Annotated in this window: 46 protein-coding genes and 8 pseudogenes (1 of these 54 running past the window's edge); 25 read left to right on the forward strand and 29 right to left on the reverse strand. The window is 55.3% G+C overall.

Going from position 1 to position 57671, the window contains the following annotated elements; genetic code table 11:
• Positions 1 to 55: 55 nt before the first annotated feature.
• The 3 genes from MUG96_RS21485 to MUG96_RS21495 are packed head-to-tail and all read left to right on the forward strand — an operon-like array spanning position 56 to position 3531.
• Positions 56 to 976: an AAA family ATPase gene (locus MUG96_RS21485; protein ID WP_246989693.1), complete on the forward strand. Its 921-nt coding sequence runs from the start codon at positions 56 to 58 to the stop codon at positions 974 to 976.
• A gap of 2 nt (positions 977 to 978) precedes the next feature.
• Positions 979 to 2319 (forward strand): VWA domain-containing protein, encoded by a 1341-nt coding sequence (locus MUG96_RS21490; protein WP_246989694.1) that lies wholly within the window; start codon positions 979 to 981, stop codon positions 2317 to 2319.
• Positions 2320 to 2361: 42 nt separating this feature from the next.
• On the forward strand, positions 2362 to 3531 hold the full coding sequence (locus MUG96_RS21495; protein ID WP_246989697.1) for an XdhC family protein: 1170 nt from the start codon (positions 2362 to 2364) through the stop codon (positions 3529 to 3531).
• A 207-nt stretch (positions 3532 to 3738) separates the two neighbouring features.
• Here MUG96_RS21495 and MUG96_RS21500 read toward each other — a convergent pair.
• Positions 3739 to 4656 (reverse strand): annotated as a pseudogene (locus MUG96_RS21500) (transposase).
• An 88-nt stretch (positions 4657 to 4744) separates the two neighbouring features.
• Here MUG96_RS21500 and MUG96_RS21505 point away from each other — a divergent pair.
• The gene (locus MUG96_RS21505; RefSeq protein ID WP_246989699.1) at positions 4745 to 5512 is read left to right on the forward strand and encodes an SDR family oxidoreductase; all 768 of its coding nucleotides are present in this window, start codon (positions 4745 to 4747) and stop codon (positions 5510 to 5512) included.
• Positions 5513 to 5953: 441 nt separating this feature from the next.
• Here the strand turns inward: MUG96_RS21505 and MUG96_RS21510 are convergent, their stop codons facing one another.
• The 7 genes and pseudogenes from MUG96_RS21510 to MUG96_RS21545 all read right to left on the reverse strand — a co-directional run bounded on the left by MUG96_RS21510 (position 5954) and on the right by MUG96_RS21545 (position 14038).
• Positions 5954 to 6328 carry a transposase gene (locus tag MUG96_RS21510; RefSeq protein ID WP_373222141.1) on the reverse strand — a complete coding sequence of 125 codons (375 nt, stop codon included), beginning with the start codon at positions 6326 to 6328 and terminating at the stop codon, positions 5954 to 5956.
• Between the two features lie 549 nt (positions 6329 to 6877).
• Positions 6878 to 7678, reverse strand: a complete 801-nt coding sequence (locus MUG96_RS21515) for a sulfite exporter TauE/SafE family protein (RefSeq protein ID WP_246989703.1) — start codon at positions 7676 to 7678, stop codon at positions 6878 to 6880.
• Between the two features lie 118 nt (positions 7679 to 7796).
• The gene (locus MUG96_RS21520) at positions 7797 to 9101 is read right to left on the reverse strand and encodes a TRAP transporter large permease (protein WP_246989705.1); all 1305 of its coding nucleotides are present in this window, start codon (positions 9099 to 9101) and stop codon (positions 7797 to 7799) included.
• The gene (locus MUG96_RS21525; RefSeq protein WP_246989708.1) at positions 9098 to 9652 is read right to left on the reverse strand and encodes a TRAP transporter small permease; all 555 of its coding nucleotides are present in this window, start codon (positions 9650 to 9652) and stop codon (positions 9098 to 9100) included. Before MUG96_RS21525 ends, MUG96_RS21520 begins: the two co-directional genes overlap by 4 nt.
• A 6-nt stretch (positions 9653 to 9658) precedes the next feature.
• Entirely contained in the window at positions 9659 to 10873 is a 1215-nt protein-coding gene (locus MUG96_RS21530) for a TRAP transporter substrate-binding protein (protein ID WP_246989711.1), read from the reverse strand.
• A 310-nt stretch (positions 10874 to 11183) separates the two neighbouring features.
• Positions 11184 to 12625: pseudogene (locus tag MUG96_RS21535) on the reverse strand (IS701 family transposase).
• Between the two features lie 139 nt (positions 12626 to 12764).
• A pseudogene (locus MUG96_RS21545) lies at positions 12765 to 14038 on the reverse strand (IS4 family transposase).
• Positions 14039 to 14278: 240 nt separating this feature from the next.
• Between MUG96_RS21545 and MUG96_RS21550 the strand changes: the two are divergent.
• Positions 14279 to 14862 (forward strand): annotated as a pseudogene (locus MUG96_RS21550) (ISH3 family transposase); the annotation flags it as partial.
• A 349-nt stretch (positions 14863 to 15211) separates the two neighbouring features.
• Here the strand turns inward: MUG96_RS21550 and MUG96_RS21555 are convergent.
• Genes MUG96_RS21555 through MUG96_RS21565 form a run of 3 tightly spaced genes read right to left on the reverse strand, consistent with a single transcriptional unit; the run spans position 15212 to position 17004 of the window.
• Positions 15212 to 15538 carry a hypothetical protein gene (locus tag MUG96_RS21555; RefSeq protein WP_246989714.1) on the reverse strand — a complete coding sequence of 109 codons (327 nt, stop codon included), beginning with the start codon at positions 15536 to 15538 and terminating at the stop codon, positions 15212 to 15214.
• 12 nt (positions 15539 to 15550) lie between these two features.
• Positions 15551 to 15916, reverse strand: a complete 366-nt coding sequence (locus MUG96_RS21560) for a Rieske (2Fe-2S) protein (protein WP_246989716.1) — start codon at positions 15914 to 15916, stop codon at positions 15551 to 15553.
• Positions 15917 to 15921: 5 nt separating this feature from the next.
• Positions 15922 to 17004: an amidohydrolase family protein gene (locus tag MUG96_RS21565; RefSeq protein ID WP_246989717.1), complete on the reverse strand. Its 1083-nt coding sequence runs from the start codon at positions 17002 to 17004 to the stop codon at positions 15922 to 15924.
• 235 nt (positions 17005 to 17239) lie between these two features.
• On the opposite strand from MUG96_RS21565, the pseudogene MUG96_RS21570 reads away from it, so the two are divergent.
• Both MUG96_RS21570 and MUG96_RS21575 read left to right on the forward strand, forming a co-directional pair.
• Positions 17240 to 17691: pseudogene (locus tag MUG96_RS21570) on the forward strand (transposase); the annotation flags it as partial.
• A gap of 92 nt (positions 17692 to 17783) precedes the next feature.
• Positions 17784 to 18718, forward strand: a pseudogene (locus MUG96_RS21575) (IS1595 family transposase).
• Between the two features lie 150 nt (positions 18719 to 18868).
• On the opposite strand, the gene MUG96_RS21580 reads toward MUG96_RS21575, so the two are convergent.
• Positions 18869 to 19636 carry a sulfite exporter TauE/SafE family protein gene (locus MUG96_RS21580; RefSeq protein WP_246989719.1) on the reverse strand — a complete coding sequence of 256 codons (768 nt, stop codon included), beginning with the start codon at positions 19634 to 19636 and terminating at the stop codon, positions 18869 to 18871.
• A 404-nt stretch (positions 19637 to 20040) separates the two neighbouring features.
• Between MUG96_RS21580 and MUG96_RS21585 the strand changes: the two are divergent.
• Positions 20041 to 20487 (forward strand): annotated as a pseudogene (locus tag MUG96_RS21585) (AMP-binding enzyme); the annotation flags it as partial.
• Between the two features lie 1121 nt (positions 20488 to 21608).
• On the opposite strand, the gene MUG96_RS21595 reads toward MUG96_RS21585, so the two are convergent.
• Positions 21609 to 22412 carry a hypothetical protein gene (locus MUG96_RS21595; RefSeq protein WP_246989721.1) on the reverse strand — a complete coding sequence of 268 codons (804 nt, stop codon included), beginning with the start codon at positions 22410 to 22412 and terminating at the stop codon, positions 21609 to 21611.
• A gap of 982 nt (positions 22413 to 23394) precedes the next feature.
• Between MUG96_RS21595 and MUG96_RS21600 the strand changes: the two genes are divergently transcribed.
• The 7 genes from MUG96_RS21600 to MUG96_RS21620 all read left to right on the forward strand — a co-directional run bounded on the left by MUG96_RS21600 (position 23395) and on the right by MUG96_RS21620 (position 27723).
• Positions 23395 to 24405: an NADP-dependent oxidoreductase gene (locus tag MUG96_RS21600; RefSeq protein ID WP_256465467.1), complete on the forward strand. Its 1011-nt coding sequence runs from the start codon at positions 23395 to 23397 to the stop codon at positions 24403 to 24405.
• 167 nt (positions 24406 to 24572) lie between these two features.
• The gene (locus MUG96_RS21605) at positions 24573 to 25019 is read left to right on the forward strand and encodes a hypothetical protein (RefSeq protein WP_246989722.1); all 447 of its coding nucleotides are present in this window, start codon (positions 24573 to 24575) and stop codon (positions 25017 to 25019) included.
• A gap of 151 nt (positions 25020 to 25170) precedes the next feature.
• The gene (locus MUG96_RS24445) at positions 25171 to 25311 is read left to right on the forward strand and encodes a hypothetical protein (RefSeq protein WP_443984583.1); all 141 of its coding nucleotides are present in this window, start codon (positions 25171 to 25173) and stop codon (positions 25309 to 25311) included.
• The gene (locus MUG96_RS24450) at positions 25259 to 25531 is read left to right on the forward strand and encodes a hypothetical protein (RefSeq protein ID WP_443984584.1); all 273 of its coding nucleotides are present in this window, start codon (positions 25259 to 25261) and stop codon (positions 25529 to 25531) included. The genes MUG96_RS24445 and MUG96_RS24450 overlap by 53 nt, the downstream gene beginning before the upstream one ends.
• Before the next feature lie 93 nt (positions 25532 to 25624).
• Entirely contained in the window at positions 25625 to 25837 is a 213-nt protein-coding gene (locus MUG96_RS21610) for a helix-turn-helix domain-containing protein (protein ID WP_246989724.1), read from the forward strand.
• A gap of 198 nt (positions 25838 to 26035) precedes the next feature.
• Positions 26036 to 26770: an MBL fold metallo-hydrolase gene (locus tag MUG96_RS21615; RefSeq protein WP_246989726.1), complete on the forward strand. Its 735-nt coding sequence runs from the start codon at positions 26036 to 26038 to the stop codon at positions 26768 to 26770.
• A gap of 752 nt (positions 26771 to 27522) precedes the next feature.
• A complete protein-coding gene (locus MUG96_RS21620; RefSeq protein ID WP_246989728.1) occupies positions 27523 to 27723 on the forward strand; it encodes a ribbon-helix-helix domain-containing protein in 201 nt (66 codons plus the stop codon).
• 380 nt (positions 27724 to 28103) lie between these two features.
• On the opposite strand, the gene MUG96_RS21625 is transcribed toward MUG96_RS21620, so the two are convergent.
• The 3 genes from MUG96_RS21625 to MUG96_RS21635 form a co-directional block, all read right to left on the reverse strand.
• Positions 28104 to 29222 carry a transposase gene (locus MUG96_RS21625; RefSeq protein WP_246989730.1) on the reverse strand — a complete coding sequence of 373 codons (1119 nt, stop codon included), beginning with the start codon at positions 29220 to 29222 and terminating at the stop codon, positions 28104 to 28106.
• Positions 29223 to 29355: 133 nt separating this feature from the next.
• Positions 29356 to 29823 (reverse strand): cupin domain-containing protein, encoded by a 468-nt coding sequence (locus tag MUG96_RS21630; protein ID WP_246989732.1) that lies wholly within the window; start codon positions 29821 to 29823, stop codon positions 29356 to 29358.
• Positions 29824 to 30023: 200 nt separating this feature from the next.
• A complete protein-coding gene (locus tag MUG96_RS21635; RefSeq protein ID WP_246989734.1) occupies positions 30024 to 31085 on the reverse strand; it encodes a transposase in 1062 nt (353 codons plus the stop codon).
• A 751-nt stretch (positions 31086 to 31836) separates the two neighbouring features.
• On the opposite strand from MUG96_RS21635, the gene MUG96_RS21645 reads away from it, so the two are divergent.
• Positions 31837 to 33786: an aldehyde ferredoxin oxidoreductase family protein gene (locus MUG96_RS21645; RefSeq protein ID WP_246989735.1), complete on the forward strand. Its 1950-nt coding sequence runs from the start codon at positions 31837 to 31839 to the stop codon at positions 33784 to 33786.
• A gap of 194 nt (positions 33787 to 33980) precedes the next feature.
• Here the strand turns inward: MUG96_RS21645 and MUG96_RS21650 are convergent, their stop codons facing one another.
• Together MUG96_RS21650 and MUG96_RS21655 are read right to left on the reverse strand one after the other, a co-directional pair.
• A complete protein-coding gene (locus MUG96_RS21650; RefSeq protein ID WP_246989736.1) occupies positions 33981 to 35942 on the reverse strand; it encodes an AMP-binding protein in 1962 nt (653 codons plus the stop codon).
• A 259-nt stretch (positions 35943 to 36201) separates the two neighbouring features.
• A complete protein-coding gene (locus MUG96_RS21655; protein ID WP_246989738.1) occupies positions 36202 to 36438 on the reverse strand; it encodes a hypothetical protein in 237 nt (78 codons plus the stop codon).
• A 508-nt stretch (positions 36439 to 36946) separates the two neighbouring features.
• On the opposite strand from MUG96_RS21655, the pseudogene MUG96_RS21660 reads away from it, so the two are divergent.
• Positions 36947 to 37096, forward strand: a pseudogene (locus MUG96_RS21660) (ISH3 family transposase); the annotation flags it as partial.
• A 217-nt stretch (positions 37097 to 37313) separates the two neighbouring features.
• Here the strand turns inward: MUG96_RS21660 and MUG96_RS21665 are convergent.
• The 5 genes from MUG96_RS21665 to MUG96_RS21685 form a co-directional block, all read right to left on the reverse strand.
• Complete coding sequence (locus MUG96_RS21665; RefSeq protein WP_373222139.1) at positions 37314 to 37754, reverse strand: IS630 family transposase; 441 nt, start codon at positions 37752 to 37754, stop codon at positions 37314 to 37316.
• 75 nt (positions 37755 to 37829) lie between these two features.
• Complete coding sequence (locus tag MUG96_RS21670; protein ID WP_246989742.1) at positions 37830 to 38333, reverse strand: IS630 family transposase; 504 nt, start codon at positions 38331 to 38333, stop codon at positions 37830 to 37832.
• Between the two features lie 196 nt (positions 38334 to 38529).
• Positions 38530 to 39528: a transposase gene (locus MUG96_RS21675; RefSeq protein ID WP_246989744.1), complete on the reverse strand. Its 999-nt coding sequence runs from the start codon at positions 39526 to 39528 to the stop codon at positions 38530 to 38532.
• Between the two features lie 12 nt (positions 39529 to 39540).
• Positions 39541 to 40095: a 3-hydroxyacyl-CoA dehydrogenase family protein gene (locus MUG96_RS21680; protein WP_246989745.1), complete on the reverse strand. Its 555-nt coding sequence runs from the start codon at positions 40093 to 40095 to the stop codon at positions 39541 to 39543.
• Between the two features lie 162 nt (positions 40096 to 40257).
• Positions 40258 to 41019 carry an IclR family transcriptional regulator gene (locus MUG96_RS21685; protein WP_246989747.1) on the reverse strand — a complete coding sequence of 254 codons (762 nt, stop codon included), beginning with the start codon at positions 41017 to 41019 and terminating at the stop codon, positions 40258 to 40260.
• A 672-nt stretch (positions 41020 to 41691) separates the two neighbouring features.
• Here MUG96_RS21685 and MUG96_RS21690 point away from each other — a divergent pair.
• Positions 41692 to 42450: an IclR family transcriptional regulator gene (locus tag MUG96_RS21690; protein WP_246989749.1), complete on the forward strand. Its 759-nt coding sequence runs from the start codon at positions 41692 to 41694 to the stop codon at positions 42448 to 42450.
• A 352-nt stretch (positions 42451 to 42802) separates the two neighbouring features.
• Here MUG96_RS21690 and MUG96_RS21695 read toward each other — a convergent pair whose 3' ends face one another.
• Positions 42803 to 43891, reverse strand: a complete 1089-nt coding sequence (locus tag MUG96_RS21695) for a substrate-binding domain-containing protein (protein WP_246989751.1) — start codon at positions 43889 to 43891, stop codon at positions 42803 to 42805.
• Between the two features lie 251 nt (positions 43892 to 44142).
• On the opposite strand from MUG96_RS21695, the gene MUG96_RS21700 reads away from it, so the two are divergent.
• Positions 44143 to 44919, forward strand: a complete 777-nt coding sequence (locus MUG96_RS21700) for an SDR family NAD(P)-dependent oxidoreductase (RefSeq protein WP_246989752.1) — start codon at positions 44143 to 44145, stop codon at positions 44917 to 44919.
• 7 nt (positions 44920 to 44926) lie between these two features.
• Here the strand turns inward: MUG96_RS21700 and MUG96_RS21705 are convergent, their stop codons facing one another.
• Positions 44927 to 45754 carry an enoyl-CoA hydratase/isomerase family protein gene (locus MUG96_RS21705; protein ID WP_246989754.1) on the reverse strand — a complete coding sequence of 276 codons (828 nt, stop codon included), beginning with the start codon at positions 45752 to 45754 and terminating at the stop codon, positions 44927 to 44929.
• A 159-nt stretch (positions 45755 to 45913) separates the two neighbouring features.
• Here MUG96_RS21705 and MUG96_RS21710 point away from each other — a divergent pair, with 159 nt between their 5' ends.
• The gene (locus tag MUG96_RS21710) at positions 45914 to 46693 is read left to right on the forward strand and encodes an enoyl-CoA hydratase-related protein (RefSeq protein WP_246989755.1); all 780 of its coding nucleotides are present in this window, start codon (positions 45914 to 45916) and stop codon (positions 46691 to 46693) included.
• A 19-nt stretch (positions 46694 to 46712) separates the two neighbouring features.
• Here the strand turns inward: MUG96_RS21710 and MUG96_RS21715 are convergent, their stop codons facing one another.
• Both MUG96_RS21715 and MUG96_RS21720 read right to left on the reverse strand, forming a co-directional pair.
• On the reverse strand, positions 46713 to 47129 hold the full coding sequence (locus MUG96_RS21715; protein WP_246989757.1) for a MaoC family dehydratase: 417 nt from the start codon (positions 47127 to 47129) through the stop codon (positions 46713 to 46715).
• Complete coding sequence (locus tag MUG96_RS21720) at positions 47126 to 47602, reverse strand: FAS1-like dehydratase domain-containing protein (RefSeq protein ID WP_246989758.1); 477 nt, start codon at positions 47600 to 47602, stop codon at positions 47126 to 47128. Before MUG96_RS21720 ends, MUG96_RS21715 begins: the two co-directional genes overlap by 4 nt.
• Positions 47603 to 47868: 266 nt before the next feature.
• On the opposite strand from MUG96_RS21720, the gene MUG96_RS21725 reads away from it, so the two are divergent.
• From MUG96_RS21725 to MUG96_RS21735, 3 genes are all read left to right on the forward strand, one after another.
• Positions 47869 to 48654: an SDR family NAD(P)-dependent oxidoreductase gene (locus MUG96_RS21725; protein ID WP_246989760.1), complete on the forward strand. Its 786-nt coding sequence runs from the start codon at positions 47869 to 47871 to the stop codon at positions 48652 to 48654.
• 240 nt (positions 48655 to 48894) lie between these two features.
• The gene (locus MUG96_RS21730; protein ID WP_246989761.1) at positions 48895 to 50991 is read left to right on the forward strand and encodes a hydantoinase/oxoprolinase family protein; all 2097 of its coding nucleotides are present in this window, start codon (positions 48895 to 48897) and stop codon (positions 50989 to 50991) included.
• A gap of 4 nt (positions 50992 to 50995) precedes the next feature.
• Entirely contained in the window at positions 50996 to 53164 is a 2169-nt protein-coding gene (locus MUG96_RS21735) for a hydantoinase B/oxoprolinase family protein (RefSeq protein ID WP_246989762.1), read from the forward strand.
• Positions 53165 to 53285: 121 nt separating this feature from the next.
• Here the strand turns inward: MUG96_RS21735 and MUG96_RS21740 are convergent, their stop codons facing one another.
• Entirely contained in the window at positions 53286 to 53765 is a 480-nt protein-coding gene (locus MUG96_RS21740; protein ID WP_246989763.1) for a pyridoxamine 5'-phosphate oxidase family protein, read from the reverse strand.
• Positions 53766 to 53977: 212 nt separating this feature from the next.
• A complete protein-coding gene (locus MUG96_RS21745; RefSeq protein ID WP_246989764.1) occupies positions 53978 to 55672 on the reverse strand; it encodes an AMP-binding protein in 1695 nt (564 codons plus the stop codon).
• 110 nt (positions 55673 to 55782) lie between these two features.
• Between MUG96_RS21745 and MUG96_RS21750 the strand changes: the two genes are divergently transcribed.
• Together MUG96_RS21750 and MUG96_RS21755 are read left to right on the forward strand one after the other, a co-directional pair.
• Positions 55783 to 56586 carry an N-acyl homoserine lactonase family protein gene (locus MUG96_RS21750; protein WP_246989765.1) on the forward strand — a complete coding sequence of 268 codons (804 nt, stop codon included), beginning with the start codon at positions 55783 to 55785 and terminating at the stop codon, positions 56584 to 56586.
• A 320-nt stretch (positions 56587 to 56906) separates the two neighbouring features.
• Positions 56907 to 57671 carry the 5' portion of an ABC transporter permease gene (locus MUG96_RS21755; RefSeq protein WP_246989766.1) on the forward strand. Its footprint extends 60 nt past the window's final position, so 765 of the gene's 825 nt are visible here — the first part of the coding sequence; it begins with the start codon at positions 56907 to 56909; its stop codon lies off the right edge, out of view.

Consider the following 57671-nt stretch of genomic DNA (forward strand, 5'->3'; position numbering starts at 1 on the left):
GGGTCCGCGGTCGGCCACCGAGAGCGATATCCGTCGGCAGGGGGAAGCGAGTGACATGACCGACGGCGGCTTCGGCGACGTGACCGAGGACGAACTCCGGGACGCCTTCCGGGCGACGGACTACGTGGCGGACGACGACATCGTCACGACGGTCCTCCTGGCGCTCCGACTCGGCCGCCCGCTACTGGTCGAGGGCGACCCCGGCGCGGGCAAGACCGAACTCGCGAAGGTGCTCGCGGAGGGGTTCGGGACCGACCTCGTCAGGCTCCAGTGCTACGAGGGGCTCGCGGCCGAGAATGCCCTCTACGAGTGGAACTACACGAAGCAGTTGCTCGCGGTCCAGGCCGAGGACGGCGGCGTCGACGACGCCGACGCGTCGGTGTTCACCGAGGAGTACCTGTTGGAACGGCCCCTGCTGGAGGCGCTGTCGAGCGAGGGCGACCGGCCGCCGGTGTTGCTCATCGACGAGGTCGACCGGGCCGACGAGGAGTTCGAGGCACTCCTCCTGGAGGTACTGTCGGACTTCCAGGTCTCCATCCCGGAACTCGGGACGGTCTCGGCCGATCAGCCGCCGGTGGTCGTCATCACCTCGAACCGGACGCGGGGGCTGAGCGACGCGCTGAAACGGCGGTGTCTCTACCTCCACGTCGAGCCGCCGAGCTTCGAGAAGGAGCGGGCCATCGTCGAGCGGAAGGTGCCGGAACTGGACGGCGCCGTCGCGGCGGAACTGTGTGCGGTCACACAGCGGTTGCGCGAGGAGCCGTTCCGGAAACAGCCCGGCGTCGCGGAGACGCTGGACTGGGCGCGGGCGGTCGCGCAACTGCGGGCCGACGACGGCGACGAACCGCTCTCGACGACGGAGATCGAGCACACCATCGGCTGTCTCCTGAAGGAAGTCGAGGACGTCGAGCGGGTCGACGAGACGCTCCTGGAGACGCTCGCCGACGCCGCCCGGGAGACGCGGGTGAGCGAGTGACGATGGTCCCCGCCGAACCCGCCGACGACGACGTGCCCGACGTGGCGGGTGTCCGAGACGACGTGGTCGACGCGCTCCTGACGTTCGTCCGTTCGCTCCGCCGGGCCGGCGTGGACGTCCCCTCGAACGCCGCGCTCGTCGCCGCCCGCGCGCTGGTCGAGGTCGGGTTCGACGACGAGGAGCGCGCGCGAGCGGCCCTGCGGGCGGCGTTCGTGACCCGTGCCGAGGACGTCGCGGCGTTCGACCGGCTGTTCGCGGAGTTCTGGCGGCGACTCGACGCGCACCTCGACGGGGACGACAACAGCGGCGGCTTCGTGGACAACGGTCCCGAGGGCGCGCTCGCGCCGCTGGGCGACGACGCCGGTGCAGGCGAGGAGGCAGACGAAAGCGACGAGGCAGAGACGGGTGACGGCGCGGAGTCGGCGGGGGCGGCGGCGTCGGTCCTGGCGAAGTCCCTCCAACCGGGCCCCGGGTCCGACGAGGAGGACGCGACGACGGCGACGTACAGCCCTGCCGGCCGGCCGGAGACGGTCACCGTCGACGCGGCGCCGCTCGACGAGGACGAGTCGCTCGACGCCGCCGTCGAGCTGCTGGTGGGTGCGCTCGCGACGCTCCGGGATCGGCGCTGGCGGTACGCGCCGTCCGGTCGTCGGGCCGACGCGCGCCGGGCGCTCCGGCGGAGTGTCTCGACGGGCGGCGCGGTCGTGTCCGTCCCGGAGCGAGCGCGGCGCGCGAGCGACCTGCGCGCACTCGCCCTCGTAGACGTGTCGCGGTCCGTGCTCGACACGGTCGATCGTGGGTTTCTGCTGCGGTTCCTGCGGACGATGTCGGCCCATCTCCGGCGGGGCCGAGTGTTCTTCTTCGACAGCGAGGTGCGCGACGTGACCGACGCGTTCGACGCGCCGACGACTACCGCTGCAGTTCAGGCACTCGAGCGAGTTGAGACGGAGTGGGGCGGAGGAACTCGTATCGGCCACGCGGTCGGGACGGTGCGGCGCGATTATCCCGCTGCTGTCGATCGTCGAACAGTGGCTTTCATCGTGAGCGATGGTCTGGAGATGGGCGACGTGAGCGACTTAGAGGATGGAATGACGTGGCTCGCGCGCCAAGCACACTCCGTCCTGTGGCTGAACCCGCTCGTGACCAGTTCTACTTATGAACCGACTGCGGCAGGAATGGCGGCGGCGCTCCCCTTTGTCGATGGTCTGTTCCCGTTCGCTGACGCGGGCGACATCACTGAATTAGCGCGCCAACTGGAACAACATGGGACCAGCGGCCGGATCGGTTTCGAACACGATCCGCGTCGCATGCGTCTGACAATGAATGCACATGATCAAACATAACCATTATAATATACGGATCGTACAGAATGCGAGGTATAGCGGATGACGACGGATGATTGGAGCGTTCCCGAGACGAAAGTCCTGAAAACCATCAGCGAGATACTGGACGGTGATCAGCGAGCGGTACTGGCAACTGTGGTAGCCGTCGAGGGGAGCGCGTACCGTCGTCCCGGCGCGAAGATGATCGTCGCCGACGAGAGTGATGGTGTTGGCTCGATCACCGCCGGCTGCCTCGAAGATGAAGTACTCGCGCTCGCCGACCAAGTGTTGTCCGACGGCGTACCCCGCATCGAGCGGTTCGACCTCACCGGCGACGACGATGTCTGGGGCTTGGGCGTCGGCTGTAACGGCGTCATCGACATCCTGCTCGAACCGCTGGACGCGAGCTACCGACCCGTCGTCGACGCCTACGAGAACGGCAACGACATGGCCGTGCTAACCGTCCTCGACGGCGACGGCGACGTCACGCGCGGCAACCGCGCCTTCGCGTTCCCGAGCGGCGACGGCGACGACCTCGCCTTCGACACGACGGGCTGGCCGGACTCCCTGCTCTCGGCGCTGTCGGACCCCACCGAGCGCCTGCTCGCGTCCGACGCGTCCGACAGCGTCACTGTCGACCGCGAAGACGGCGCCGTCGAGGTGTTCGTCGACAGCGTCACCGCGCCGCCGGAACTGGTCGTCTTCGGCAGCGGCCACGACGTCGCTCCGGTGACCGAGATGGCGAAACGCGTCGACTTCCGTGTAACCGTCGTCACGTTCCGCGGCGCGACTGCCGGGGCGGACCGCTTCCCCGAGGCCGACCGGGTACTCTCGACGTCGCCAGCAACCGTCGGTGAGGCACTCTCGTTCGACGCCGACACCTACGCCGTCGTGATGACGCACAACTTCGTCGACGACCGCCTCGCGCTGGACGAACTGCTCTCGACGCCCGTCGAGTACGTCGGCCTGCTCGGCCCGCGCGAGCGCTTCGAGGAGATGCGCGACGACTTCGCCGAGGAGGGCCGGACCTTCTCCGACGACGAACTCGACCGCATCTACACGCCGGCCGGCCTCAACCTCGGAGGCGGCACACCATTCCACATCGCACAGAGCATCGTCGCCGAGGCAACCGCGGTCCACCACGATCGCGAGCCGCGACACCTCAAGGACCGGTCGGGACCGATTCATGACCGAGTAGAAGTATCTTCTGTAGATGATAATACGATGAGATGACGCGAGAGGCGGCGACGAAGCGTCAATCTAGGGGCGAAGATCGTACGAACGTGAGCAATCACCGTCTCCACCTCCACCCCGTCGAGTGTCTCGCGGTTGATGTACTCCAACAGTGTCTCGAGTTCGTTCGTTTGTGAGATTAGCCAGTCAATGCCCTCCTTATCGCATCCTCGTCGCCGATACCCTCGTACTGTAGGTCGCCCGCGCTCAAATCCGCGCGCGCGACATCATAAAAATCCTCCAAAGGAAGACTTGTGTTCGTGCGTGGGCGTGGCCTCGGGGCGCGAACGTGACCGAGGCCGCAATCCTTGACCGCGTCGTCAGTTCGTTCAACTCCCGTCCGGCGATTGTACGTCTTGTCTAAGGCGGATTGTTTGAGCTGAACGTCCTTGCTGTGTTCGGTGATTCGGTCTTCGGCCCTGCACTCGATGCCCTTTGGATCATCAGTGGCTCGCGGGTTGTACGGGGAGATTGTCACGACCCTGCGGCCAGAAGAAGGTCGGGCCAGCCAAGGATGGCGTATGCGCTATCTCCAAGCACCCAGATCACCGTCTCTTGGGATGCTTGTTTGGACTATGTAAACCCCGCCGCTATCGGAATTTTTGCGCCGGTCGAAAGATCGTACAGCCGAAGCCGAGTAGTACTCTTTGGCTGTTGATAGTAGTTCTATGACGCCGCGTCATTGTACTGAATCGCTTCGGTGTGTGTCGAATCAATGGAGGATATCGAGTCGAGGAGGTCGCCATCCACGGCCTGCTCGACGAGTCGATCGAAGACATCGTCGATAACGTGTACGAGGTCAGTGAGAAAGCGATCAATTGTGCCTCTGGAGGGTGATTTGTCGAGTCACCAATAGTACCAGGCGAGACTGTGCTGGAGTTCTCGTGTGACTGGACCGTGCCAGAGATATCCTCGTAGTAGCAGTGCAGAAAGTCGCGAAAGAGGTCTGGTGGCTGATGAACTCGTGTTCGTCCCTCGAAGTGGGGGCGAACACGTCGTACTCCAGAGGAACCCGAACTCAAGGTGCTCGAACAGCGGTGCTGTCTCGGTAGCCGCGACATTCAAGAAGTCGTCTACCGAAGCTACGTCTTGCAGGGTGTTGGTACTGCTGGACCCAGTTTCCAACTCCTGCGGCCTTCCACGAGAGATTCTCTATGACACGCTTGATAGATACTCACGGGCTTTATATACCTGAAACGTAATAGATACAATCATGATGCCATCTCTCAATGGGAAAACCGTGATTATAACGGGGGCTAGTACAGGAATCGGTCGAGCTACCGCGGTCAAGTTAGCTAATAGGGGCGCGAATATTTCACTTGCTGCACGAAGCGAGGACAAATTGGACACTTTGTCTAGTGAACTAACCGGCTCGGCAGGAGATGTTTTATCAGTCCCAACCGATGTCCGAGATGAGCAGCAGGTTCAACATTTATTTGAAACCACCGTTGATAAATTTGGAAAAATAGATGTATTGATAAGCAATGCTGGGATTTCTCTTACACATGGCAAAGAGCTAGATGAAATAAATACGGAAGAATATCAATCTGTCATCGATACCAATCTCAATGGGACCTTTTTTATGGTCCGTGAGGCATTAGCGTATCTTCGGGAGCAGAACGGTACAATCATATTCATCGGGAGCGGTTCTGCCACAGCGCCTCGACCCGAATTCCCAATCTATGCAGCAACAAAATGGTGGCTTCGTGGTTTTGCTCATAGTATAGAAGCTAGGGAGGGTAAACGCGGAATTAGTATCGTGTTGATTAACCCATCCGAAGTTAGAACAGAAATAGGCAAAGAGACTGGAGAGAGCTTAAAAGACCAATTCGATCCTGGAGAAGCGCTTGAACCTGAAGAAGTCGCTAATGCTGTTGAATTTGCTCTTAGTCAGGAAGAACATACGACTATTAGTGAGCTTAATATTTATCGCCAAGATAAATTATCCGACTTATATACTACAAATATTAGCGAAAACTAATTATTTGTCATTTTTGATGGGTTATAGGATCGTGCAAAAGCATTTGCAGCTGTAGCTTGTAGGGAATGTAATGGTCGGCTCGACAATATCACTCTGGAAAAATTCCAAGAGTTGCGGGAGTAAACAGGAGGAAAAACTCCTCGGAAACAAGTTCTCGCAGCGATTGGCCGTAAGCAAGGCGATCAAATTAACACATCAGCTGAGCACCGGGGGGTTGTCGAGAGAACTATTATCTACTTGCTCAATCGATTCGAGAAAGAACTGATCGAGCAGGTTCTCCTCCGACGAGCCACGTCCAGGCCGCCCCTCGAAACTCGACGATGATGAACGCGAACAGTTATTCGAGGACTTCCAGAATCCCCACCGAACTAGCTACGAATAGCAGGCGTGTTCACCAATGCTGTTGCTCGTGCTTCGTTGAATCCAGGGACAGTGTAGCGTTCACCGTTTGACGACTTGTTTGAGGTTGGAAACTGCGGCGGTCAACGCCAGTTCACGGAACTCGCGGTACCGGACGCTCGGCCTGACAACGGAGCCGTATCGGCACTTAATGGCCGAGAAGGCGGTTTCGGCCATCCAGCGCGGCCCGTATGCCTCGCTGTCCAATCGCGCGTTGTGGGCGTGGTCGTAACCAGCGAACAGCCGGTGTTTCATAAGTGGGCGGACCCCCTCCGCGCGGAGGGGGTCCCGCAGTGGCTGGTCGTCGTAGCCGTTGTCCCCAACGAGACTCACCAGGTCGCCCGTGTCACGTGGCGCCACTCGACGGCCCACCTGGGTATCGTGGGGCCAGTGTGCCGAGATGTGGATGCGCAGGATAGCACACGTCGCGTATCGACCAGTCCCGTCGTTTCAGTGTCCGTATGTCGCGATCCGGGCGTTGCCGGTAGTGGCTGGATACCGCTTCGCGGTCGAAAAACATGGCATCCACTGCGGCACGCTCGCCGGGATCGCACCGGACCGCCGCCCGGTCGAGCAGTTGGTTCGTGGCCGAATCCGAATCTCAACTCAAGGACCGTCGAGCAAGAGCGACCTCGGAAGTACTGCTAGCCCAGCCATCGGTCCGCCTGTCCGAAGAGCCGATGAGTAGAGCGGCCACAGAAGAACAGGTGCGACCGTAGACCAGGAAGTATCCCGACGCTGGCGATGTTGGGATCTCCCAACTAACCAGTAACCAGTGGGTCGAACTCTGGAATGAAGGAGAACTCGGCAAGATGATCAATTACATAGAGCAACAATCTACGGGCCGGAAATTCTAACGGTTGTTATCTGATAGTATAGTTGATAGCTGGTTTTTGTCGCTCACTGCTGTGATGTTGGACTGATTCGCAAATCAGCAGTTACTCATAGGTATGAGGTTGTGATGGGCTAAAGGAGTGAGATAATAATGATGTACTGAGATATAATTAAAAGTATAATTCCGATCGCACCCTTGATCTTCGCTTCATCTATATTTTGAGCAATCTTCCAACCGGTCACCATCATTACTACGAAAGGAATACCGCAAAGGAGGATGAGTGCGAAATCGACACTACCGTCAAGGATGTACCTCGTCGAGGTGACTGATGTAATGATTATTCCTTGTACAAGCCCTGTTCCTATCGCGTAAAGCGGCGAGACGCCAAGGACCATTAACACTGGAATGATGAGACCAGCACCACCAAATCCGGTAGCACCGCTGAGAATTCCTGTTCCGAATGCAATAGTTGCGAGGATCCCTTTTCCGAACGTGGTAAAAATGTCAATTTTAATTAAATCATCTAATTCTCTTTTCTCATGGAGTAGAAGATTTAGACCTAATATTATCATGAGAAGTGACAATACACCTCGAAACAGCGCTATAGAAAGAAATTGATTGACATATTTACCAATCTGGATACCGAAGACGATGGGTGGGATCATCACGAATACGAACCTCCATTTAACATCTGCAGAGTAGATATACGCAGATCCACCAGCAACCGTTCCGAATACAAAAATGGTACTTGATGTTCCTGCAACGACGTTTGGAGAAAGATCCACAACAAGGAGAAGAACCGCCATAATAAGTGGCCCTCCCGCTCCGCCAAGTCCAGTAATAAGTCCAGCTAGAGTGGCAGAAATGATGAGAGTGATTATATCAAAGACACCGTAGCTCCCGAGCCCAATCCCGGTGAGAAACAATTGCATACATGAAAGAGGGGGGCTAAAACAAATTGGATGTAATATGTTCATTTCTCTACTTCTACAATACCAAGCCGGCCAAGAATGATTTTGAACAATAAAAAACAATTGTCGCAGAAGTATTTCAAGCTAATACATTTAACCCAGGGAATACAAAGAACCCTATCCAAATTACTGACAAGATTGCCAGGTACGGTATTGCTTTCATCGCGACATAGAGATAATCAATATCTGTGATTCCGCTGATCACGTACAGGTTGATACCATACGGTGGGGTAATAAATCCGATCGCATCGCTCATCATGAAGGTGATACCCCACACGACTGGGGATAGGCCGATTTCTGTAGCCGCTGCTGCTAACAGCGGCGCCGTAAGTACGAGATTCGGGACAGAAGAGAGTGTCGATCCGGTTATAATGAGAATTACAATCATTGCGAACATAATCAACCATTTGTTACCCAGACTGAGCACAGCATTCGATATGCTCTCTTGAAGCCCTAAGTACGATAGATTTTGTTGAATGAGAACAGACATGATGACGACTGGAATCAGAGCACCCACCAGTCGTAGCGATGTGAATATCGCGTTCGAGATCTGATTGAGTTCATGTATTTTCCCATAGATAATGGAGAAGAAGAGGATATAGACGATTGCGACAGCTGCTGCCTCTGATGGGGTGAAGTACCCGAGGAAAATCCCACCCAGTAGAACAATGATCGATCCCAATCCAATCTTTGCTTTCCACGTTGATTTGAGGACGTCATATATACTGAATTCAAAATCAGGATTAATATCGAACCCTCGCTTCTTTGCGATGTAGGTGTTCACGCCGATTAGACCCGTGAGCATAGCAATTCCAGGGAGGATTCCCGCAAGGAATAGTTGGTTAATTGATATATTGAACGTGACACCATAGATGATAAGTAGGATACTAGGAGGGATTATCGATCCTATGACGCCACCAGCCGCGACCGTGGCAGCAGCATGCTTTTCATCGTAGTTGTTTTTGACCATCTCGGGATGCATCGCTTTTCCAACTGAGGCCGTTGTCGCAGCGTTTGACCCCGTAATAGCTGAGAAAATTCCAGATGTAACTAACGCTGCATTTCCACTACTCCCAGGGAGCCATCCAACTATTGACCTCGCAAATTGTACCAGTTCAGAGGAGATGCCTGCCTCATTAATCAGATCTCCAACAACAATGAACAATGGAATTGCGGCATAGGGGAAACTCTGTAGCTCTTCGAAAGCAGTGATTGAGATATTCGCCATAGGGAAAACAGGAACCTGCAACTGAAATCCGATCACCCAGAGTCCGAATACAAGTACGATTGGGGTACCGAGTGCAAACAATGCTGCACAGACTACGGAGAGCAGTGCCAGGTAGGTGGATAGGTTAATTGTGAGTGCGGTGATGAATTCTATCATATTGATGAATCAGGGGTGATATTCTCGTCGTTTTTATACTCCTTGGTTACATGAACGATCTGCTGGATCGCTCTCACCATCATTAAGATGGTACCTACTGGAACTGACGCATACATCAGATATCGGGGGAAGTTTGTGCCACTAATTACGACTCCGGTAGACACGCGACCCATCAGTACATTGATTGAGAAGTAAGCCACGGATCCAATGACTACGACCCACAAAATTGTATCTACCCAGTAAAGGAGGTAATTCATCTTGTTAGATACCTTCTGCCGACCAAGTGTGAACCGAAAATGGGACTGACTTCGGATAGCCATCGAAGCGCTGAGCCAACAGACCCACGAGAACAACCCGAGAATGGTAGTCAATCCCCAAAGAAGTTGCTCTCCAAATAAAAGGCGGTTTGTGATGTCGTATATGATGATCGCAGTGTATGCGATTAGGAGAATCAATGCTAGGTACCCCTCGAAGTTCTTTTCAAGCTTTGACCTCCATCTGTTGCGCTTCGAAGGACTTTCTCTTCCAAGATCAGATTGGGCCTCGGACATCTGTTATTACACCTCAATTTGGTCAATGTAGTCGTTCCACCAAGTATCAACGGAGAAGTTGTCTAGAGAAGAAGGAACTGCACTTTCGCGAGCCGAATCGTGAAGGTATTCATAGAATCCTTCACCATCTATGCCGAGTTGATTGGCATTTTCGATGATATCGGAATACAGATCAGAATTACCCTCTTTTTTTACCGTTGACTTCCACTCCTCCTGTTCTTGCTCATTAAGTTCATTAACTGTTATTTCTTCTTTTGCAAACGCAGATCCTTCGGTTGGTGGTTGCGTCGCCCCAATTCTTTGTTGATTAACTTCGCTTGTAAGACTTGCCAGTTCTTCATGAAGTTTCTTTGTCTCTTCGGCGATGATTTCCCTATCCTCTGTGGAAAGTCCTTGAAGCCATTCTACGTCTGCCCAAATTACCTCGTTTCCAATAGTCCATTCATTTAGTATTATTTCACCTATGGAGCCAGCCATGCCGAATGCGACGAAGGCCGCATTCCACGATTCTGCTCCATCTACAACACCGGAGCGAAGGCCCTGGACAGTGTCCCCCCAACTTAGGTTCACGGGATTTGCGCCCCATTGGTTGATCGCTTTGGACGCCACACTACTCTGCGTCCTCCGTATACTGAGGCCTTGTATATCACCTGGAGTGCGAAAGTTGTCATCCTGTGATCCTGCAGCATCGGTCCCGACTGCAACATTTCGAAGGTGGGGTACCATGTGATAAAGCGGGATTATCCCACGTTCTTCTGCCAATGGTACCCAGTAATTCTCCCAGGTTTCTTCTTTAACTAAGGTATGAGCAAGTGCCTCACTGCTCGGGAACGTATAGGGGATCAACCAAATATCGTTAGCGGCCCAAGTTGCCGTTGAATTCCCCATTGAAGTTGCGGCAGCTTGGACTACATTTTCCGAAAGTTTCGACGGACAAGTACCCTCGCCACAAATTTGGCTCTCGACTACGACCGATGGTTTAATTCTTCCATCAGTCCGGTTGACAAGTTGGTCTCGAAGCTTGAATACACCCGATGGCTGAGGGCCATCCATTTTATTTGTTTCAGGGAGGAATGCACCAGCGATAGTGAATTCGGTTCCACTGCTACTTCCCTGGTTGGTTACGCAACCCGCCAAAAGTGCCGAACCCAACGCTGCGCCTTTGGTACTATTCAGCAAAAACTGTCTCCTATTTAAGCCACCCATGGTATCGTGGGCCATGGTACGAGTACAGGTGTATGTTATAAAATTGTTGTGGTAGTTAATTAGTATTGAATGAGGGTGTCATAGAAGTATTTCCGAGGTTCAGCGGGACGGTTCGGGATCAACGACCAGATTCTCGGTGAGCATGCTGGCTGGAAGTGGAAACAGTTGGAGTCAGTGGCAATCGAAGCCAACTATCAGGTCAATTGAAACGTGACTCCGATGACTGGCGTAAGATTGCGCGCTCAAACTGGAGGTTACTCCGGATATGTGGCCGGTGAGAGAGCGCTGCCGCTCCAGCGGCAGGCGCTCTCGCCGGGCCTGGCGCTTACCACGGAGAGTAGCTCTGGAGCATGTACTCAGCTAACTCCTCCGCTCGATCTCGATCACATCCTTTGTCGTCGATCAGTCCCTGGATCGCTGACTCCCGCACGATCTGGTTGATTACCTCCTCGAACGACGAAAAGTCTGAGCGGTTCTTACCTGTCTCAAGCCGTCGCCGTACCACGAATGCATGGGCTAACATCACCACCGCGAGGTGGTGATGAGTCCCCTTCCACGTTCGGCCCTGATACTCGTCAGCGCCAAGATTCTGCTTGATGTCTCTGTGGAACTGTTCGACGCACCACCGGACTTGTGCCCACGACACTAACTCTTCTAGAGATGCCTCGTCAACCCCCCAACACATCCATGCTTTGAGTTCACCCTCTTCGCCATCCTCGTCTTCGTCGTCGGCTTGTTTCAGCAGTAACCACCCTGTTTCGTCGCTCACCCACCCTGTATCTCGTCGTTTCACCTCTCGAATCCGTGTTCGATAGAACTCACCAGAGAGGGATTCCTTGGTTCCCTCATTCCACGTAATCTCAGTCCAAGCGTCGTCGCCGAGTGCCTCAGCGACTTCCTCTGGCGTTTCTGAACTCACGTCGTCAGGATGAGCGGCATGCTTCCGGTTAGGATGATCGTCTGGGTGGATGAGATCAGTCTCTTCAGGAACGAATCGAAACTCCGTAGGCGAGACCTCGACAACATATGGTTCGGGAATCGCCCGGAGTTTCCGTCTGAAACTCCGGGCTTCCCCAAAGTGTCGATCAGCAACGACACAGCCGTGATCGACGCCAGCTGCAACCGCCTGTTCGATGAGATTCAGAGCTATGTCGGGCTTAGACTGGTGTTCAACGTCAGCTGGGACACCTGCGTCCTTCCGTCGCTGAGCGTAGCGTTCACGTTCTTGTGGACTGTCGTAGTCTGCGTCATCGTCACCAGTCCACTTCTCGGACAAGAATAAGCGCATCCCGAGTGGCCAAGTGAGTTGATCGGCATTCTGCCGCTCGCCAGGTCTGGCGAGCGTGCAGTTAGCCGTGACTTGGCAGTTATCGAGTTTTCCAGTTGCACCACACCACTGACGGGCGACGCCGACGCTTTCGTCGCCTGATTCGGGATACCCATGCCATCGACAATCAGTGCGGCCTCTTGGCCTTGGATCGCTTCGGGAACGCGTTCCCGAAGCTCGCTTTCGACGTTCTCGTGCGCCCACGGGCTCTCACGAACAAACCGTTCGAGCCGTTCTTGATCGATATGCATTTTCTCAGCGATGTCGGTGACGGTGTTGGAACTTCCGGGGCGCAGTAGGCCCCGGAAGTACCGGCCTACATTCAGCCACGTTCGTTCGTGTTTTGGCCACGATGATCCATCTGCCCGAGTTGTGAATGCTGTTTGGTAGTCGCTGAGAAACTGTAGCCCTTCCGCTTGCTTCGGTCTTGATTCGCTCATCTCGGCTCAGCCGACTCGTCCTGTGCCTGAAAATCAACTGCCGGAATTAAACCTCGGAAGTACTGCTATGACACGCTCAGTATTGAATTGTTGTTCCCATACTCAGTACCTCACAAAGCGCGCAAGTATTCGTCTTTAGCTAAGACTCACACCTCGGTTGTGTAGCGGTAGCGAGCGTCTCTTGTAAGATCAGTCGTTGTTGGTGGATCTTCTGAGCATCCTCGATCAGCCGCTCCAGTAACGGCGGTGGCGAGTAGCCGAGGTACTCACCGAGTTCCTGAAGGATGAGCTGGGCGTGCGACCGGAAGGTCGCCGCCCAGGTTCCGGCGGAAACACGATTTCATCGTCGGCCTGCTCGGTGACCAGATCCAACAACTCACGACTCACCAGCAGTGACAGCAACGCCGCGTACAGGGGAATCTTCACGACATCTGGGTTGCTCGTATCGAACTCGTCCAGTTCATACTGCGTCTTCAACTCACGGAACAGCGTTTCTACTTTCCATCGACACCGGTACAGCGTCGCTAGATCTGACGGCAGGAACTCCTCTCTCGGCAGATTCGTTATGTAGAAATGGTAGTCGTCGGCGTCCTTGTTGCGGACGCCGACGACGCGGAATCGCTTCGTGTCCAGCGACCGCGTTCCTGCATACTGGCCCCGCTTGAACTCCGATACGACCTCTACGTCGATGTACTTCTGCGAGAGGTCATCGACCACATCGTGGATCTGCTTGCCCTCCAAGGGAATGGCGCAGCCGCGCTATTCCCGCAATTCCTCCGTTATCAGCGGATTCGCGTTCTCTTTCAGCCGACTCACGAAGTAGCCGTCGTTCTCATCGATCAACGCGAAGCGGCGGTACTTGAAGTACGCTCGATCGAACAGAACTAGCCGTCCTTGCAACCAGGATCCCGTTTTGAACAGCGTGCTGTCGTGCGTTTTCTCGTCCGTTACATCGATCCGTTCAATTGTCTGGTCGGTGGCGTTGTGGAGCAGGTGGAGCTTCGCTCCAGCCTGCTCCTCGTGACGGGCTTGGAACTCATCAGAAAGGAACTCGTGCAACCGCAACACTGTTCCATCAGCGATCATCACGTCCCTGAATCGGTCGATATCAGCGTCAACAGCGTCGGGAACAGCGACCTCGTCGAGTCCGCGCTCGACGAGGTCACGGAGATACTCTGCCAGCGTCGGTGTCAACCGGTGATAGAAACCGCCAGGAGAGATCGGTTCGTCAGCTGTGGCGTTGTAGCAGCGTCTGAACCCAGCGAGTGTTCGGCTCTCGCCTGCGGCGAAGCCGAACACGAGCGCCCACACGAGGACAGGAATCTGAAGTTTGCCTTCTCGCTCGACCACACCGAGTTCCTCGGCGTGCTCTTCGAGGAACTCGGAGGGAAACAGTGTAGTGAGCCGACGCATGATTCTCGTTGAGGAGCGAGGGTTGTGCACAGACTTCTCCTCCTCATTCCTCTCGAAAAGTAGCCTCGATAAGCCGTCGCTGTCACGCGGTTCTCGTCTTAGCTAAAGACGGATGAGCGCGCAGGTCGAAGGACTCCGCTTCCTGAGTTGTAACCAAGCAAGCAAAGCAAGCGGACAGTGAGATCCACGAAGACCAACTGCTTAACTTTCTCGTCAACACGTTCAAAGATGAAATCACGATTCTACTACAGCAAGTACCTCACGTTACTCCAGGCGCACAACTACGCCTACGTGGTCCCGATCATCCAGTGGGGTGGGGCGATTCAGCAGGAACTCTCGGAAGGTTGGAGCCGCGTCATCGACCACGATCTGACAGGGAAACTCGACGGTCACAGCTGGACCGTCGATTTTCCCGTCTACATTGACTGTACGTACCTAAATGGACGGGACGACGAACATGGAGTGGCGCGTCACGGCTACGCCGCTGACGCGCCGTTCATCGAGACACCACGCGACGCTCGATACTACTACAGCACGTTTCGTTATCGAGTCGCCTATCACTTGTCCGAGCAAGCGATAGCGACGGCAACGACGCGAGACGCGACGGTGAGACTGCTGTACGTCGTGGTGAGCCTGCTGTTGCAGAACGCGTGGCGGTATCGCCACTATGAATCCGTGGCGACGCCCCGCCGGGGGGGCGTCGCCTCTGGTGGCGGCCTTATAAGGATTTCATGAATATAGTTCGGCGGTCTGCGTGGACGGCCCGACGCACCGCGGGGGCCGTCCACGCGAACCAGCCACCAGACGATTGGTTCCACCGGTAGTCGCCGACCGAATACGCCTCTTTGCGATGACAACGCTGTCGCTGTCGGCGGCGTTCAGCCGCCGATATGACAGCTCGTGTCTTCGATCAGCAACGCTCGACCGTTACCGACAACTCATCACAACAGACCAGGTGGCTCAGGTCAGCTAACTGGCGGTGCTTTTTGAGAAACTGATACTAGGTGTTTTCAGAAGAGGGGTCTATATCCAAAGTCAATATTTACTATACACACGGTTAATGGAAAGAATGTATGCGTAATGAATAATAAATAGTTTTAAAATTTATTACATATAAATCAACCGGGTATTATATAACGTGCTAAAATTTGGATCCTACTATTTAAACTAAAACTAGTGATCTTCCAATATCGACGACATTTTTTTCCTGAATGAGTCAGAGGTCATTGTGTATATGGTATTTCCGTTATTGTCTCTTCGTCTTCCAATCGACATCACTGGCTGGTGGTCGACGCGCACCTGCCAATCATCCAGATATCTCGTGTTCTTGCCGGCGAATCGAATCATGTATCCATATTCCTCTTGGAGTTCAGTAACGACTAGATGGGTGTATACGCCGTTTTTGAATCGTGGTGGCTCATACTCCGGTAACTCCATCTCCCCTTCTTTCAGTCGCTTGTTTTCTAGCCACCACGATGGCTTTCTATCGTTACCAGTCATTGCGACTTGCCATTAGAGGGAGACGATTATATCTCCTTCCTCTTCCCTAACGGGGAAAGAAGGTAATCCAACTCCGTCTCTGGAAAGGCATTCTCCAGATTTAATATCGTATTCCCAGCCGTGCCAAGGACAATTAAGTATCTCACCCTCTCGGCAGTAAGAGAGTGTCTCTTCTAACTCTTCTCGATTGAATTTTGACTCCGTCGTGCCAGTTAATTTTCCTTCGCACGGAGGACCAGATTGATGTGCGCACCAATTCACGTAGGCATAGAATTCGCCATCTAATCTGAAGACACCGATTTCACGGCCTTCGATTTCAGTGACGATACGATCGCCTTCATCTAACTCTTCTTCTTTGGCAACGGTATAATCTGACATATCTACTAGATGTTGAGGTCAAAGAGCTCTGCTGAATTTCCACTCAGAACCTGTTTGCGTTCTTCCGGCGAGTATGTACTCTGGAGATGCTTATCCAGAGCTTCCGGACTATCGAAATCCCAGTGGGGATAATCCGTTGCAAACAGGATGGATTCAGTCCCAATAATATCAATGAGCGACTCCATATGTGAATTGTTGTTTGGCTCCCCAATTGGTTGACTCGCAAAATACATTTTCTCTTTAATATACTCCTCGGGAGATTTTTCCAATAGCGGTGCCTCGCTTCGGCGAATCGAGTACTCTTTGTTTAGTCTCCACATCAGGTATGGGATCCACCCCAAACCAGCCTCTAGGAATCCGAATTCCAGATCCGGGAACTTCTCGACAACGCCTTCGACAATGAGACTTGTGACTGTGAGCATATGGCTCCACGGATGGGCCAATACGTGAACCTCCATGAATTGGTTCAGTGCTTGGTTTTGACGTGGGAATTCGTACATGAACCCGTTAGCACTTCCATGGAAAGCGACGTTTAGATTATTGTCCTCGGCCGCCTGCCACATTATATCATAGTGAGGATCACCGAGTGGCGGGTTCGTACCAGTGTTGTGAACGTAGAACCCCACGATATCCTCTTCATCTCCCATCCGGTCCAGTTCTTCCGCTGCAGCTTCGGGACGTTGGGTGGTAATCGTTGCAAGTCCCTTGAAATTGGAGCCATCAAGGAACTGGTCGAGAAGCAAATCGTTGTGAGCCTTCATTAGGGCGATTGACCACTCCGGTTCGGGATTGCGGCTCATCAACCCAAACGTATTGATTAGGGGGTGGTCAATATGGAACTCGTCACAGAGGCTCTCTTGAATCTTCTCCGGCGACTGAACACCGTCGAGATCCATCTCGATCTTCCCACCGACAGTCCGATCCCAGCCATCGCGTGATGATTGACCGAGATACGTGTGCTTCATTCGGCTCTTATGCGGTTCGTCGAGGTACGGAATTAGGTCCTCCTCGGGAATGGCGAGGTGAACGTCTGCATCTACAAGAGTCTCTTCTTTAAGGACCTCATGCTTACCCTGCTGCTGTGACATGGCATAACAATGTTGTGGTCTATCATATATAAAGTTAAGGGTTGGCACTATCAGAGTAAGCCCGGCAAGTGTTTACTCATCAACCGACCGCTATGGCGATGTTTACTCAGTATCTCATAAAACCCTCCGCTGACTTGGCCCGAAGTCGCAATTTCCACATGGGCGGTATCGACGGTTATCTGGCTGAAAGTAGGCTAAATGTCCGTGCCGGCATCCAACTATCTCGATGCAAAATCTTGATGAAGAGTTCGATATCGAACGTCACCCACACTACCTGCCGGCATTTCTGGACGCATCCGGTCTCTCGTATGCAATCCCTCAGCCGAAGCGGCCTGATCGACCGGAGAATATGTAAGAGATCCTCTTTGAATGTTCGACTACGCATTCGACGAAATGCCCACGACCAACCGCACAACAAACGAAATTGATAAAGACGATATCTGGGACTTTGACGATGATATTCGGACTGATGGCGGTATTGTCATCGGATTTATTGATCTGTCTCATTCACAACCCTGGGGTAATTTACAGCGGATGTATACGGTTGATGAGCCACATATCACCCGGCCGCTAGTGTGCCGATTTTCACCAGCGACCGGATTTTACACATTTAACGGCGAGAACGCCCTATCGTTTCCACCGAATCAAAAGAAAGAGCAAATCTGTGGCTGCTTCGAGAAAATCCGAGCGCTCATGGGTAGAGGATTGTTGGTCAGTTCGCAGCAGTAGCTAAAAGTCACAGCATGCAAGGGTGGCGCGGACGCGCCACCCGACGAGACATGATGCCTATCAAGACGTTCGTCTCGGAGCGTCGCGCCGCGAACCGCTCCGACAGGTTCGCTGGCGTGACGGCGTCTATTGCCCACGCTGCCGTACCGAATCCGTGATTCGGTACGGCAGCTATCGAGTGTTCCAGCGATACCGCTGTAAGAATTGCGACCGTACGTTCAACGACCAGACTGGCACCGTTTTCGAACACTCAGCAGTCGCACTCAGGAAGTAATTTCTCGCCGTCTACACTTACATCCGCTTCAACACCAGTCTTCGGCAGTTAGACGTGGAAATCGGCGTCTCCTACAAAACGGTGTACCGGCGCGTCCAGCGCTTCCTGCGAGCGCTGGACGCGCCTCGGCCACAACTCGAAGGGCCGGTCGAAATCGACGAACTGTACGTGAAAGCTGCACTCAAAGGCCGCGAGCGCGACCGACCGTCGCGCTCGCGTGGCCTCTCCACGCGCGGACGTGGCACGTACGAACAGGACAAGCTCCCCGTGTTCATTCTGACTGATCGCGGCACCGGCGACCGCTACGTGATCCCAGCGAAAGCCGCTGATGAATCGACGATTCGACTCCTCTTTGCTGACCGAAAAGAGGAGTCCCTCACGGTCTATACCGACGGCTTTCGAGCGTACGAACCGCTTGACGAGGACGACGCATTTGACCGCGAATACGTCGTCCACGGCGATGGCGAATACGCCGATGGAGACGTTCACATTAACACCTGCGAGAGCCATGGATCGCTGGTGCGATCCTGGCTCTCGCCGCATCGAGGCGTCTCCAAAGACAAGCTCACGCCATATCTCAGAGCGTTTCAACTTCGTCGTCATGTCTACCGAAAACCAGGGAAAGAGGCGCTCAAAATCAGCCTCGAAACCGCGCTCAAACTCACCAACCATCTACGCCACAAGAGCGTAGCAAGTAGATGTCCTGACTAACTGGCTTCTAAGGTTTGGCGGTTGGCTTCCTCCGGTACAAGACGACCATCTCGCACGTCCATCTCCAACTGTCTCAAGAATCTCACATAGTCTTATTTCTCCTGGATTAAATGACCCGCTACTTTGACAGTGTCTGCCCTGTGGTGACGCTTATAGTATGCTCACTGCGTCTCCGAAGAGCAGGACTCCAAGACCGATTAATATGATCCCAAGTGAGTACGTTAGTTTCCTTGAACTCACCCGCTGAGCAAGACGCCATCCGATCACCACACCCGTCAACATTGGGAGAAGGAGTAATGCCACCAAGCTGAAGGACACACTTCCTGATGTGAAATAATTCGTTGATGTCGAGACTGTGATAAAGAGGCCCTGAACCTGAGCAGCTGCAACTGCTGGCACAATGGGTACCCGTAAGAGCATAAGCGCTGGAACGGCTAGGACTGGGCCTCCTATTCCGAGAATCCCACCAAAAATCCCGATTATAAACCCTGGTACAGAGAAATAGAGAGTCTTCGGTGAGTGATCCGTCGTTGTCTCAGTCGAAATATTTCCTTCCCTTCGGAAGAGAATATAACACCCAGACCAGACAAGGAGGAGTGAAAGAAGCACTCCAAACATCGAACTCGAAACGAACTGGTTTAATCTGACACCAACCATCGTTCCAACGACACTTGTTATCCCTAGGGTTATGGCTAGTCGCATTCGGAGGTCGCCCGAGCGAGCATACACGATTGACGCGAGCATAAGCCCCGGAATAAATAGTGTACTTGATGTCCCTGCAATCTGGGTTGGGGTTAGATCCGTAAAACGATAAAGAGAGGCAATAAGTAAGACTCCGCCTGGACCAACTGACGCACCAATAACACCTGCAAGAAATGCAATTATTATAAGGCCGATAAATATGATCAATGATACCATATGTTGTGTATTTGGGTCTATTTCATAGACTGCAGTGGAGTCAGTTCCGCTACTTCCGATTCTTTCTGAGGATATACATAGTGGCTAGATCAGCCGACCTGAGGAGATCCTGGAACTGATCTTTCAATTCTATACTGAAAAGTGGTAGTTTGAAGACCTCTTAGAATTGCGAATTCTTGATGCCGCCGCTGGTTTTGCATGCTGCTACCGACGCCTTTGTCTGATTTAATGTTGTCGGTTACTGTCAGAAAAATTTCTGGCCTTGTCTAGCCTTGGATTGAGTCGCAAGTATCTTTCCAACTGGGGTATCAGATTCTACTTTGTTAGGTGATTGGGTAACACCTTCCCAAAAGCTGTAAGGAAGAACTGGTGGCAAATATTTAACATAGTGGTCGAGAATAGTCAACGAAGATGACTTCGAGGACAGACAGTTCAAGTCCGGCGACGTGGCCACTATCGACGAGGACGGCTACATCAAGACTATCGATCCTGCCAAGGACATGATCAAGTCCGGCAGCGAGTGGATTTCCAGCGTGGAATTATAGAACGCGATCATGGCCTATGACGGCGCGAAGAAAGCCGCCGTCATCGGCGTGCCTCACGAGCGCTGGGATGAACGGTCCGTCGCGTTCATCGTGCCGATGGAAGCGCCGACCCGACCGGCTGGAGCGTGAGATCACGGAGATAATCGAGGTAGCCTACCCAAGTGGTGGATGCCCGACGACTTCATCAAAATTGACGAAGTCTCCAAGACCGCCACCGGGAAGTTCTCGAAGAAGGACCTCCGCGACGAGTACTCCGACGGGGACCACGTCGGAGGGCAGGTGTCTGAGGATGCCGCCCCGGAATAACTTCAATCGCTTTTGTTTCCTATCTGGCTCAGCCATTCAGCAGCGAATGCATTATCGTGAGGTCGTTGTCGCTCCTCTAAAGCTCGTTTGCTATCAGTGAACGCATGAATGGAACCTTTGGAACAGTCTCGATTACCAGGAATACGTTAGATCATAGTGTTCACGTGAATACCTGCGAGAGCCACTGTCGCGCCGGCGTGGCAGTGGTTCTCGTCTCACCAAGGCATCTCCAAAAATAAAGTGATGCAGTATCACAGAACGTTCCAACTGTGGCGAGAGTCATACCGAAAACAGGTACGAGACAAACTCAAAAACGCTCTCCGAGCAACCTTCTAAAATCAACAATGTACTACTCAAGAGAGTTGTTGTTAGTGTGCTTACTACACTAACAGCCAGAAGTCTTCACGCGGCATCTTGGTAGAATGACCGTCTCAACTCTTCTAAACGCGGCTTCTCTGAGTGAGTATCCGTTACTTCTGGCCACCAGTATAGGAAGCAGCTTATGGCTGATCGGAGTACCCTCTAGAGCCTCCAGGTGGATATAGTAGATAACTCGAAAATAATAGACCTATACTTGTTATTCTTATCGCCTGTCGCCAATGGGGATATCATATTTCCAGAGATACAAGTGCGGTCCAAACCCCCAAGTTTAGCTAAACTACACTTGTTTACTAATAATGAACGAATCTACGATGGAGTCCTCTTCTGTATAATCCTACTATCTGCTCGAAAATACAAACGCTCTTGGAAAGTATGTGATTGGTTTTCAGAGTTCAGCGTCGAGAGTATGTTTGAGTGCTTCATCCCATAGCTTTCTGTAGAATCTCGCGGTAAGTGAAGGGCTCTGAAGTACAGCGCGAGCCGTGTTTCCGAGACACCTCGGAGAGGTGAGAGCCACTGTCGCGGCAGCAACGCGTGGCTCTCGTAGGTATTGAAATTCACCTTGTCGTCGATGTGTTCACCACCGCCGTGGACAACGGATTCGCAGTGGAATGTGTCGTTCTCGTCGAGCGATTCATACGCACGAAAGACGCCAATATCGCTAGTTGTCCACTCTGGCTCAAGAGACCAGTTACTAATGCATAGTAGTTGGAATGAAACGACTGAATCAGTTATTTGATTCAGCAGCCATCTGGATTAATGCGTGATGAGGCACCAAGACTCAGACGAGTTCTCATAGATCCGCACGTGTTCACTTGAGGAGACAGATGAAGTCCGTCTCCCGGGTCTCTCAGCGTGCAAAATCGCTCATAATCGAGGTAGCCACGGTCAAAGACGTGAATTGGCGAGTCGAGGCCTGCAAAGACCTGGACGTCGCTCTGGTGATGCTCGAACTGCGTCGGCTCGCGTATCACACCAGGCGTGATTGTGACGCCAAGCGGCTGCTTGGCGTCGCCATCAACACGCGCAGTAACGTTGAGATAGAGGCCTTTTTTACCCGGCTGAATCACTCGTCGAACCTCAGTGCCATCGCTCTCGCTAGCAATTTTGATCGAACGGGAGACGCCCAGATTCGTCACTTCGGTAGCCACAACCGTTCGTTCGAGCCAATCGAGTCGTTTGATTTGGACGCTACGCTGGTGGTAGAATTGGGGTGAATGAAGCAACTCGAAGAAAAGCCGAACGACTGCGCGGTAGTCGCGGTCGTTCGTCAGTCGGGAGAGCGTCGAGCCAGCCAGGTACGTCAGTTCGTCGTGCGTGTCGGTTTTCTCGACGAGTTCATCGAGCGAATCGGATGGGTGAACGCCCTCGAAGATGGCGACTTTGAGGTAGTTGTCGAAATTATCTTTCACGGTGTACGTCCCGATCTCGAAGTTCTTGGCAATGGACTTGCTGTCGACTGCGTCAAGCAGCGAGTAGAATGCGGCTCTAACGGTTGATGGGGAAGCGTTCTCAATCGGTTCGGCAACCTGTGTTCCCAACACCCAAACTAGGCCCCTCACCCGTATTTATCTATTCGAAACGGGACCGGATCGTGTGAAGTCTAGTGTGAAAACGATAGGGTACGCGGTGTTCGATCTGGAAGGCTGCACGCCGCAGCAGGTGGCCCGAATCCACGACAACCGCTCACGGAGCAAGAAGAACTGAAAAATACGGGAGGCACGTGCCCCGATACCACACCATTGACGATAATTCGGCTGTTCTACGTGGGTGTTAGATTCCTGAGATCCAGTTGGGGATTATATTGCAAAGGGCAATGCTCGCCCGGCCACGCCGTGGCCGGGCGAGCGAACACTCCGATTAAATTTTCTCTCAGTGACATACTTTGATGGAATCGGACAAATGTTAGACGACGAACTCGGCTAAAAGAAGAAGCATTGGACGAACAATGAAGGATTACCATCAGGATACGAGCATGGACTCAGCTGAGCCGCCTTGCTTTCGGTGAAGCGAGGGCGGCGAGGAGCAACTGTAGTCTTCTGAGAGCGGTTTGAGTGTCGGCTGCGGGGGAAATCAAATGGATATTTGCTGGTTGGGGGAGTGTCGTCGTTTATCCATCGCTTTGTTTTCTAATAGTGAATATAATATCAAAACAGTACAGCCTCCTGCTCAGCGGCAGATTCAACACCGAAAAATCAATGTTTAGTTTGATTTAATCAGATAATGCCATCTGCCAGATAGAGAAATGCGATAATATTGTGCAAGTGAAAACAAATTATTAACCTATGGATTGGTTGTACTGTCCGGCCGGTAATTGATTAAACCACAGGTCAAACTAGTCGCTATATTTGCTATAAGTGGATATTTGTCACAGAAATACAAACGTTGTTGAGATTAGAATACTGGATTCACCAAGCACGGTCAACTGTCGCCCCTCAAATCCACTGATGACTGCCGAGGTCGTCATCTGTTTTCTCTTGCTGATCGCATCGATATCTATTTTTATTCGGACTTCGATCGATGAATGTGACAGATCCAGTCAATCGCCAGTGGGCACTTGCAAAACGACCGGAAGGGATGCCCTGCGAGGACACTTTTGAACTACGTAAACAGCCGGTTCAAGAACCTGGTCCTGACGAAGTATTAGTAAAAACACATTATCTCTCGGTCGACCCGTATATGCGTGATCGAATGCGTGCTGGTGAATCGTATGCCAAACCCTGGGACGTCGGAGAAGTAATGGAAGCAAGGGTCGTCGGTGAGGTCCAGACCTCGAAACATCCGGAATTCGAGAAGGGCGACGTGGTCTCTGGTATGCTTCATTGGGCTGAATTTACTGTTGTGAAAGGAGCAAAACTCACTCAGATTGATCTCGAGGGTATTCCAGTCTCCACCGCAGTCGGCGTCGTCGGTATGCCCGGACGGACAGCGTACTTCGGCATGCTTGATGTCGTGGACCCAAACCCGGGAGAAACTGTTGTCGTCTCTGGTGCTGCTGGAGCGGTGGGATCGGTTGCCGGCCAGATTGCAAAACTGAACGGCTGTCGTGTGGTAGGCATTGCGGGGTCAGATGAAAAAATAACGTGCATTACTGATGAATTCGGATTTGACGTTGGTATCAATTATAAGTCAACTGAGGACATCGAAAGTGCGTTGGCAGAAGCCTGTCCTGACGGTGTCGACGCGTATTTCGACAACGTCGGTGGAAAGATATCCGATGCAGTCGTGAGACTCCTCAACGAATTTTCTAGTGTCGCCGTCTGTGGACAAATTGCCTTGTATAACGAGGAAGAGACACCAACCGGCCCGCGCCATTGGTGGACGCTCATTGAGAAACGGGCACGGGTCGAAGGATTCCTACAAGGAGACTACAGCCACCGGAACCAAGAAGCAATCGAACAACTGGTTGAGTGGGTTTCTACAGACGCCATTCAGTACCGAGAAACAGTCATAGACGGACTGGAAAACGCACCGAGCGCATTCCTCGGACTCTTCGAAGGACAAAACATCGGGAAACAGCTAGTCAAAGTGAACTAGCGAACCGCCGTTAACGGTCAAAAACGACTGTAGAGGCCACAGTTTCGGTGGAAGGCAGAAGTCGAATCTATTTTTAATGGACGTTCAACTGATCACTGTGTGTCTGCCTCTCGTCGTGGCCTCGTGGCACGAAGTGATGTGCTTCGGTTATATCGATCGGAGGTATCATGAGCCGAAGGTCTGTCACTTGTCAGCCGTCGCTTCCTGCGGCAATCCTATTTCAACCGTCGTGTCATTATCGACGACGAGTCGCCGCCGGATTGATCGGCCGTTCACTCCAGACACCACAGCTTCAGCCCCTTTACCTGTTTAATCGGCGTTTCTTCGCCCCGGATGACAGCCTGGACATCGTGAGCGTGAAGCCCATCGTGGTCGTCAGTGATACGAACCACGACCTCTCTGGTCTTCGGCACAGTTCTGTCTCCAGCAGCAGTAATAATGATATCAACTGTCACCGGACCGTCATTGTGCCGGAGTATCTGCTTGATCACGCCGACGACGGCCGTCGGCAGGGTCTGGATGGCCTCGACGACTGGATTGACATCGGCGGTGACGGTCAGCGTAACCGATGTCTCGTCCGTATCGGATTGAAGGCCTCAAGCTCGGCAGCGTGATCCTGGAATCGTCTAATAGACATTATATGCATCGAATAAGGATACACCGTAGAATGCGTGAATTTGCCTTCATGGTAGAGTATGAGAGAGGGGCCAAAGATATACTAGATCTTTCATCGGGAGTCCAGACCTACATGCGCGGTCAATAGAGATCCACGCGACCAGCGAGTCGGTGTGGAGAATCGACAAGGTGGTAGGTCCGGCTGACGTACTCAACGAGTTCGGTGTCTGTCTGGAACGTGTTATCAGCAACTCGAACGACAGGGGGAATCTGCGGTGCAACCATTACTAAGTGGCAATACGAAATTCTTTCGTCTAATGCAGAGTCGCGAAAAATATACTCTCTCCGAAGCGAAGGTGACGGGCCAAAATTGATTCCCCTCGTCGCCACAATACACACTGATGACGGCTTGATAATGAGTTCAGAGCAGTGTGGAAATCAGTTTGACTGGCGATTGCTCGTCAATGGGACCACGGGAAAGATTCACGAGAAAATTCGGGAGAATCTCTGAGATGGATTATCTCTTACCGTCAAGAGACTCGGAACGCCTCCGTGTCAGCTTGAAGATGGTCGAATTCATCAAAACCTGACGTCAAAACAGAAATTGGCACTCGAAGCGGCCGTCAAATGTGGATATTACGAGGAACCACGACAGCGTTCAGTCACCGAGATTGCGACCGAGGTCGACGTGCCGAGCACGACGTTTCAGTACCGACTCAATCGGGCCGAAGCGTGGTTGGCGAAACAGTTCGCAACCGATTCGGTGAGTGTCAAAATCGACGCGGACCTCAATCTCGAAGACATCGAGTTTAGATAGTAAATTAACGCCCGCACAGTTTGAGGGAGTTTTATTGAGACACTCTTGGGAGTGTCACTTGGTGACCTTAGCTGTGAGAACCTCTTGATCAGATTTTTTCGTTTGGATGATCTCCACCGTGCCGAAACAAGGCCGTCTGAGGCCATTCAAAATAATTCGAGGTAAATATAAATACCCTGCGTTAGATAGCATCTTTTAATGTCGACAGATTTGGGAGTTAGGGTTCAGCTCGTACGGAACGCCACCGTTCTTGTAACTGTGGACGAGACGACGTTCCTTGTGGATCCTCTATTTGCATCTCCAGGCGAGCAGCCGCCTGTGGAGGACACACCGAACGACCGTAAGAATCCACTCGTTCCAATGCCTTCCATCGACATGTCCTATGATGCAGTGGTTGTTACTCACCGCCACTTCGACCATTTTGACGAGGCAGCGAAAGAGATTCTCAATGCGGATATTCCACTTTTTTGTCAGCCTGATGAGAAAGATGATTTCCTCAGCGAAGGATTCACTGACGTGCGTCCAGTCGATAACGAGCTATCGTTCAACGATATCGCTATTCATCGGACACCCGGCCAACACGGGCACGGACAGTTGGCCGAAGAAATGGCCCCGGTATCAGGATTTATTTTTGATGCCGGTGAGACACTATATCTTGGCGGTGACACCATTTGGTATGAAGGGGTTGAACAGACGATCGCCCAGTTCGAGCCTGATGTGGCTGTGCTGAACGGTGGCGAGGCCAGGTTCAACCAAGGTGCCCCAATCACAATGGGAGTTGAGGACGTCAACGCAGTCCGCGATGCTACCGACGCACATATCGTCGTCGTTCATATGGAAGCTATCAATCACTGCCTGCTTTCGCGTGACGAACTGCGGTCAGAGACAGAGAATGTTTGCGTTCCTGAGGACGGAGAGCAAATCACTTTCTAAACAGGGATCATCCGGGTATTGGTTTGCGAACTTATCAATCAGATGCTAGCTGTTGTTGTACATTATTCTGTTGTCTCCCAGTACTGAGCGCGTCCACCCAGGTGAAGGAGTTGTAGCAGGACGACACGCGTGTAGACATGACAGAGGGGTGCCAGTCCTGCTGTACGGGTATCCGAGCAGTGGGACGGCACAGCTAGGACTGAGCACTAGATCCATGTGCCCCACTGCTCGAACAATGCCCCTTGCACTCAAGCACTACCATGGTTAACGACGGAAGGGATCCGGGATGGCCGAGTGCTGGAGCATCTTGTATAAGTGGAGGAAAGGTTTATAAAAGTTGTGCAGAAACCTGATGATCTGTCGGCTTCACACTGAGTCGACTACAGCCATGGGTCGGTCAATACCAGAACAGTTAATCACTGGACCCAAGAGGTATAAACCGGAACACGGGGACAAATCTCCATCCAAGAGATTGCGATCTGTGTTCCAAGGCTAGTTCCCTGTCCCACACCGCAAAGTCAGTATTGGGTAGATGGACAACCCCACCAACCTTCCCCCATCCCTCTCTGTGAGGGTACTCTACCTAAACCAGATATCCGTCCTATTACAACAGCGATGCCCACCCCGACTCCTATAGATTATTGCTTCTAATTGAGCGTGTCATAGAAGAGTTCACATGGCTCGCTGAATCAGCTCAGATGAATTGAAACCGCCGTACACTTGGTGTACGCTGTTCTCAGCTTGTTTTAGCTATGGCGAAGGAGAAGTTCGGAGTCGCTGTTGACGAGGAAATCGTGCGAGAGGTGGACGAATTGGTCGCTGAGTGTGACGATCTCGGAGCCAGCCGCTCCGAGATCGTCGAAGCCATCCTCACAGCGTTCGTTCAATCCGAGACGAACCACGTTGAACGGGTACGAGAAATCATTATTCGGAAACGAAAGGGTACTCTCTAACTGGTTTTAAATCCCGTGCACTAGGTGCACGTACTTCTAAGCTAATAACCTACTATAATAGTACTCAGACTGACTATAGTGTGTGAAGAGTTCTATGACACGCTCTCTAATTAATAACTGCATAGGGTACGCAAATCTTCAGTAGTACATTGAAAATATGTGGATATACCAGTACTAAACAGTAGTTGCTGATTCGACTGCGAGAACTGCTGATGAGGAGTTGCGTCTTTTGCTTTATTCAAGATCGACGTTCCATCTGAGGAGAGCAGTTGCTGACTACCGGCCAAGAACCTCTGACGAGGACTGTTCTGGCAGTCTCGCCAGTGGCCAGCGGCGTTCTGACTCGGGCGGACAACCCGAGTCAGCCGCCGAGTGACACGCTATCCGTCCAGAATTGGTCCGAGAAACTGCCGGAACAGGGCGGTCGGGAGGACTGGTGTTCTCCCGACCGCCCGATCCGATGTGAGCAGCAGGTTCGTTAACACCCATAGATTGTAGAGAGACACGGCAAGTAGAAAGTAGAACAATCTGACAGAGAACGTCGGTGACGACGTTTTCGGGAGAAACTCTGTGACCTTTCGATAGGAGGTTTCGATCCCCCACCGACGACGATAGGCTTCTGCCAGCGGGTGAGCGAGGTCATGCGTGACCTCGCGGTTGGTGACCAGGCAGAAGTGATCGTCCTCACGGGAGCGATGCGGGACAACGACGAGCCGGACAGTCGTCCGGCCCGTCGGTGGGTTCGATCGCGCCATCTCGTAGTCTGTGACGAATGTGTCGTCGTCGTGGTCGGTGATGAACCGCTGTATTTTCCGTGTCTGTGGCGCACGCATCACGAACTCGACGCCTAGCTCTCTAAGCGTCAATGCGAGATGGACGCGGTAGAAGCCACGATCGAGGTAGACACGATTAATCTCGACGTACTCCCGTGCTTGGGAGACGAGTTGGCGGAGCGCGTCCGCCAACTCGTCGGTCTCGTCACCGTCCAGCGCTACCCAGCCAAGCGTGAATCGGATGCTCGGGTCGACAATGCAGATGGTGGCGAACTTGTAGGCAGAGTCGGTTCCCTGGTCGGGATCAGTTCGGGAGACGTGCGGTGTCTCCGTATCGCCGTAATAGAGCCAGTCGTGAACATCAATCGCCACGTCGACTGGCTGTGTAAACAGCCGGTTGCGAGCTGCTTTCTCAAGCACAGCATCGCGGACGCGGTCGAACTGACCGTCGACCGCGTCCGCGTCAAGTCCACGAAGATGGTACAACAGTGCTCTCGCCAGTGGATTCCGTGACTCGGCACCGACGTCGACATCGTCACCACGAGCGAGTTGGTAGGCTTTCGCGCCAGCGTTGGCAAACTCGTTGTCGAAAGCAATCCGAGCGAGGACTCGCTGGAAGTCCTCGCTTGGATAGGTGCCGTTGTCCGCAACACCGAACTCAAGCTCCGGGAACAGCAGTGACGAGGCGGCACGACTCACCTGTTTCGCCTCGATTGTCTCGACCATACCGAGACAACGACAGCGACGACAATCGACGCTTGGCCAGTTCAGCAACTACTGTAAAACCTAAATACCTGATTTCATTGATAAAGGATGGTATGTATTAGACTTTTGTGCGATGATTTTACGAAAGAGAAAGTTACTCAAACCTCGCAGTTTCAGATCCACATTCCTGGCATCGGGTTATTTTCGTGTTCTCACCATCCACAACCTCAATACTGTTTGATGTCCACTCTTCGCATGTTTCACACTTACGGCGAATTTCAATATTTCCGGATTCTTTAGGGGAGCCTATGACTAAGGCCTCGACCCATTCTTCTCCTGTGTTGATTCCCTGCTGGTACTCCCCTGGGGCGAATCGAATCACCTCACCAGCGTTGATATTGACCTCACCCTCCTCAGTCTTGAAATTTACACTTCCTGCTTGAATAATGAACAATTCTTCCTGCTTTTCGTGTTTGTGATAGCCGTATGCAAAGCTATCGCCGGGGGCGAGTTCATAGTAATTAAGCGCAATGTTATTAGTATTTAGTGCATCAGTCAACGGACGCTGGAGAGTTGACGAGTCGAGACGTTCTTCGACCGCGTCAATACACACCTTGTCCATGAGCCATATAATACCGGGTAGCGTAAAAACTATACTCAGTACTTCGCAAAGCCGGTTAGTTGAGACGTCTGCTTGCTGAGAATGTATTCAAACACCAGAAGTAAGCAGATGATGAAATCCACGAGGACCAGCTGCTTAAGTTTCTCATCAACACGTTCCAAGACGAAATCACTCTAGACTTCGGTGAGGGTGTCACAGAATCATTGACACACCTCGACTGAGTTCTTTCCGGGGTTGGCATCTCGTTCGTAATTGGCGATGGCAACCGCCAGCCGCAAGCAGAGAGCTAGAAACACGTGTGCTTTCACGTGGACGCGGCCTCGGACGCGCGGCGTCCCGAGGCCGCAGTCTTTGCTTGCACCGATCGTTCGTTCGACCTGCGTCCGGCGATTGTACGTCTCTTCCAGCACCGATTGCTTCAGGTGAACGTCGTCAGTGTGGTTCTCGATACGGTCTTCGATCCTGTACTCGATGTCGAGTGGATCGTCGGTGTTTCTCGGATTGTACGGAGCCACCGGCACGACGGCCTTGTCAACGAGGTCGTCGTGCCACTCAAGGATGTCAAAGCCCCCGTCACCGAGCATCCAGATCGGCTTCTCGACGGCGAGCGCGTCACGGGTGACGCGCTTCGCCGTCTCCTCATCAACCTGCTTTTGCTGTGTGAAGGCCGCTGCAATCGGCAGTTTCGGCCCTGTCGAGACGATCAGACAGCCGTAGCCGTAGTAGTAGCTGTCCTCCTCTTCATCACTCTCCTTGTCTTCGTCCTCATCATCTTCGCTCTCTGTATCGTCTGATTCAGCCGTTGGGTCGTAGTTCCACGTAGCGTCGTTATCGTCGGGGTGGGCCCGCACATCTGTCGAATCGATTCGGAAGGTGTTGTCGAGCAGGTCGTGGTCGGCGACCTGCTCGACGAGCTTGGTGAATGCGTCTTCGGCGACCAAGGCGAAGTCCGTGAAAAACCGATGAATCGACTGGTAGGACGGCGCACTGTCGAAGCCACACTGTCGCCAGATTAGTTCATCGTGGAGTTCTCTGGTGACTGCTTTGACGCCGTAGATGTCTCGGCTGAAGCAGTAGAGCACTCTCTTGAACAGTTCTGGCGCTTCATGTTCCCGTGTTCGCCCCCACGGGTCGGGGGCGAACACGGGGAACTCCTCCAAGAACGAGAGGTCAAGATGCTCGAACAACGCCAACGGCACCGTATCCACGTCTTTGAATAGCTCTTCGAACGAAGGATGATTCTGCGGGGTTGTGGCGCTCATGTTTCACCATTTGCCACTCCCCGCTCACTGGTGTGTCAACCTTTCTGTGACGCCCTCTAGACTTCGGTAACAATGCTGAAATCAACACTGAGGACCTTGATATCTAAGCTCTGTGTGGCCAGTGAAGATTCTCCCCCACAGAAACAGTTCTGTATTATCTCCGTGATGAATTTGACCTGGCGTCGGTTGAACAAGCCGGGAACGCACTTCTCCAAAAGGGGATTCTAGAGATTCTTCCCGAGCAGGTGCAGGTCGTCGCAGAGCGGCGAAACGAAGCCAAAATGAGCGAGCTTCATCTGAAGCGGGCGTTCCGATCGTGAGTCCCGTTGAAAAACCATTAGCCGCTATCAGACGTAGCTGTGAACGGGTGGCCAAACTTCCGGCCAGTGATGCCACGTTTCACCTCGCCAGCGTCAAACTCCACATCATGTCCATGTCTGCATTTCGGGCAGTTTGGAGAAGTCAGTCCACTCATCATTCCTTAGTTAGGAACGGGCAGCCGAAAAGATGAGGTGGAGTTGAAGAGATTCCCCAGTCCGCACTCCATGTTGACTGTTAAGTCGCACATAGAGTACCTCAATGTTATCGAGACACGATCTCAATCGTCAGCGGGGGAGATACGCCGTGCATGACCCGGTCGCCCCCAGCGGAGTTACTCCGACCGTGGCCACGACAGTAACCTGTTCCGGTTACATGGTATCGGAAAAAGTTAATTTGATACAATGAAAAATCAACCACGTTACGTTCAATCATGACTGACCTTGGAGGATTTCAGGATCACGTTGCACGCGTGGATTTGAGCGCGGGCGACGTACAGTACGAGGGTATCGACGACGAGGACGCGAAGAAGTACATCGGGGCACGCGGACTCGGTGTCAAGTACGTCTTCGACCAGGGGCCGGACGTGGACCCGCTGGGACCGGACAACCTCCTGGCGTTCATGAACGGGCCGCTCACGGGGACCCAGACCACGATGAGTGGCCGCATCGCGATCTGTACGAAATCTCCCATCGCCGGGCAGGTCACCGACTCCCACCACGGAGGCTGGTCGGGGGCCCGGCTGAAGTGGGCCGGCTTCGACGGCCTGCTCTTCGAGGGGCAGGCCGAAGACCCGATGTACGCCTTCGTCGAGGACGGCGAGGTCGAACTCCGGGACGCCTCGCATCTCTGGGGCAAGGGCGTCCACGAGACGCGTGAGATTCTTGAGGAGGAACACGAGGGGGCCTACGGCAAGAACCTCTCCTTCATGGGCATCGGGCAGGCCGGCGAGAACGAGGTCACTTACTCCTGTATCGTCAACGAGGACGACCGCGCTTCGGGGCGTGGCGGCACCGGCTGTGTCATGGGCAACAAGGGCCTGAAAGCCGTCGTGGTGAAGTCGGGCACGAAGATGCCCCAGCCCGCGGACAAGGAGACGTTCATGCAGGGCCACAAGCAGGCGATGCAGGTCATCCAGGAATCCGACGTGACCGCGCCCAACGAGGGCGGGCTGTCGATGTACGGGACGAACGTCCTGCACAACGTCACCGAGGAGATGGACGGTCTACCCACGAAAAACGGCAAGTACACCTCGACGGAGGCGATGTCCGACGCCGAGGGTGATGGCGAGCGGATCATCGACGCCGAGAAGGTATCCGGCGAGAACGTTCGCGAGAACATCCTCGTCGACGAGCCGACCTGTCACTCCTGTCCGGTCGCCTGCAAGAAGGAAGTGGAAGTGCAGGCGATGCACAAGGGCGAGGAGATGAACGTCCGGATGGAGTCCTACGAGTACGAGTCCGCGTGGGCGATGGGGCCAAACTCCGGCCACGACGACCGCGACCGCATCGCGGTCATGCTGGACAAGTGTAACGACCTCGGGATTGACACCATCGACACGGGCAACACCATCGCAATGGCGATGGAGATGACCGAGCAGGGCAAATTCGACGGTCTCGGTGACGGCATCGAGTGGGGCGACTCCGAGGAGATGATCGACCTCATCGAGAAGATCGGCCATCGCGAGGGCGACCTCGCGGACCACCTCGCCGAGGGCCCGAATCACCTCGCCGAGGAGTTCGACGCCCACGACAACTCCCTCGCGGTCAAGGGCCAGACGATGGCCGCCTACGACCCGCGCTGTATGAAGGGGATGGGCATCGGCTACGCCACCTCGAACCGCGGGGCCTGCCACCTGCGGGGCTACACCCCTGCGGCCGAGATTCTCGGGATTCCCGAAGAAGCCGACCCCTACGAATGGCGCGGCAAGGGCGAACTGTGTGCCACGTTCCAGGACATGCACGCCATCTCGGATAGCTTCGACATCTGCAAGTTCAACGCCTTCGCGGAAGGCATCGAGGAGTACGTCCTCCAGTACAACGGCATGACTGGGCTGGACGTCTCCGAGGAGGAACTCATGCAGGCCGGCGAGCGCGTCTACAACCTGGAGCGGTACTACAACAACCTCGCCGGCTTCGACGGCGAGGACGACACCCTCCCGGACCGCTTCGTCGAGGGCCACGAGGACGCCATTCCTGGCCAGGGCGCCAGCGAAGGCGAACTCTGTGAACTGGACAAAATGAAAGAGGAGTACTACGAAGTTCGGGGCTGGGTCGACGGCGTCGTGACCGACGAGACGCTGGACGAACTCGGCATCGACGTCGGGCCCGGCACCGGCGTCTCCGCCGACGAGGGCGGCGCGGCCGCGCCCAGCGACGACTGAATACCCACTTTTTTTGGCCAGTAATGATGGCGCTGCTTGACCGGTCCGCGCCGTGCGGGGTCTCTCTTCATCGGACGTTGCAAGTCCAGTGGGATTAAGCGTGGCTGAGGGGGGAAGTTCAATTCCTAATAATAAAATGTAAACAATATCCGTCTGATCACGGGCTGCGGGACCGGCGCCGCGCTCTCGGCACCCTACTTTTCTCGCTGCGGGAACTCCTCCAGCGCGTGGGCGTCGCTGAGCGTCGAGACGTTCCCGGCGGGCTGGCCGCGATAGACGGCCTCGATGACGCCGCGCGGAATCTTCCCGGTCTGGGTCCGCGGGAGCGCGGGGACGACGTGGACCGCTGCCGGGCGGTACGGCGCTCCGAGGTCCGTCGCGACGCGCTCGCGGACGCTCTCTGCCAGTTCGTCGTCGCTCTCGCCGCCCTCCCCGCCTCCGCCGCCATCGCCGCCGTCGAGGCGCGTGACGAACGCGACCGGCACCTCGCCTTTCACGTCGTGGGGGACCGGGACGACCGACGCCTCCTCGACCGCCGGGTGGCCCGCGATGACCTCCTCGATTTCGGGTGCCGTCACCCGGCGCCCGGCGACGTTCATGGTGTCGTCGGCCCGGCCGGTGATGTACCAGCAGCCGTCGGCGTCGCGCTCGGCCCAGTCGTTCTGGTTCCAGACGCCCTCGAACTCCCGCCAGTACTCGTCGAGGTAGCGCTCGTCGCCCGCGGTCAGGCTGTTGGTCATCCCCGGGATGGGCTGTTCGATGACGAGGTAGCCCTCGTCGGCCGGCTCGCCGTTTTCGTCGTAGATGTTCGCCGCGACGCCCGGCGCCGGCCCGGCCAGCGTCGCCGGCTTCAGCGGCGTCAGGGGCGTCGGCACGAGGATGGCGCCGGCCAGCTCCGTCCCGCCCGAGGCGTTGATGACCGGCACCTCGCCGCCGCCGACTTCCTCGAAGAACCACTGCCAGCCGTCCTCGTCCCACGGCTCGCCCGTCGAGCCGATGCCCCGGAGACTGCCGAGGTCGTAGTCCTCGCCCGGCGTCTCGTTCAACTGGCGCAGTCCGCGGGCACCGCTCGGCGAGATGCCGAACGCGGTGACCTCGTGTTCTTCGATGGCCCGCCAGACGCGGTCGCCGCTGGGGTGGTCGGGCGCGCCCTCGAGCAGGAGCGTCGTCGCGCCCAGCGCGGGCGCCCCGGCGAGCATCCAGACCGGGACGATGATCCAGCCGAAGTCGGTGACCCACGCGAGCGTGTCGCCCTCGTCGAGGTCGAAGTGGTAGCGCACCTCCTTGTTCCCCATCACCAGCAGCGAGGCGTGGGTGTGGATGGTCCCCTTCGGCGCGCCGGTCGTCCCCGAACTGTAGGCGAGGAAGGAGGGGTCGCCCGAATCCATCACGGCCGTCTCCGCGTCCGTCTCGTAGCCGTCGACGAACCCCGCCCAGTCGTGGGTCGTCGCGTCAGAGACGGGCGTGTCGAGCCCGACGTGGTCCCGGACGACGATGTCGGTGACCGATTCGGCGCCGGCGACCGCGTCGTCGAGTTTGGCGAGGAGGTCGACCGTCTCGCCGCCGCGGACGTAGCCGTCGGCCGCGACCACGAGTTCCGCGCCGGCGTCGTCCAGGCGGAGGCCCATCGCGTCGGCGCCGTAGCCCGGGAAGACCATCGTGAACGCCGCGCCGATCCGCAGGGCGGCGAGACAGGCCGCGAACCCGTCGGGGTGCATCGGGAACGTGACGCCGACCACGTCGCCACGCTCGACCCCGTGGTCACGCATGGCGTTTGCCAGCCGGTTCGTGCGGGCCGCGAGGTCGGCGTAGGTGACCGTCGCCTCGCGTCCGTTCTCGTCTTCCCAGACGTAGACCGCTCTGTCCGGTGTCCGCTCGACCCACTGGTCCAGGATCGTCTCGACGGCGTTGAGCCGCCCGCCAGTGTACCAGTCCGCGAACTCGACGCCGTCGCTCGTGTCGACCACCGCGTCGTAGTCCTCGCGCCAGACGACGCCCGTGTCCTCGGCCGCCGCGCCCCAGAACCGCGCGAGATCGGCCTCGGTCTCCGGAATCAGGTCGTCGGCGCCGTCGTAGTCGTACTCGTCGATGAACTGCGCGAGGTTGCTCTCGGTCCGGTGGTACTCGCTCGGCTCCCAGACGAACTCGTCGGTCATGCCCGCAACAGCGGGAGGGGCGCACGTAAAACTATGGACGTATTCATGGGATTCTGTGATGTGGGGTGTACAGAGGCTGTGGCGACACTGTCGAAAAACCCGTGATCTTCGGCGAGCCCCGACGCAAACAGCGTGAGGACGAACCCGATCCGGAACGCTGGAATCGGGAAGACGCCAGTTGTGATGGCGTGCTCCAATCCGGTGCTGTCCGGACGCCACTGCCAGTCTACCCACTCAGCAAGCGAAAAACTTCCACTGGCTACTCTTCGCCCCCGAAAAAGAGAGCTTCGAGAAAGGCCATCAGTTCGGCAGTGTCAATCACAATTTTCTCGGTGTTTGCTGTGTTTTCGATCTCGATTTTGTTGCGGGCGAGTTCCATCGTGGATCCCTCCTTGATGAATTTGCACTTCTGGTATTTCTCGCCGATGATATCGACATGCCCTGTCCTGAATTCGTGCGCTGGAAGGCCAATGTCTTCGTCTGCATCTGAGGTCATTGGTATTGGGTATGAGTATAGAAAGAGGGGTAGAGTGGCCGACCAGCCCATGTGGCAGGGATGGGGCAACTGATGACGGATCGGCCTGCGGTGTGGTAGGGGTAGGGAGTCCAACGTAGATGTTGGCCTGAGGGGCAGCTACGAGGTAATGGCTGCGGCTCCCTACGTCAAACTTCCCCATCATCTGGAAATAAAAAAGTTGTGCCGATATCTACTGTTGAAACACAGTCGGTTGATTTGAGAGTTTATTGGAAAGCAGACGCCGTCTGATCGATGTATCCCTGAATCGTTTCGACAGCGCTTGGGCTGTAGAGGCCGTTCACGTGGTCCAGATTCCAGAATCAGTCCGGCTGATCTCGGAGCGTGACAGCAGTACTCTATCCAGTTGCTTTCGATTTCACCGGCTGTCCGGCGCCGTCCCTATGCAACGAGAGCGATGAGATTCTTTTCGAGGTAAGCACCAGTACCTCACAAAGCCGGTTAGTGAGAACGTCTGCTTGCTGATGGTGTGTTCAAGACCAAGCAAGCAGACAGTGAAGTCCACGAGGACCAGCTCCTTAACTTTCTCGTCAACACGCTCAACGATGAAATCGATCTTGACCTCGGCGCTAATGCGGAACTCGACGCTGAAGACATCTACGAGGTCCTCGTCGGCGCAGCGCGGCATCCGAGCTGTAACACCCAAGACTCGGCTTCTTTCGCGCATGGACCAGTCAGCACGACGTGCTCGATGGCACGGAATACAGGTCGGTCTCTTGCGTCCCATGCTTACTTCACGTCCTCCAGGGATAGCAGCGTCTCCATCGAGTCAGCACGCCAATAAAAACCTACCACCGATTGAGAGTATAGTGATCACTAGAGATCGACTGGATCTACTATACTGCTCGACGTAAGTAATCGGTTATCTGTCGTGGGTTAATTTGGTCAAGTGCAGCAGTCATAGCTGGTCTGAGCTCGTCGATTGAACCGAAGAAGCGGTTGCCGAGAGTCCGTTTCAATTGGCGCCAGCACTCCTCGACAGGGTTGAGATCCGGCGACCCACGCGGAAAATACGTCACTTCGATCTGTGTGTCTTCGATGAAGTCGCGCACCTGCTTCGACTTGAAATACGACGCATTATCCAGCAACACGTGGATTTTCTCGCCAAACTCATCCTGCAACGCTCGAAGAAACCTGATCGTCACGTCGCTGGTGAAGCGGTCTACGACTTCGGTTGCGAACAATTCTCGCTCGTCAGTACTGCACCGAGGAGTTTGACGCCTTTTTTCGAGTGCTGCCAAAACGGGAACGTGACGCGCTCTCCACGCGGAAACCACGAGTGATACAAGTCACAGCCGACTGTTTTTCGAGTTTGATCGACCGCAATCGTCGTGTACTCATCAGAGAGCGAATTATCGAGTTTTTTTGGTAGTTTCCCAAAATTCGGTGCGTTCATCCTCGTCAGCCGTCGGCGGTTGCGGCCGCGGCGTTTGCCAAGTAAGACCGGCGTCTTTTAGCAATCTCTGGACGTGACGCCGGGAATATTCCACGTCAAATTCGTCCTGGAGAAGCTGTCGTGCGAGTTCGGTCGTCCACGCTGGTTGGTCGTACCCGGCCTCGGACGGCGGCTTGTGGACGGCTGCCTGAAACTCCGCACGGTCGGTTTCGTCGAGTTTTGGTGGTCGACCGGAGCGCTGCCGATCCTGGACAGCGTCACTGATCGGCTCTTCTTCGAGGCGGTCGAACCACCGATAAATCGTTTGCTCGCGCGTATCGAGCCACTCTGCGATCATTGGTGCAGACGGCCCTCGCTTGTAGATAATCGCAACAAGCAACCGCTTTGTCTCCCGTTTTCCGGTTGCGTCCTCAAGCTCCGCCTCTAGTTCCTCGACAGAGACGTCTTCTAATCTTGCCATTACGCGACTCACATCACGAAGTGAGTTAATACTGCTGATTAGTTTTGTCTCTTAGTATAGCGTAGCGATACGAGCTCGATCGACTCTACACTGCCAAAGTTCGAGCGTCTAAACAATGCTTAAAAATAGTATTTGAAATCGAGAAAAAGCAAGATGGAATTGAATACTGGGCTTCGGCGGTGGGGCAGAAGTGTTCTCATAGCGTGATTGTGGGGCTAGCGACATCGTTCCCTCGATGGTGATTAGCGAGTGCAACGGCCAAGCGGAGACAAAGAGCGAGGAAGACGTGTGCTTTGACTCTCACTCGGCCTCGGACCCGCGGGGTCCCGAGGCCGAGATCCTTGAGGACGCCAATCGCTGTCTCAACCTGTGAGCGGTACGAATACGTCTCTTCGAGCTGTTTCTGCCAGAGACGCACCGTGTCGCTATACTCTTTGATCCGTTCCTCAACGCGGTAGTCAATATCGAGCGGATTGTTCGTGTTCCGTGGGTTGTACGGAGCAATCGGCACGACCGCCTGCGCCAGCAGGTGGTCGTGCCACTCCAGCATATCGAACTCGGAGTCGCCGATCATCCAGCGTGGGGTTTCGACGGCGAGCGCGTCACGCGTGACGCGCATCGCCGTCTCCTGATCGACTTTCTTCCCTGGAGTGAACGCTGCTGCGACGGGGATGTTGTTGGCGGCGGTCACGACACAACAGCCGTAGCCGTAATAGTAGTCGTCTTCAGCGTGGTCGTAGTTCCACTCAGCGTCCTCGTCACGGTGATCAACGGGAATGTCTGTCCCGTCGATACGGAAGAGCTTGCCGAGCGATACCTGCTCGGCAAGCTCGTGGACTAAGTCGATAAACACGTCCTCTGCGACGAGTTCGAAGTCAGCGATGAACCGCGAGAGTGTCCGCCGGGACGGCGGACTCTCGAAGCCACACTGCCGCCAGACATCCTCGTTGTGGAGTTCTCGTGCCATCGGACGCGGACCGTAGATATCGCTGTAGAAGCAGTGAAGGACGCCTTTCAGGAGTTCTGGTGGTTCGTGAACCCGTGTTCGCCCCCGATTCGAGGGGGCGAACACGGGATAGTCGGTGAGAAACGACAGATCAAGCTGTTCGAACAGTGCCGTTGTCTCGGTGTCCAGTATTTTGAAGACCTGTTCGACCGTAGCGTTATCTGGTAGGACGGAACTGGTCGTAGACACATCAGATTCGTCCTACCGCTTCCTTGTGAGGACTTCTGCACCACCGCCGATCTCGGTGACGAACTGTCGAGCCTCCTCAAGCATCCCATCGTCCGTCTTGTAGCCTGAAATGAGTTCGACGAGTTCCATCTTTGTCGGTGGGTTAAAGAAGTGGATCCCGACAACCCGTTCGGGATTGTCGACCGCACTCGCAATCTCCGTGATCGACAATGCTGACGTGTTGGTTCCGAGCACCACATCGTCGTCAAAAGAGTCGTCTAACTCCTCGAAGATAGCCTGTTTGACGTCAATGTCCTCCGTTGCTGCTTCGATGACGAAGTTCGCCTCCGCAGCCAACGTGTCGAGGTCTGTCGTCGTGTGCACGCGGTCGAACACTGAATCAGCATCTTCGAGGTAGCCGCGTTCTGCCGCCTCGTGGAGTCCGGTCTCAATTTCCGAAGACGCACCATTGAGAATATCCTCGTCGATATCACGGATGACGACTTCGGACCCGCTCTGTGCAACGAGTTGCGCGATACTCAACCCCATGGTCCCAGCACCGACGACTCCGATAGCACGATCTGTCATACGGGAAGAATATCCTTACCAGCCCTCAAACCGTTTCCGGTCCGCTGAAACGGCCATTCGTTTTGCAAGGAGTTGCGACGCGATACGTGGGACCAGACACGGCTGACGACGGTTCGTCAAACGCCCGGACCATCGCAGAAGGACCTCGATCCGTATCGCGACTCACGGACCGTACTGGTATCCGACCATGATGGTATTGGCTGCCTCTTGGAGTTGCTGAACCAGGTCTGTCTCGTACGCTTCGTCCTCGAGACGACCAGTGGGTGTGGAAATAGACAAAACCCCGACGAGAGATTCGTCGACGTGGATCGGCACAGAAACAGTCGCCATTCCCAGGACCTGCTCATCTCGGGCAACCGCATACCCGCGTTCCCTCACAGCCTCTAACTCCTCAGCCAGTTCATCCGGATCGGTGATCGTATGCTCCGTCATCTGCTCGAATTCACCTCGCTCCAGCATCTCGGCAATCTCTTCCTCGGGGAGGTGAGCGAACAGGGCCTTTCCTGCGCCGTTGGAGTGGAGGGGAATTCGCATCCCAGGATACAGCCCCAATTCAAGTGATTTATCTCCGCGAACTGCATGGAGGAGTACACCCTCACCGTTCTCCTCAACGCCGATATTCGGCAATTCACCGGTTTCGATAGCGAGGCGTCTCACCTCTGAGCGTGCGGCCTGGAAAAACCGATTCTGGTTCCTGAGCCGCCCACCGACACTCAGAAACTGGAACCCGAGCTGGTATTTGTTGTCTCTGCGAACGGCGTAACCCGTGTCCTCCAGCGTTCGGAGATAATCGTGTGCCGTACTCTTCGGGATATCGAGGCGCTCCGACAGTTCCGCCGAACCCACCCCGTCCGTCTCCCACAGAACCTCGACAATCTCGAACGCCCGTGCGACCGTCCGAAGTGGCGGGTCGGATTTTCCCATAGATGGTATCACTTCGCCCGTATCATAAGTTGTCCGGTTATCTCGGACGCATGGCGGTTCCAAATAACATGGATATCATTCACGGGCAGTCGCTGACCGCAAAAGAACAACGAAGCCGTATTCGGATTCTAACCCTGTAATACGCGCTAACCCGACTCTCCGGGCAATCCAAGGAACAGGAGCTTCGTGAATGGATCGTACCGTCCGCTGGATGCACCGGAGTGCGTCCGAATATACCGGCACGAAAGGTGGCTGGCAGTAATGAACCGTGGTCAGTTCTCGAACCTTCACATAGCCCTGAAAGAGCGTTATACAGAAAATCCACTGAGAGAGGTGATTCGACGCTTTCCCGACAATAAGAGAGTGATTGGAGGGTACGAAGCGACTGGATTGTAATGATTTAGTCGGAAATAATAGAGGATAGCTGTCCGGTTATATCGGAGAGTGGATTGCAGAGAAAAATAACATCCATATGCGTGTTATTCAACGCGTCATATGGCTCGCTGATACGTCCGAATATATTGGATGGGTTTTCAGAACGTCAAACGGAATCATTGCGCTAAGCCGATTATTATTGCCTATACATCCACATTTATCGCGGAAGGCATTCTGAACCTCGAAGATATATCCCATATCGTTGGATACATATACAGGCATCGCCAATGCCTAGGCATGTCACAACAAACCAAACCACTCTCGACCGTCGAAAAGACGTTCGTGATCATCGACCTGATCAAAAACAAGGGGCAGGCAGGTGTAAGCGAGCTAGCCAAGGAAACATCGTTACCGGAAAGTACAGTACACAGTCACCTCACGACGCTCGAGCAGGTCGGCTACCTAGTGAATGAGAACGGTTCGTATCGACTCTCACCCCTGTTCTTGGCTCTCGGTGAGAAGGCCAGAAATCAGTACACACTCTACACTCGGGGGAAGTCCGAAGTCCGACAGCTGGCCGATGATACCGGCGAAGTCGCTTCGATAGCGGTGCACGAACGCGGTCAAGGGATATTCCTGTGGCGGTTGAAGGGTGAGAATGCAGCCAGTCTCGAGAGCTATGACGGCTACACTATCGATCTCCATACGACCGCTGTCGGGAAGGCGATGCTGAGTGGGTTCTCCGACGAGCGTGTGGACGAGATCATCGATGAGCACGGACTCACGGCGAAAACGACGAACACGATAACGGACAGGGATACGTTGTTTAAGACTCTCGACGATATACGTGACTCTGGAGTCGCGTACGATAGAGAGGAGAGAGTCCACGGTCTTCACGCGGTCGCAGCACCTGTCAGTGACGGCGACGGTCGCATCATGGGCGCTGTGAGCGTCGCTGGTCCGTCCGGGCGGCTTCAAAATCAACACCTCGAGGAATACGGTGCAAAAGTCAAAAGCAGTGCGAGCATGATCGAACTCAATATGTCGTACAGATAACTGCTCGTTGGCTGTGAAACCCACCCCCCAGTGCGTGCATATGGAGAATTAACCGGTAAACCGAGCAATACAGCACATTCGCTCCACCCAAGCACGGTTCCGGATGGGTCCGACATTATCGGACTACTGTCCGATACGATTGGAATATGATCCGAGCCGGCAGCCCATCGCTGAAATCGGCCGCAGAGATTGCCATTCCTGTGTATTGCCAGCGGTGTGCCGACCGTCATACCGGCAAGTCATCCCGGTGAAGTGGACGGGAAACTTCTAACAGACCCATCGACTTTCGCCAGTCGTGTAATCATCGGAGCGGTGCCGGTATTGTTCATCGGCTATGGAGACGACTCCACTGCTACATCGCGACGAGAGTGACCAGATCCTGCCAGTTCTCCGGAGCCTCGCCGACGGCCGCCGCTTCATTGACGAATTTTGTGACCTCCGCGATGTGATCTTCTGACATCCGGTGTTCTTGGTACACGTTTGGAATATCAACATCGAGTTGCCCATGGACATCGTCACCCTGGTGGAATTTCATGATGTACTCTGCTACCGCCTCATCTTCGGTTCCAAAGGCCTGCATGAATTCGTCGTCCCCCGGAACCTCGTCGGCAGCGTCCGTCATGAACCACTCGGCACCTTCGTCGAACGCGTCGAGTATTCCCTGAAGCAGCGCTTCGTTTTCTTCGAGGAACGAGTCGCGTACGACCATATTCTCGATAGCCGGACGACCGAGGTCGTTCGCAGCGAAATACTCGTTTGGAGTGAACAGGTAGTCCAACTCCTCCTGGTAAAAGAGGTTTCCACCGCCGTGTGAGGGCGATTGTACTCCGGTAACGAGCTCTCCGTCGTTGACGAGGCCCGGGATCGCGGCGAAATCGACCATATCGATGTTGAAATCCCCGCCCTCGGAGAAACTCAGATCCAGCTCGCCAGCCGTGAGCACCTGTATTGAGGGAACGCCGCTGATCGCCCACGAAAAGTTCCCGATCGGTGCCTGATCATCGTAGAGCTTCTCGAACGTCTCTACCGCGCCGCCAGTGTTACTCGGTAGGTACTCACTCTGCGCTTGTGCGACCAACCCGAACCATCCGGACTGTGATCGACCAACTACCGAGAGGTCGAGGTCTTGTTCGTCCGCCGCTCGGGCCGCTCCGATCGTCGTGAGGTCGGCGGCGATGTCCGAGTTCCCGGACAGGAACAGGCTGGTCCCGTCGAATGTCCCCTGGATTCTTAAATTGGCGTCGTCCGGGATGGCGTTCTCCAGAATGTTCGTTCGCTGGTTGATGTACGGCCAGATAATTGCCCCGACATTGTTGCCGAAATGTGTCAGCACGACCTCGCTGTTTCCGCCGCCACCCGAACATCCCGCCAGTCCGACTGCACCGGCTACACCTAGTGATTTTATAGCTCTTCTACGCGAAACAGTTTGTTTGTCGAACACACTTGGAAATGAGTTCAAGAATTAATAAGCTTTTCCCAAATTTGTGAACACTGCTGAAGTATGGAGTGTGAGCGCGATATGGGGCTACTGGCAAGTTGCTCCGGTTGTAGTCCGGAAGTGGACTCGATTGAGTCTCCCCAGAGTCAACAGCATCGGCCCGAAGCAGCATCTCTCGTGTCTCCGTCGGACTCTGGGTCTGGGATCCTGGCGTCGGGAAACACTAAATAGTTGGTCACAAACATAGTATAACGATGACATCGAGTCACCCGACCGACCTGCAAGGAGAGGTAGTCGTAATCACTGGTGCGAGTCGTGGCCTCGGGCGCGCCACTGCCGAGGCATTTGGGACTCGCGGTGCACGCGTCGTCGTAAACTACCGCAGCAACACCGAAGCAGCAAAAGAGGCTGTCGAAGTCGTCGAAGCTGCCCACGATGATGCGGAAGCGATCGCCGTCCAGGCTGACGTCTCGGATCCCGAGGCGATTGTCGAACTGTTCGAGCGCGTTGACGAGGCGTACGGTACTGTCGACGTCTTCGTTCATAACGCAGCAGTGACGGCATTCAAGCCACTCACGGAAGTAACGGCTAAAGACGTCTCGCTCACGTACGATTTGTGCGTCACAGGGTTCCTGCTAGCGGCCCAACACGCTATCGACCGTATGGACGAGGACGGCCGTATCATCGCGGTCTCCGCGAATGATTCACATACGTACATGCCGCTGCACGGCCTGCTCGGGAGTGCCAAGGCCTCACTTGAGTGTCTGGTTCGGTATCTGGCTGTCGAACAAGCGGACAACGGGATCATGGTGAATGCAATCAATCCGGGCATCCTCGACAAGGAGAACTACTACGCATCCATATCCGAAGAAACCAAAGACGCCATGGACGACCTGAAGAGACGCACACCGAAGGGAGACGCTGTCCCGCCATCCGCTGTCGCGGAAAGCATCGTCACCTTCGCCGGACCAGGGACGGAGTGGGTAACTGGCGAAGTACTCAACGTCGACGGCGGCTTCGCCGCCCTCTAAAGGCGGTCTATTCTTCGTCTTTGTCGAGCGTTCCCGAAAACGAACGCGATTCGAGATCTTCGCCGCCCATAAACGCGTCTGCACGGTCGCTGAACTCTTCGGACTCCCAGACCGCTGCTGTCAGTTCGCGCTCGACCTCTCGATTCGTCAGTGCGAGGTTATTCCACCGTTTGAGCATTGCCTTGATAACGCGGTAGGCCTGCGGACTGTGTTGGGTGATGATCTCCTTGGCGATCTCGACCGCGCGCTCGTCGACCGTCCCGTCGTCGACGACCCGGTTGATCAATCCCCACTCCTCCGCTTCCTGTGCTGACAGGAGGCGGCCGGTCAACAACAGATCTTTCGCGCGCCGCTGGCCAACGACGAGTGGCAACATCTGGACGCCGCCGCCGGCTGCCGTCGAACCGACCCGTACTTCAGGCTGACCGAACCGTGCTGACTCGCCGGCCACGATTATGTCCACGCCCATCACGAGTTCGTTGCCGCCAGCGACACAGTTGCCCTTGACCGCGGCCAGGGTCGGTTTCCCGGTCTCACGCAGCAGATTCACCGTGTCTATGTAGCGATTCAGGAATCGATTACCTCCCTCGCGGTCCAGCGTTCCGAGTTCTTGTAGACTGCCGCCTGCACAGAAGTTCTCGCTACTCGTTCCGAGAACTATTGCGTCGATGTCGTCGTCGGCGTCAGCAGATTCGATTGCATGACCGAGTTCCGAGAGGAGTTCGGTCGTGATGACGTTGTTGTCCTCCGGCCTGTCGAGGTCGATATGAAACACTTCCGCGGTCGTTTCGTTGCAATACGTCTGGAGCGTCGAGTAATCCGAGTCGGTCGCCATGCACTGTGCATTCCTGCCGGTGACGACATAATACTTTGCCATACTACCACAAGCGCCCGCCACTGGGTACGTTGACCCGCTGTGCATGGCCACAGTCGAGACCGGCTGACTCCTCGTGTCTCCGGACAGTTTTATTCAGGAGCAGCGTCAGGTCCCTGCATGGACGGCACTGTGTCGACCGAAACAGAGGACCGCATCCGAACAATCACCTTCAGCAACCCGGCGAAACGGAACGCTCTCTCGCCTGCGATGTTAGACGCTTTCGTGGCTGCCCTCGACGAGGCGGCTGAAGATGACACGAGAGTCGTTGTCGTGCGGAGCGGTGCGGACTCGGACAGTTTTTCTGCTGGCTTTGATCTATCAGTGTTTGGCGAGGGGTCAGACCCGGACGAAACGGAGGCGATCTTCGATCGGTTCGTGCGACGGCTCCGGTCATTCGACTTCCCCGTCGTTGCCATGATTGACGGTGCCACCTGGGGTGGCGGTGTCGAACTCGCGCTGACGTGCGATCTCCAGGTGGCGAGCACTGAGGCATCATTCGGCCTTCCGCCAGCTAAACTCGGCATTCTCTACCCCGCCCGGGGGATCCAACGCTTCCTCCACGTGCTCGGCCCGAGCGATGCGAGCGAACTCCTATACACTGCCGATCCAGTGGATGCCGACCGTGCGTCGGAGATGGGGCTGGTTAACGACGTCGTCCCGCCCACAGAACTCGAGGCGAGGGCCTACGAACTGGCGGGTAGCATCGCTTCGAACGCGCCCCGCTCGCTCGTTGGTATGAAAAAGATCATCCGGGCGTTCCTCGATCAGTCGACCCTCTCGCCGGCGGAGCAAGAGTGGGTGTTCGGTCTCCGGCAGGAGGCTTACGAGAGCGACGACCACTCCGAAGGACTGGCCGCGTTCGAGGAAGACCGTACTCCGGAGTTCGAGGGACAGTGACGCGACGTGAACCGTGGGGTCACTCGTCCGCGAGCCGGACAGTTGCCGTGCCGCTCAGCGCGACCTCGCCTTCTTCCGTGTCCAGTGTCAGGTCCAGGTCGGCTACCCGACGCCCGCTGACCGTCCGTTTGTCCTCGACAGTCCCGGTAGCGGTTAGGGTATCGCCTTCGGTGACGACCGCCTCCAGTTGCGTTTCCAGTGACAGCAGATCCACTGGCGACTCGAGCTGTTCGAGAACGAACTGCGTCACGTACGATATGTTCGCTGGCCCTTCGTTTACCAATCCAGAGTGACCCTGTGATTCCACGTACCGACGATCGAAGTGTAGCGGCGTCGAATCCTGCATGATTGCGGCCATCATCTTGATATTACGTGCCCTAACGGTGAAGTTCATCGGCGTTAGTTCGTCGCCGACAGCCACGTCACGGAGGGTCATCCGTCGTCACCTCGCTTGAAAATCAGCTTCGACGTGGTACTGAACGCCGGCTGTCCGCTGGCGTCGACGGCCTCGTATTCGATCGTAGCGAGGTGGAACTCCCCCAGCGCGTCGCCCGTTTTTTGTTCGACGGTTTCGATCGTGCCCTGCACCTCGTATGTTTCACCGACTTCCAAGAGCTGGTGGAACTCGAAGGACTGCGAGACGTGAAATGTGGTGTCCTCACCGATGTCGATATCGAGTGGTTCGGCCTCAACTGGATTCACACATCCTGCCCAGGCGATATTGATCGCGTACTCCGGTGGGACGAGTTGCGAACCCGCCTCCGTCCGTTCCATGGCCACGTCTTTGTATCTGAACACGTCGTCGTCGTTGTCAGTCGCATCCGCCCACAAAAACGCCATCCAGCGCTCGACGTGGAATTCGCCGTCTGGGAGCTTTTCCCCTTCAATATCTTGTATTTGTGTCGCCACATTCCGTATTTCATTGTGATGTTATATAAATACCCGCCCTGCCGACGGGACTTGCCACTGTGTGTCCAGGTGTCCGCATGTGCTCTCGCGACGGGGAATGCGCCGGACAGTGTGCTCTTCAGTTGCTGTCGGCCGTTGTTGATTCCGTGTCTGTGGGGTCCTCTCGCTGACGTTTCGATGTCGCTCTCGGGCCAGAATTTCTATTCGACAAATATTCTTCCACAGAGGCTAGAACATTTATGAGTCAGCGTTGCTTCTCTGGAAGCGTGTTCGAAAGCAACAGTGGACAGTTCGTTGACGAGGTTATCGTAATATCCGGAGCCAGCAGGGGACTCGGTCGTGCAACGGCGGAGGCCTTTGCGAATCATGGCGGGACGGTCGTTGTAAACTACAGAACCAACCGAGAGGCCGCAGCAGAGACAGTGGCGAGGGTCGAAGAGGCTAGCTCACCGGCAACGGGACGTGCGGTCCAGGCGGACATGACTGACCCCGACGATATCGACGATTTGTTCGAAGAAGTCGAACGGGAGTTTGACGCCGTCGATGTATTCGTTCATAACGCCGCCGTCACCCGGTTCAAGCCGCTCAGCGAGGTCACGATGAAAGACATCTCGCTCACCTTCGGCCTCTCCGTGAACGGATTCATCCTCGCGACACAGCGTGCGATCGATCTCATGGACTCGGGTGGGCGAATCATCTCTGTTTCAGGTGCGATGAGTTACATGCCGTACAACGGCCTGCTTGACAGCGCCAAGTCAGCGATGGAACAGCTGACGAGATACTTTGCTATCGAACACGCGGACGATAACATCAATGCGAATGCCATTCGTCCCGGTGTTCTGGCGAAGGAAGACAACTATTTTACTGAACTGGACGATGAGACCCGCGAATTCATCGAGTTTCTCGTAGAGAAAACACCTAAGAAAAGGGCTGGTGAACTGGACGAGGTCGCCGCCGTCGTCCTCATGCTCGCGAGTGATGAGGCCGAGTGGATCACTGGCGAAGTCATCGACGTGAACGGGGGACTATCGGCGTATATGGATTATCATTGAGTTACCGACCGGCAGACGCTGAGGCTTATCGGCCGTTTCCCGTGTTGCCCTTGCAGGACACAAGAGCAGACGAGATACGGTGCTGCTCGGACCCTGATTTTGACGGCGCTTCAGCACAAATATCTACTTCTCACCAACGGAAGTTAGTGTATTAGATTCTATTACCCCATTTAGGAAAACATTCAGCCACCTAAATTATATATAGGTGGAAAAGTTAGAGTGGAGTGAGTTGAGACAACAGTGTCATACAAGATAGGCACCGATATCGGAGGGACGTGTACCGATTCGGTCGTACTCGACGACGACGGCCAGATTTACGTAGGCAAGGACTTGTCGACGTACCCGGACTTCTCGGACGGAATATTCAATTCGCTTGCCGATGCAACTGCGGAGTTGGACATCGGTGTCGAGGAACTCATTCAGGAGACATCGCTGTTCTTTCATGCCACGACAGTCGGTGAGAACACACTGTTCGAGCGCGACGGGGCAAAGACTGGACTGATCACTACGAAGGGATTCGAGGAGACTCTGAGCTCGACCCGCGGCGCGTACGGTCGCTGGGCCGGCCTCTCCTCGGACGAGGCCAAAGACCTGATCCACACCGACCGCCCCGAACCACTGGTGCCAATGGATCGAATCGAGGGAATCAGCGAGCGAGCGTTCAGGGACAAGATTATCAAACCGCTGGACGAGGACGAGGTGATCGACGCTCTCGACTCCTTTGCCGACGACCTGGACGCGATCGCATGCTGTTTCCTGTGGTCCTCGCACTCTGACGAACACGAACTGGCGGTCAAACGGATCATCGAAGAAGAGTATCCGGAGCTGTACGTGTCGATCTCGAGTGAGATCTCGCCGACGATGGGCGAATACGAACGGACGTCTACAACGACGATCAACTCCTACATCGGGCCAACGACGGAACAGTACCTCGACAGTCTCCAAGCGGAACTCACCGAACTCGGTTTCGACGGGACGATGTTGCTGATGCTTTCTCACGGCGGGGTCGTCTCGAAGGAATCCGCGACTGAACAGCCCGTCGGACTGATCGAATCTGGGCCCGTCGGTGGGCTGTTGGGGAGCCGTTTCGTCTCGAACAAGATGGGTGTCGAAAATATCATTTCGACAGACATGGGCGGAACGACGTTCAAGACCGGTGTGATCAACAACAATCGACTGGAGTACGCCGACGAACCGCTCGTCGGGCGACTTCACTACCAGTTCCCGAAACGGGATATCCACTCGATCGCTGTTGCCGGGGGCAGCATCATCTCGTTCGAGGAAGGGACGAACATCCCCACAGTGGGTCCACAGAGTGCCGGATCGGAACCCGGACCGGTCTGTTACGGCCGTGGCGGGATGCAGCCGACGGTCACCGACGTGGACCTGATTCAGGGGTATTTTTCGCCGGATTACTTCCTGGGTGGCAAAAAAGAGATGGATCCGGACCTCGCCTTCGAGGTGTTCGAAGAAAAGATCGCCGAACCGATGGGCAAAGAGCCGGTCAAAGCGGCGGCCGACATCTACAAGCTCATCAACTCCATGATCGCGGATCTCCTCCACGAGATCACCATCGAGAAGGGGATCGATCCGCGGGAATTCACGCTCGTCGCGATCGGTGGTGCAGCGGGCATGCATGCGGCCTCGTACGCGAGGGAACTCGACATCCCGGAGGTGTTGGTCCCCTACACTGCATCGGTCAATAGTGCACTCGGGTTGCTCTCGACGGATGTGACACACGAGTACACCGAGGCGAACCAGTTGGAACCACCGTTCGACCTGGACCAGATCAACAGCAGTTTCGAGTCGCTAGAGGAGACTGCCCGTGAGAAACTCGCCGAGGAGGGGTTCCAGCCCGAAGAGGTCGTCCTCGACCGCTCGATCAGCATGCGCTACCAGCGCCAGGTGCATGAGGTACAGACACAGATCGAAACCGAGGGACCGCTCGACGAGAGCGATCTCGAGACGGTCGTCGATCGCTTCGAGACCCTCTATCAGCGACGGTATGGCGAAGGGTCAGTGTACAGGTCGAGCGGCATCGAGATGACGGACTTCCACGTCCGGGCGATCGGCCCACTGTCGACGCCGGAACCGTACGAACACGACCTCGTTGACTCGAGCGCTAGCGCTGCACAGGTCGACACGAACGACGTGTACTTCGAGAGTACGAACGGGTTTACCGAGACCCCGATCTACGACTTCGAGGCGCTGCAACCCGGCAACGTTATCGACGGCCCGGGGATCATACTGACGCCAGTTACCAGCATCGTCGTCACACCGGAAGACCGGGCCGAGATGGACGCGTATCGGAACATCCGGATCAAAATCGAGAGTTAATACCATGACAGAACTGCAAGACACGACCGGCGGAATCGACCCAGTAACGTTCCAGATAATCAAACACCGTCTGTTCCAGGTGACCGACGAGGCCGTGACTGCGCTGAAACGCACATCCGGCGCGCCGAACACGACCGAAGGCCACGACCTCATTTCGGCGCTCTACACCAAAGACGGAGGTCTGCTAACCGGTGGCTTCGGGTATCACCACGCTTACACCGGCGCCTCTCAGGCCACGAAACACATCATGGAGAAGTTCGAAGGGAACATCAACGAGGGCGATATGTTCCTATTAAACGACCCATACACTGCGGCTCTCCACGCTCCGGACGCGTATATCATTAGTCCGGTGTTCTACGAGGGCGAACTCCGTGCCTGGTCTGCCACGTTTGTTCACGTCATCGATATCGGTGCCGTCGACCCGGGTGGCTTTTCCCCACACTCGACGTCGGTTTACCACGAGGGGTTCCAGACGCCCGGAATCAAATTCGTCGAGGACGGCGATGTGCGTCAGGACGTGCTCGATACGTTCCTGAATATGAGTCGGGACCCGGATATCGTGGAACTCGACATGCGATCTCAGGTCGCCGCGAACAACGTCGCCGAGGAGCGAATGTGCGACTTGTTCGAGGAGTACGGGACAGAGAAAGTCGAAACCGTCAGCGAGGCTTTGATCGATCAGTCGGAGGAGAAACTGAAACAACGGTTGAGAGAGCTCCCGGACGGTCAGTGGGAGGCGAGGCAGTACATGGACTCGCCTGTCGAGGACAAGACCTACAAGATCAAACTGACGCTCACGAAGGAGGGCGACTCGCTCACGTTCGACTTCGAGGGAACGAGTGGGCAAAGCGAGTATGGCCTCAACTGTGCATACTGGGCGGCAGAGGGGGGCGTCTTCGCACCACTGTTTCCGCTGATGTGTCACGATATCACGTGGAACGACGGGGTGATCAACGTGGTCGACGTCGAAGCGCCCGAAGGGACGATCGTAAACGCCGAGCGGCCAGCTCCAATCTCGCTAGCGACGACACATTCGATTCACGTCTGTAACAACCTTTCGACGCTGCTCTGCTCGAAATTACTCGGTTCGACCGACGAGTCCAAGGAGCGGTCGACGGCAATCTGGCACGGGACACACTGTCAGATCATGCTCCAAGACCGGACCGGCGACCAAACCATGGTCAAGCAGTTGACGGACACTATGGCTGGTGCCGGCGGGGCCAGGTCCTTCGATGACGGCGTCGATATCGGCGGTGAGACTGCCAACGTCGTAACACGCTGGGGCAACGTCGAGCGACACGAGAGCGAGATTCCGTTGATCTATCTGTATCGCCGCTCGGTCGAGGATTCGGGTGGGGCCGGGAAGTACCGGGGCGGTGTCGGCCACGAGTATGCCGTGGTCCCAGTCGATCCTGACTCCTTCGACGAGATCGACCTCGTCACGTTTGGACGCGGCATCGAAGTCCCACAGCCACTCGGCATTTTCGGCGGTTACCCCGGCGGGACTGTCGATTACTCGATCTTCCGGGACATCGACCTCCAGGAGTATCTGTCGACCTTTTCGCCCCCGGACACCGACCCGGACTCCGTGGAGCGTGAAGACGCGCGGTGGGGAGTGTTCGATCTCGCGGTTGACGACATGTTCCGCATCCGGTTCGGTGGAAGCGGTGGATACGGCGATCCACTGGAACGGGATGCCGACGACGTCGCCGCGGATGTAAAAGAGGGGAAGATCGACGTCGAAACGGCTCGAACGGTCTACGGCGTTCCCGTAACTAAGGAAGGGAACTTCGATGGCTCCGTCGACGACACCCGGGACCGACTGTATTCGGAGCGGTTGGAGGATGCTGACAGCTATGAGCAACCGATCGCCTCCGCAGACACGGAACCGACGGGGTTCCTGATCGGGGAATACGTCACCGTCGTCGCTGACGAGACCAGTGGCGATAAATACGCAGCCTGCCGGAATTGCGAGACGACCTTCGCATCCGTCGAGGACAACTGGAAGGAGTCCGTTGTCGTCTCTGAATCCCCGGTCTCCGCTGCTGGCCGCCACCGGGACACCCCGGACAACTACTGTCTCCGGGAGTTCGTCTGTCCCGAGTGTGGAACGCTCCTGGACACTGAGGTTGCCGATCGGGACGATCCACCGCTCCTGAACACGGTGCTGTAGCCCGCCACTCGAGCCAGCCACTTATTTGGGGTTCGATTACGCCATCTGCTGAGGGACTGCCACGGCCACAGGGGTGTCACGTCACCAATTGCGCTCCGGACCAAACTACCTCTGAAACGAGTCAGTCCCTGTGGTCGAACATCATTTGCCGGTCGATGAATCCGTCTGGGTCGACACCCGGTGAGTGGTGTTTGACGACCGACGACACGTCGACCTCGATAATCCTGTCGTCATCGGGGCTCGTTGCTTTTTGCTGGTAGAAATCAGCCCACTCATCATCATCTGCTCCCATGTATTTGCTGTATATTTTCCGGGTGACAGTTTTAATCTCTTCTTCGTCATCGAGTATTCGTGCTCGCCCACGAAGCAGGACCATCCAGAGAGGAATGCCATCAACACTCCGTTCGATTGCCACGGCGACCTGAGGGTTCTGCCGTGCGTTCTTGAGTTTCTTGCCCGAGGTTGTAAACTGGATCTTGCCGTCGAAGTACCGGTACCAGAGCGGGACCACGTGGGGCCGATCATCGACCGAAGTCGAAAGATTTGCAATTAGGGGCCGACCTTGAATCAACTTTTCAACATCTGCTGGAACAGTCTCCATATATGTTCTCAGAATGCCGCGATAATTAATTGTATGGGGTGTCGATATCCTTTTTCATTAAGCCGGGGCGAAACGTCTGTCGGATACGACTAGCTGTCTTTAGAAAGTGTCCGGCACGCCCCCGTGACTCCAAACAGTGTCAGTTTCATCTCTTCGCACGCCTGGCGCGTGCTAGCGACGTCAATCTGAGCCTCGTCCAATCCCAGGTGAATTTATTCTTGGTCGATTAATATATCACTGTATTTATTTTTCAGGGTTTTTTTGTTATACTTACCGGCTAGCGAGGTGGGGATTTGGTCTTCGATTATGACCTCTTCCGGCATCCACCACTCTTTGATTTCACCCTGGTCGACGTACTCGGTGAGGTGTTCGCGCAGTCGCCCTTCGAGGTCGTCGGGCGCGCCGCCCTCGTCAAGTGTTACTATAACGATGGGTCGCTCGTTCCACTCCTCGTGTTTCGCGGCGACCACTACCGCATCGTCGATTTCCGGGTGATCGGTTAGACAGTTCTCCAGGATTGGCGTTGGGATCCACTCACCTCCGCTTTTGATCGCATCCTTGAGCCGATCCTGTACACGGATATTCGCCCGGTCGTCGATGGTTGCGAGGTCACCCGTTTTCATGTATCCGTCTTCAGTTTTCGCTTCGGCCGACTTCTCGGGCATCTTCCAGTACCTGTCGGTACTCCAGGGGGATTTGAAACAGATTTCACCGACGGTTTCGCCGTCCCAGGGAACCGCCTCGCCGTTCTCCGGATCGCGGAGTTTGATGTCGACGCCGGGGACGGGGTAGCCGGCGACCGAGTTCTTGTACTCGAGAAGTTCCTCCGGATCCATTTTTGCCTCGGCGTTTCGGAGCTGGTGTTGCAGGTTGCTGGTGAATTGTGATCCCGACTCGGTTGCACCGTACATCTGTGATGTGGTCGCACCAAGTCCTTCGAGCGTCTGCATCAGATCCTTCGACGGTTTCTGTCCAGCAAACTTGACGTGGAGTTGGTCGAGGTCGATGTCCGTTCCGGCCGAGCGACGATCCTCTATCGTATCCGCGATTCGCTTGAACAACGTGGCAACGCCTTCGGTGAATGACACTGTTTCCGAGACGATGAGGTCCGTCAGGTTGTCCGGGTACTCGACACCTGGAATCACGAGCTTTGCACCTGCAGCTGGTGCGATCGCCCAGAAGAGCCACCCGTAGTGGTAGCTGGGCGGGACCATCAACAAGGAATCCTGTGGTCCCAGGCCGTTCGACGCGACGTGGCCCAGCGCAGTGAGCACCACGTGTCTGTGATCGTGGGCGATCATCTTCGGGCGCCCTGTCGTTCCGGAGGTCCAGGCCAAAATCGCAGCAGTCCGCTCGTCGACCTCCGGCCAGTCGTACTCCGACTCCACCTGTTCGAGGAGGTCATCCAGATAAGCAACGTTGTCGAGTTCCGTCTCATGATCGTCGCCCGCACGATCGACGACGATGATCCTGTACGCCGCCGGATCCCCGAGGGCCGATTCTAGCGACGGGAGGAGATCGGCCGAGACGAAAATGACATCCAGCGGCGCGTGACTCTCGATGTGTTCGATGCAGAACCGCTGGTGATCCATCGGGAGTTCGTAGTTCATCGTACAGGGAGTCGCCCCGACGTTACTGATCGCGTATACCAATTCGTAGTACCGCCGCGTCGAGTGTCCATACAGTCCGACGACGTCACCCGGACTGATTCCAAGGTCGTCCGCGAGATTCGCAATTCGTTTCGTTCTATTCCACATCTGGCGATACGTGACCCGATCGACCCCATCGGGCGTGTCTGTGATTACCTCGGTATCACCGTGTGCTCGAGCGGCGTTTTTCAGGAAAATCCTGGTATTTAGCGGCGCATCTGCTGTCGTTCCTTGCAGTCCTTCTACCTCTTTCTGCATATACGTCCTTGATTGGGGAGTATGATAAAACCATCCGTGTTCCCCCCCTCAGGACCGTCGGTGTTCGTGCTGCGAAACTATGATGTCGATTGCGGCACGTGTTTGAATCGATGGTAGATGCTACCATAGACGTAATCCCCCGAGGAACCGTGCGGATGGACCGAAACTTCCACGCCGAGGCGTCGACGATCGCAACGCAGTCCGATCCGAATCCCGATCTGGAACTGGTCGATGCTGCGGTCTATAACTTAGTAATTGACCATCCCGATGGAACGATCCTGTGGGATACCGGCTGCCATCCCGAGGCCGGTGACGGACACTGGCCGGGGGGATTGTACGACGCATTTCCAGCGATCGACGCACATCAACACAGACTGGACGACGACCTCGCCGAGGCAGGCTACGACATCGGGGAGATCGACTACGTCATCCAGAGTCACCTGCACATGGATCACGCAGGCGGACTCGAGTTTTTCGACGGCACGGACACGCCGATCTTCGTTCATGAAGCGGAACTGAAATACGCATACTTCAGCGCGAAGACCGGTGAAGGCAACGCCGGGTACGTACTCGATGACTTCGATCACGACCTCAACTGGAATGTTATCTACCGCGATAACGTGGCACCGTTCGAGGATATCGAGTTCCTTCACCTGCCCGGGCACACCCCTGGCCTCCTCGGACTCAGGGTGGAACTCGAGGACGCTGGGACACTGATTTTCACCAGCGACCTCGCTGACTCGGCAGATAACTACGAGCGCATGCAACCGATGGGGCCGGGATTGATTTGGGACCGGCGGTCATGGTTTGATAGCCTTCGTCGGATTCACGACCTCGAACGCAGGACCGATGCCGAAGTCGTCTTCGGTCACGATACGGACCAGATCGAAGCCGTCGGCGATGGGTGGTCCTGAACGAGAGGGGGTGGCATGCCCACCCGAATCGGCCAAATCGTGAGCGTGTCGCGTCGTCGTACTGTTAGAAAAATTACTTTTTCACGTCTGCCACGTACCACAGGGTGTCGGTTCCAGCCGCAGTGTCTGGGAGGTCGTTCCAAGTGGCCGCTGTCTGTGATTTCTTCTATCAGTCCGACATATTATCGGGATAAAACTGTTCCACTCGACCGGTGGATGTTGTCGTGTACCAAAACTATATACTACTGGACACACATCAGTCCAAATAGCACGAAAAATGAACTTTAGGAAATCAAGAATGCCCGGAGAAAATAATCTTCATGGCGAGTAAAGAGTCCAATAAAGGTGGTGGATTTTCATCTATAATTCCAAAAATACCACAAAAGGACATTATAATCTTCGTAAGCTCGCTGTCGGCCCTGGTCGTGGCCTGGGCGGTTTCTTCGAACGTGTTCAATCTGACGGAGGCGATCTCGTCGCCGGCGCTGGTGGCAGCGGAGACGTACGCACTGGTCAACAGTGGTGATTGGGTCGTCCACGTGTTCGACACAACCCGTCGCGTCGTCTATGGGTTTCTGTTCACAATCTTCATCGGAACTATTCTGGGCATCGCAATGGGCGTGAGCAAGTTCTGGAGGGTGGTCCTGCAGGACTACATCACTGTTGGACTGGCGTTGCCATCGCTGTTTGCAGCCGTCTTCGCGGCGATGGCATTCGGTTTGAGCGACGTAACGCCCGTGGTGGCGGGAGCCGTCATTTCGTTCCCGTTCGTGACGCAGGGTATCTACGAAGGTGTCAAAGATATTGACAACGATCTGATCGAAATGGCGGATTCGTTCAACGTTTCCCGGCGCCGGGTTATCGTGCGGATCATTGTCAGAGGGGTTATGCCCGAGTGGTTCGCCGGCGCTCGGTACGCCTTCGCGATTTGCTGGAAGATAACGACGCTGGCGGAACTGATCGTCGCAACCTCCGGTGTCGGGTACGTCATCCGACGCAACATGGACGCGTTGGACTTGACCGGTGTGATCGTGTGGACGTTGCTTTTCACCGTATTGGTGATGCTGATAGAGTATGGGATATTC

Origin of the sequence: Halorientalis marina (assembly GCF_023028345.1) — an archaeon.
GTDB lineage: Archaea > Halobacteriota > Halobacteria > Halobacteriales > Haloarculaceae > Halorientalis > Halorientalis marina.

Bases quoted from the DNA above. Each gene is read 5' to 3' on its own strand.
- MUG96_RS21485 (WP_246989693.1), top strand. From the start codon at position 56: ATGACCGACGGCGGCTTCGGCGACGTGACCGAGGACGAACTCCGGGAC.
- MUG96_RS21490 (WP_246989694.1), top strand. From the start codon at position 979: ATGGTCCCCGCCGAACCCGCCGACGACGACGTGCCCGACGTGGCGGGT.
- MUG96_RS21495 (WP_246989697.1), top strand. From the start codon at position 2,362: ATGACGACGGATGATTGGAGCGTTCCCGAGACGAAAGTCCTGAAAACC.
- MUG96_RS21505 (WP_246989699.1), top strand. From the start codon at position 4,745: ATGATGCCATCTCTCAATGGGAAAACCGTGATTATAACGGGGGCTAGT.
- MUG96_RS21515 (WP_246989703.1), bottom strand. From the start codon at position 7,678: ATGCAATTGTTTCTCACCGGGATTGGGCTCGGGAGCTACGGTGTCTTT.
- MUG96_RS21520 (WP_246989705.1), bottom strand. From the start codon at position 9,101: ATGATAGAATTCATCACCGCACTCACAATTAACCTATCCACCTACCTG.
- MUG96_RS21525 (WP_246989708.1), bottom strand. From the start codon at position 9,652: ATGTCCGAGGCCCAATCTGATCTTGGAAGAGAAAGTCCTTCGAAGCGC.
- MUG96_RS21530 (WP_246989711.1), bottom strand. From the start codon at position 10,873: ATGGCCCACGATACCATGGGTGGCTTAAATAGGAGACAGTTTTTGCTG.
- MUG96_RS21555 (WP_246989714.1), bottom strand. From the start codon at position 15,538: ATGACTGGTAACGATAGAAAGCCATCGTGGTGGCTAGAAAACAAGCGA.
- MUG96_RS21560 (WP_246989716.1), bottom strand. From the start codon at position 15,916: ATGTCAGATTATACCGTTGCCAAAGAAGAAGAGTTAGATGAAGGCGAT.
- MUG96_RS21565 (WP_246989717.1), bottom strand. From the start codon at position 17,004: ATGTCACAGCAGCAGGGTAAGCATGAGGTCCTTAAAGAAGAGACTCTT.
- MUG96_RS21580 (WP_246989719.1), bottom strand. From the start codon at position 19,636: ATGGTATCATTGATCATATTTATCGGCCTTATAATAATTGCATTTCTT.
- MUG96_RS21605 (WP_246989722.1), top strand. From the start codon at position 24,573: ATGAGCCGAAGGTCTGTCACTTGTCAGCCGTCGCTTCCTGCGGCAATC.
- MUG96_RS21615 (WP_246989726.1), top strand. From the start codon at position 26,036: ATGTCGACAGATTTGGGAGTTAGGGTTCAGCTCGTACGGAACGCCACC.
- MUG96_RS21620 (WP_246989728.1), top strand. From the start codon at position 27,523: ATGGCGAAGGAGAAGTTCGGAGTCGCTGTTGACGAGGAAATCGTGCGA.
- MUG96_RS21625 (WP_246989730.1), bottom strand. From the start codon at position 29,222: ATGGTCGAGACAATCGAGGCGAAACAGGTGAGTCGTGCCGCCTCGTCA.
- MUG96_RS21630 (WP_246989732.1), bottom strand. From the start codon at position 29,823: ATGGACAAGGTGTGTATTGACGCGGTCGAAGAACGTCTCGACTCGTCA.
- MUG96_RS21635 (WP_246989734.1), bottom strand. From the start codon at position 31,085: ATGAGCGCCACAACCCCGCAGAATCATCCTTCGTTCGAAGAGCTATTC.
- MUG96_RS21645 (WP_246989735.1), top strand. From the start codon at position 31,837: ATGACTGACCTTGGAGGATTTCAGGATCACGTTGCACGCGTGGATTTG.
- MUG96_RS21650 (WP_246989736.1), bottom strand. From the start codon at position 35,942: ATGACCGACGAGTTCGTCTGGGAGCCGAGCGAGTACCACCGGACCGAG.
- MUG96_RS21655 (WP_246989738.1), bottom strand. From the start codon at position 36,438: ATGACCTCAGATGCAGACGAAGACATTGGCCTTCCAGCGCACGAATTC.
- MUG96_RS21670 (WP_246989742.1), bottom strand. From the start codon at position 38,333: ATGGCAAGATTAGAAGACGTCTCTGTCGAGGAACTAGAGGCGGAGCTT.
- MUG96_RS21680 (WP_246989745.1), bottom strand. From the start codon at position 40,095: ATGACAGATCGTGCTATCGGAGTCGTCGGTGCTGGGACCATGGGGTTG.
- MUG96_RS21685 (WP_246989747.1), bottom strand. From the start codon at position 41,019: ATGGGAAAATCCGACCCGCCACTTCGGACGGTCGCACGGGCGTTCGAG.
- MUG96_RS21690 (WP_246989749.1), top strand. From the start codon at position 41,692: ATGTCACAACAAACCAAACCACTCTCGACCGTCGAAAAGACGTTCGTG.
- MUG96_RS21700 (WP_246989752.1), top strand. From the start codon at position 44,143: ATGACATCGAGTCACCCGACCGACCTGCAAGGAGAGGTAGTCGTAATC.
- MUG96_RS21705 (WP_246989754.1), bottom strand. From the start codon at position 45,754: ATGGCGACCGACTCGGATTACTCGACGCTCCAGACGTATTGCAACGAA.
- MUG96_RS21710 (WP_246989755.1), top strand. From the start codon at position 45,914: ATGGACGGCACTGTGTCGACCGAAACAGAGGACCGCATCCGAACAATC.
- MUG96_RS21715 (WP_246989757.1), bottom strand. From the start codon at position 47,129: ATGACCCTCCGTGACGTGGCTGTCGGCGACGAACTAACGCCGATGAAC.
- MUG96_RS21735 (WP_246989762.1), top strand. From the start codon at position 50,996: ATGACAGAACTGCAAGACACGACCGGCGGAATCGACCCAGTAACGTTC.
- MUG96_RS21740 (WP_246989763.1), bottom strand. From the start codon at position 53,765: ATGGAGACTGTTCCAGCAGATGTTGAAAAGTTGATTCAAGGTCGGCCC.
- MUG96_RS21745 (WP_246989764.1), bottom strand. From the start codon at position 55,672: ATGCAGAAAGAGGTAGAAGGACTGCAAGGAACGACAGCAGATGCGCCG.
- MUG96_RS21750 (WP_246989765.1), top strand. From the start codon at position 55,783: ATGGTAGATGCTACCATAGACGTAATCCCCCGAGGAACCGTGCGGATG.